41 protein-coding genes (2 of these 41 cut by a window edge) are annotated in these 57,671 nt (G+C 61.8%); 22 read left to right on the top strand and 19 right to left on the bottom strand.

From position 1 onward, the window contains the following. From VJ464_21225 to VJ464_21215, 3 genes are all read left to right on the top strand, one after another. Nucleotides 1-2,042, top strand: the 3' portion of a protein-coding gene (locus VJ464_21225; GenBank protein ID HKQ07662.1) for an ABC transporter permease. 397 nt of this gene lie to the left of the window's left edge; 2,042 of the gene's 2,439 nt are visible here — the last part of the coding sequence; its start codon lies beyond the left edge, outside the window; its stop codon occupies nt 2,040-2,042. A 147-nt stretch (nt 2,043-2,189) separates the two neighbouring features. Then, nucleotides 2,190-4,625 (top strand): ABC transporter permease, encoded by a 2,436-nt coding sequence (locus VJ464_21220; GenBank protein ID HKQ07661.1) that lies wholly within the window; start codon nt 2,190-2,192, stop codon nt 4,623-4,625. A 222-nt stretch (nt 4,626-4,847) separates the two neighbouring features. Next, nucleotides 4,848-7,265, top strand: coding sequence for an ABC transporter permease (locus VJ464_21215; protein ID HKQ07660.1), 2,418 nt, complete (start codon nt 4,848-4,850; stop codon nt 7,263-7,265). Nucleotides 7,266-7,359: 94 nt separating this feature from the next. Here VJ464_21215 and VJ464_21210 read toward each other — a convergent pair whose 3' ends face one another. The 6 genes from VJ464_21210 to VJ464_21185 all read right to left on the bottom strand — a co-directional run bounded on the left by VJ464_21210 (nt 7,360) and on the right by VJ464_21185 (nt 15,110). Further along, a complete protein-coding gene (locus tag VJ464_21210) occupies nt 7,360-8,061 on the bottom strand; it encodes an ABC transporter ATP-binding protein (GenBank protein HKQ07659.1) in 702 nt (233 codons plus the stop codon). Nucleotides 8,062-8,159: 98 nt separating this feature from the next. Then, nucleotides 8,160-9,410 (bottom strand): FtsX-like permease family protein, encoded by a 1,251-nt coding sequence (locus tag VJ464_21205; GenBank protein HKQ07658.1) that lies wholly within the window; start codon nt 9,408-9,410, stop codon nt 8,160-8,162. A 110-nt stretch (nt 9,411-9,520) separates the two neighbouring features. Then, nucleotides 9,521-10,051, bottom strand: a complete 531-nt coding sequence (locus VJ464_21200; protein ID HKQ07657.1) for a DUF2318 domain-containing protein — start codon at nt 10,049-10,051, stop codon at nt 9,521-9,523. Between the two features lie 27 nt (nt 10,052-10,078). Then, complete coding sequence (locus tag VJ464_21195; GenBank protein HKQ07656.1) at nt 10,079-12,418, bottom strand: protein kinase; 2,340 nt, start codon at nt 12,416-12,418, stop codon at nt 10,079-10,081. 77 nt (nt 12,419-12,495) lie between these two features. After that, entirely contained in the window at nt 12,496-14,079 is a 1,584-nt protein-coding gene (locus VJ464_21190; protein HKQ07655.1) for a 1,4-alpha-glucan branching protein domain-containing protein, read from the bottom strand. A 38-nt stretch (nt 14,080-14,117) separates the two neighbouring features. Then, on the bottom strand, nt 14,118-15,110 hold the full coding sequence (locus VJ464_21185) for a DUF4912 domain-containing protein (GenBank protein HKQ07654.1): 993 nt from the start codon (nt 15,108-15,110) through the stop codon (nt 14,118-14,120). Nucleotides 15,111-15,434: 324 nt separating this feature from the next. Here VJ464_21185 and hfq point away from each other — a divergent pair, with 324 nt between their 5' ends. The 6 genes from hfq (at nt 15,435) to VJ464_21155 (ending at nt 21,771) form a co-directional block, all read left to right on the top strand. Continuing rightward, a complete protein-coding gene (gene hfq, locus VJ464_21180; GenBank protein ID HKQ07653.1) occupies nt 15,435-15,803 on the top strand; it encodes an RNA chaperone Hfq in 369 nt (122 codons plus the stop codon). Between the two features lie 74 nt (nt 15,804-15,877). After that, nucleotides 15,878-16,522: a dTMP kinase gene (tmk, locus tag VJ464_21175; GenBank protein HKQ07652.1), complete on the top strand. Its 645-nt coding sequence runs from the start codon at nt 15,878-15,880 to the stop codon at nt 16,520-16,522. Nucleotides 16,523-16,595: 73 nt separating this feature from the next. Next, entirely contained in the window at nt 16,596-17,384 is a 789-nt protein-coding gene (locus VJ464_21170) for an RDD family protein (GenBank protein HKQ07651.1), read from the top strand. A 32-nt stretch (nt 17,385-17,416) separates the two neighbouring features. After that, on the top strand, nt 17,417-18,346 hold the full coding sequence (locus VJ464_21165) for a hypothetical protein (GenBank protein HKQ07650.1): 930 nt from the start codon (nt 17,417-17,419) through the stop codon (nt 18,344-18,346). A 67-nt stretch (nt 18,347-18,413) separates the two neighbouring features. Further along, on the top strand, nt 18,414-18,875 hold the full coding sequence (gene tsaA / locus VJ464_21160) for a tRNA (N6-threonylcarbamoyladenosine(37)-N6)-methyltransferase TrmO (protein HKQ07649.1): 462 nt from the start codon (nt 18,414-18,416) through the stop codon (nt 18,873-18,875). 160 nt (nt 18,876-19,035) lie between these two features. After that, entirely contained in the window at nt 19,036-21,771 is a 2,736-nt protein-coding gene (locus VJ464_21155; protein ID HKQ07648.1) for a carboxypeptidase regulatory-like domain-containing protein, read from the top strand. A gap of 284 nt (nt 21,772-22,055) precedes the next feature. Here VJ464_21155 and VJ464_21150 read toward each other — a convergent pair whose 3' ends face one another. Continuing rightward, nucleotides 22,056-23,720, bottom strand: coding sequence for an L-lactate permease (locus VJ464_21150; protein ID HKQ07647.1), 1,665 nt, complete (start codon nt 23,718-23,720; stop codon nt 22,056-22,058). Between the two features lie 165 nt (nt 23,721-23,885). On the opposite strand from VJ464_21150, the gene VJ464_21145 reads away from it, so the two are divergent. The 6 genes from VJ464_21145 (at nt 23,886) to VJ464_21120 (ending at nt 30,346) form a co-directional block, all read left to right on the top strand. Beyond that, a complete protein-coding gene (locus tag VJ464_21145; protein ID HKQ07646.1) occupies nt 23,886-25,001 on the top strand; it encodes an aldo/keto reductase in 1,116 nt (371 codons plus the stop codon). A 90-nt stretch (nt 25,002-25,091) separates the two neighbouring features. Beyond that, nucleotides 25,092-26,402 (top strand): hypothetical protein, encoded by a 1,311-nt coding sequence (locus tag VJ464_21140; protein ID HKQ07645.1) that lies wholly within the window; start codon nt 25,092-25,094, stop codon nt 26,400-26,402. Nucleotides 26,403-26,484: 82 nt separating this feature from the next. Further along, a complete protein-coding gene (locus VJ464_21135; protein ID HKQ07644.1) occupies nt 26,485-27,063 on the top strand; it encodes a YetF domain-containing protein in 579 nt (192 codons plus the stop codon). Between the two features lie 446 nt (nt 27,064-27,509). Further along, on the top strand, nt 27,510-28,238 hold the full coding sequence (locus VJ464_21130) for a 3D domain-containing protein (GenBank protein ID HKQ07643.1): 729 nt from the start codon (nt 27,510-27,512) through the stop codon (nt 28,236-28,238). A gap of 275 nt (nt 28,239-28,513) precedes the next feature. After that, entirely contained in the window at nt 28,514-29,011 is a 498-nt protein-coding gene (locus VJ464_21125) for a hypothetical protein (GenBank protein HKQ07642.1), read from the top strand. A 201-nt stretch (nt 29,012-29,212) separates the two neighbouring features. Further along, nucleotides 29,213-30,346, top strand: coding sequence for a transposase (locus VJ464_21120; GenBank protein HKQ07641.1), 1,134 nt, complete (start codon nt 29,213-29,215; stop codon nt 30,344-30,346). A gap of 11 nt (nt 30,347-30,357) precedes the next feature. Here the strand turns inward: VJ464_21120 and VJ464_21115 are convergent, their stop codons facing one another. From VJ464_21115 to VJ464_21075, 9 genes are all read right to left on the bottom strand, one after another. Beyond that, nucleotides 30,358-32,217, bottom strand: a complete 1,860-nt coding sequence (locus tag VJ464_21115) for a hypothetical protein (protein ID HKQ07640.1) — start codon at nt 32,215-32,217, stop codon at nt 30,358-30,360. Nucleotides 32,218-32,290: 73 nt separating this feature from the next. Beyond that, a complete protein-coding gene (locus VJ464_21110; GenBank protein HKQ07639.1) occupies nt 32,291-35,038 on the bottom strand; it encodes a glucosidase in 2,748 nt (915 codons plus the stop codon). A 129-nt stretch (nt 35,039-35,167) separates the two neighbouring features. After that, nucleotides 35,168-36,493, bottom strand: a complete 1,326-nt coding sequence (locus VJ464_21105) for a Stp1/IreP family PP2C-type Ser/Thr phosphatase (protein ID HKQ07638.1) — start codon at nt 36,491-36,493, stop codon at nt 35,168-35,170. A gap of 168 nt (nt 36,494-36,661) precedes the next feature. Further along, on the bottom strand, nt 36,662-37,738 hold the full coding sequence (locus VJ464_21100) for a zinc-ribbon domain-containing protein (GenBank protein HKQ07637.1): 1,077 nt from the start codon (nt 37,736-37,738) through the stop codon (nt 36,662-36,664). A gap of 171 nt (nt 37,739-37,909) precedes the next feature. Further along, a complete protein-coding gene (locus tag VJ464_21095) occupies nt 37,910-40,036 on the bottom strand; it encodes a bifunctional serine/threonine-protein kinase/formylglycine-generating enzyme family protein (GenBank protein HKQ07636.1) in 2,127 nt (708 codons plus the stop codon). Between the two features lie 208 nt (nt 40,037-40,244). Next, entirely contained in the window at nt 40,245-42,284 is a 2,040-nt protein-coding gene (locus VJ464_21090) for an amylo-alpha-1,6-glucosidase (protein HKQ07635.1), read from the bottom strand. Nucleotides 42,285-42,306: 22 nt separating this feature from the next. After that, nucleotides 42,307-44,289 (bottom strand): malto-oligosyltrehalose trehalohydrolase, encoded by a 1,983-nt coding sequence (treZ, locus tag VJ464_21085; GenBank protein ID HKQ07634.1) that lies wholly within the window; start codon nt 44,287-44,289, stop codon nt 42,307-42,309. A gap of 233 nt (nt 44,290-44,522) precedes the next feature. Next, the gene (locus VJ464_21080; GenBank protein ID HKQ07633.1) at nt 44,523-44,783 is read right to left on the bottom strand and encodes a hypothetical protein; all 261 of its coding nucleotides are present in this window, start codon (nt 44,781-44,783) and stop codon (nt 44,523-44,525) included. A 21-nt stretch (nt 44,784-44,804) separates the two neighbouring features. Then, complete coding sequence (locus tag VJ464_21075) at nt 44,805-45,071, bottom strand: hypothetical protein (GenBank protein ID HKQ07632.1); 267 nt, start codon at nt 45,069-45,071, stop codon at nt 44,805-44,807. A 134-nt stretch (nt 45,072-45,205) separates the two neighbouring features. Between VJ464_21075 and malQ the strand changes: the two genes are divergently transcribed. Then, nucleotides 45,206-46,735 carry a 4-alpha-glucanotransferase gene (gene malQ, locus VJ464_21070; GenBank protein HKQ07631.1) on the top strand — a complete coding sequence of 510 codons (1,530 nt, stop codon included), beginning with the start codon at nt 45,206-45,208 and terminating at the stop codon, nt 46,733-46,735. Nucleotides 46,736-46,867: 132 nt separating this feature from the next. Here the strand turns inward: malQ and rfbD are convergent, their stop codons facing one another. Next, entirely contained in the window at nt 46,868-47,767 is a 900-nt protein-coding gene (gene rfbD / locus VJ464_21065) for a dTDP-4-dehydrorhamnose reductase (protein ID HKQ07630.1), read from the bottom strand. Nucleotides 47,768-48,094: 327 nt separating this feature from the next. On the opposite strand from rfbD, the gene VJ464_21060 reads away from it, so the two are divergent. The 6 genes from VJ464_21060 to VJ464_21035 all read left to right on the top strand — a co-directional run bounded on the left by VJ464_21060 (nt 48,095) and on the right by VJ464_21035 (nt 54,900). After that, complete coding sequence (locus VJ464_21060) at nt 48,095-48,589, top strand: nuclear transport factor 2 family protein (protein ID HKQ07629.1); 495 nt, start codon at nt 48,095-48,097, stop codon at nt 48,587-48,589. A gap of 214 nt (nt 48,590-48,803) precedes the next feature. Beyond that, nucleotides 48,804-51,236 carry a protein kinase gene (locus tag VJ464_21055; protein ID HKQ07628.1) on the top strand — a complete coding sequence of 811 codons (2,433 nt, stop codon included), beginning with the start codon at nt 48,804-48,806 and terminating at the stop codon, nt 51,234-51,236. A gap of 57 nt (nt 51,237-51,293) precedes the next feature. Beyond that, nucleotides 51,294-52,454 carry an FAD-binding oxidoreductase gene (locus VJ464_21050; GenBank protein ID HKQ07627.1) on the top strand — a complete coding sequence of 387 codons (1,161 nt, stop codon included), beginning with the start codon at nt 51,294-51,296 and terminating at the stop codon, nt 52,452-52,454. A gap of 105 nt (nt 52,455-52,559) precedes the next feature. Further along, nucleotides 52,560-52,871 carry a GxxExxY protein gene (locus tag VJ464_21045; GenBank protein HKQ07626.1) on the top strand — a complete coding sequence of 104 codons (312 nt, stop codon included), beginning with the start codon at nt 52,560-52,562 and terminating at the stop codon, nt 52,869-52,871. Nucleotides 52,872-52,992: 121 nt separating this feature from the next. After that, nucleotides 52,993-54,387: a diaminopimelate decarboxylase gene (gene lysA / locus VJ464_21040; protein ID HKQ07625.1), complete on the top strand. Its 1,395-nt coding sequence runs from the start codon at nt 52,993-52,995 to the stop codon at nt 54,385-54,387. A gap of 195 nt (nt 54,388-54,582) precedes the next feature. Then, entirely contained in the window at nt 54,583-54,900 is a 318-nt protein-coding gene (locus tag VJ464_21035; protein ID HKQ07624.1) for a hypothetical protein, read from the top strand. 148 nt (nt 54,901-55,048) lie between these two features. Here VJ464_21035 and VJ464_21030 read toward each other — a convergent pair whose 3' ends face one another. Then, a complete protein-coding gene (locus VJ464_21030) occupies nt 55,049-56,362 on the bottom strand; it encodes a serpin family protein (protein ID HKQ07623.1) in 1,314 nt (437 codons plus the stop codon). A gap of 3 nt (nt 56,363-56,365) precedes the next feature. Continuing rightward, on the bottom strand, nt 56,366-57,671 hold the 3' portion of the coding sequence (locus VJ464_21025) for a DUF885 domain-containing protein (protein ID HKQ07622.1). The gene runs 464 nt beyond the window's last position; only the last 1,306 of its 1,770 coding nucleotides appear in the window; its start codon lies off the right edge, out of view; the stop codon is at nt 56,366-56,368.

Genomic DNA, 57,671 nt, shown 5'->3' with positions numbered 1-57,671 from the left:
GGCGCACCTTCACGCCCGACGAAGACAAGCCGAACAGCAGCCGCGTCGTCGTGCTCAGCCACGGGCTGTGGCAGCGACGCTTTGGCGGCGATCCGGGTATCGTCGGCCAGGCGATTACCATCAACGGCAACCCGGTTACGGTCGTCGGCGTCATGCCGGCGGACTTCAAGCACCCGCGCCCCGAAACCAACCGCAAGGCAGAGATGTGGATGCCCTTGCAGGTTGATTACGCCAAGGCCGGGCGGCGTGCCGATTACCTGGGCGTCATCGCGCGCCTGAAGCCCGGCGTTGCCATCGAGCAAGCGCGCGCCGAGATGACGACCATCGCCGCGCAGCTCGAACAACAGTACGCGGCGACCAACAGCGGCTGGGGGACGATTGTCGTGCCGCTGCACGAGCGCTTCGTTGGGGACGTGCGGCCCGTGCTGGTCGTCTTGTTGGGCGCTGTCGGCTTCCTGTTACTGATCGCCTGCGCCAACGTCGCCAACCTCTTGCTCGCGAGGGCGGCGGCGCGGCAGAAGGAGATGGCCATTCGCACGGCGCTCGGCGCGCGGCGCGGGCGCATCGTCCGGCAGTTGCTGACCGAAAGCGTCTTGCTTGCAGTCGTCGGCGGCGGGCTCGGCTTGCTGCTCGCCTTATGGGGAATTGAAGCGCTGGTGGCGCTCGCCCCTGGCGACATTCCGCGCCTGAACGAAGTGAGCCTCGACGCCCGTGTGCTGCTCTTCACCTTCGGCGTGTCGCTGGTCACCGGCGTGTTGTTCGGTCTGTTCCCGGCGCTGCAAGCGGCGAATCCGAATCTCAACGAAACGCTCAAGGAAGGCGGGCGCGGAACGACTGAAGGCGGTCGCGGTGGTCGCGCTCGTCGCATACTGGTCGTCGCCGAAATAGCGCTGGCGCTGGTGCCGCTGATCGGCGCCGGCTTGATGGTGAAAAGCTTCGTCCGCTTGCAGGAGGTTGATCCGGGCTTCAACCCGGAGCGCATCCTGGCGGTCGAGGTCTATCTGCCGGGCACGACCTATAAAGAAGGCCAGCAGGCAACGGCTTTCTATCAACAGTTGTTGACCCGCGTGCAGAACCTGCCGGGCGTCGAGGCCGCCGGCGCAATCGACACGCTGCCATTGAGCGGCGGCGGCAACGTGATCGCTTTTTATGTCGAAGGACACGTGCCGGGGCTGACCGACAAAACGCCCGATGCCGAGTATCGCATTGTCACGCCGGAGTATTTTCAAACGATGGGCATCCCGCTGCTGCGCGGCAGATACCTGTCAGAGCAGGACGGCCCCAAGACACCGCAATCTTTTGTGATTAACGACACACTCGCCCGCCGCTACTTTGCGGACGAAGACCCCATCGGCAAGCGCATGAATCTGGGCTCGCCGCAGCAGCCGGCGTGGTTCACGGTCGTCGGCATTGTGCAGGACACGCGGCACGAAGGACTGGGCGCCGAGCCTTACCCGCAGATGTACGCCGTAAACACGCAAGTGCCGCGGCGCTCGATGGTGCTGGTGGCGCGAACGTCGGGCGACCCGGCCAGGATGATCCCCTCCATCCGCAGCACGGTCGCAGAGATGGACAGCACGCTGGCGCTCAACAACGCGCGGACAATGACGCAAGTCGTCTCGGAATCCATCGCGCGACCGCGTTTCAACATGATGCTGATGAGTCTGTTTGCCGTGGTCGCGCTGCTGTTGGCAGGCGTCGGCATCTACGGCGTGATGGCTTATTCGGTTTCGCAGCGGACGCACGAGATCGGCGTCAGAATGGCTCTGGGAGCCAGTTCCGCGGACGTCTTGCGAATGGTCGTGCGCCAGGGCATGGGGCTGACGCTCTTAGGCGTCGGCATCGGGCTGGCGGGCGCGTTCATCATTACGCGGCTGATCGCCAGCCTGCTATCGGGCCTGCTGTTCCAGGTTGGCGCCCACGACCCGCTGACCTTCGCCGGAATCGCCCTGTTGCTGGCGCTGGTGGCGCTGGCGGCATGTCTGATCCCCGCGCGCCGCGCCACGAAAGTTGATCCGATGGTGGCGCTGCGCTACGAATAGCAGGAGGCAATAGGCAGGAGGCAGGAGGCAGGAGGCAGGAAGCAGTCCAGAGGACATACAAACCATGTTGGCGATCCGCCGAACACCGTAACCAACAACTGCTTCCTGCTTCCTGCTTCCTGCCTCCTGCCCCGCCGGAGGTGACCGATGAATGGGCTGTGGCGCGATATGTGGTATGGCTTACGGATGATGCGCAGGAGCCCCGGCTTCACGGCTGTAGCCGTGCTGACGCTGGCGCTGGGGATCGGCGCCAACACCGCGATTTTCTCGGTCGTCAACGCCGTGCTGCTCAGACCGCTGCCTTACAAAGACCCGGCGCGACTCTTGCTCGTGCAGGAATCGCTGCCGAAACTCGGCTGGAATTACGGCGGCATCGCGGCGGCGGAAACCCTCGACTATATGGCCGGCAACGAGAGCTTCTCGGAGATGGCCGCCTACACGACGCTTAATTTCAACCTCACGGGGCAGGGAGAGGCGCGGCGCGTCCAGGCGGCGCGCGTCTCGCCCAGCCTCTTCCCTCTGCTCGGCGTCTCGCCTATGCTGGGCCGCGCCTTCGCGCCCGACGAAGACAAGCCGGGCACAAATATCATCCTCCTCGGTGGCGCGTTGTGGCGTCGGGCCTTCGGCGGCGACGCGAAGGTCATCGGGCAAGTGGTCAAGCTCGACGAGAAGCCCTACACGATCATCGGCGTGATGCCTGAGCGCGTGCAGTTCCCTTACATTGACGCGACGTTTGCCGAGCCGGTCGAGCTGTGGCTGCCGCTGGCGCTCAGCGACGAAGAGCGCGCCTCGCGGGCTAACAACCTTCAGTACGGGCTGATCGGGCGATTACAGCCCGGCGTCACCCAGGCCCAGGCCCAGGCCAACATGGAAGCGGTCGCCGCGCGCTTCCAGCAGCAACACCCGGACATCTATGAGGGCGACGTTGAGATCGTCGCCGGCGTCGTCGGCCTGGAACAACAGACGGTCAAGGCCGTGCGCCCATTCCTGTTGATGCTGTTGGTCGCGACGGGGCTGGTGTTGCTGATCGCCTGCGCGAATGTCGCCAACCTGTTGCTGGCGCGCGCGGCGGCGCGGCGCAAAGAGATCGCTATCCGCTCGGCGCTCGGCGCGGGCACGATGCGCATCGTGCGCCAACTGCTCGCCGAGAGTCTGTCGCTGGCGGCGTGCGGCGGCGCGCTCGGCCTGCTGCTGGCGGTGTGGGCGGTTGACCTGATCTTGAAGTTCGGCCCCGACGACGTGCCGCGCCTCGCCGAAGCCGGGCCGGACTGGCGCGTGTTCGGATTCACGGTGCTGGTGACGCTCGCGACCGGCGTGCTCTTCGGCCTCGCGCCGGCGTTGCAGAGTGCGCGGCTCGACCTCACCGCGGCGATCAAGGACGCCGGGCGCGGGTCGAGCGCCGGCGAAGGCGCGCGGCTGCGTAGCCTGCTGGTGATGGCCGAGACCGCCGTCGCGCTTGTTCTGCTGGTCGGCGCGGCGCTGCTCATTAACAGCTTCGTGCGCCTGCTCGGCGTGCCGCCGGGGTTCAATCCCGATGGCGTCGTGGTGGCGCGCACCGAATTGCCGCCGTCGCGCTATCCCGAGCCTGAGCGCGGCAAGACGGTTTACAAAGAGGTGATGGAACGGCTCGCGGCGCTGCCCGGCGTGCAGGCGGTCGGCGTCGCTTCGACCTTGCCGCTCAGCGACGACTGGCAGATCGGCTTTCGCCCCGAAGGCAGCAGCGAAAACGCCGTCTACACGACGCACGGCTCGTGGGTCAGCAATGATTACTTTCGCGCGATGGGTATCGCCCTGCTGAAAGGCCGCACCTTCAGCGACGACGACCGCGCCGACGCCACGCCGGTCATTGTCGTCAACGAAGCGATGGCGCGCCGTTTCTGGCCCGATCAAGAAGTGATCGGCAAGCGCATACGCTGGGGCGGCTGGAACCGCAACGGCTGGCTCACCATCGTCGGCGTCGTCGGCGACGTTAAAGTCTCAGGGCTTGAGGCCGAAGACCAGCCGTCCGTCTACATGCCGACTTTTCAAATCCCGCGCCTGCGCCGCAACGCGGTCTTCATCGTCCGCACGGCGGGCGACCCGGCGAGTTTGCTAGCGGCGGTGCGCCAGAAGATCAACGAGGTAGACGCCGACCTGCCGGTTTATGACTTGCGCACGATGAATCAGATCATCGCTGGCTCAGTGGCGCAGCGCCGCTTTTCCATGTTGCTGCTGGTCGTGTTTGCGGTCGTCGCCTTACTGCTCGCGGCGGTCGGGCTGTATGGCGTGGCGGCGTACGCCGTGACGCAACGCACGCAGGAGATCGGCATCCGCATGGCACTGGGGGCGCAGCCGCGCGACATCGCGAAACTGGTCATCGGCCAGAGCCTGATTCTCACACTGGTCGGCGTAATCGGCGGCCTGGCGGCCTCTTTCGCGCTGACTCGTTTTATGTCGAGCCTGCTATTCGGAATAAGCGCAACAGACCCGCTAACCTTTACCTTAATCCCTCTATTGCTGGCGACGGTGTCGCTGGTGGCCTGCTACCTGCCGGCGCGGCGCGCCACGAAGGTTGATCCAATGGTCGCGCTACGCTACGAATAGCAGGAGGCAGGAGGCGGGAAGCAGGAGGCAGTCCAGAGGACATACAAACCATGTTGGCGATCCGCCGAACGTCATAATCAACATAATCAACAACTGCTTCCTGCTTCCTGCCTCCTGTTTCCTGCCTCCTGCCTCCCTGGCTTGTTAACGCTTTCTGCCCATCGCGCGTCTTCACCGTCAGACGGTGTGCCCACTGATTGGAAAAGAATAAGGAGGCGCGCGATGCAAACGCTCATACAGGATATTCGCTACGGTATTCGGCTGCTCTTGAAACGACCGGGTTTCACGCTGGTGGCGGCGTTCGCTTTGGCCTTGGGGATTGGCGCCAACACCGCCATCTTCTCTGTCGTCAACGCCGTGCTGCTCAAGGCGCTGCCTTATCCGCAATCCGACCAGCTGGTGTGGTTCTGGGAGGTGCAGCCACAGCTTAAGCAGGCGCCGTTCTCGCCCGCCGATTTCGTGGATTATCAATCGCAAAATCATTCATTCGAGGAGGTCGCCGCGTCGCGCCCGATGAGCTTCAATCTGACGGGAGGCGAACGGCCCGAGCGCATCAACGCGAACATCGTCAGCGCCAACTTCTTCGACGTGCTGCGCGTGCAGCCCGTACAGGGTCGCACGTTTATCGCTGACGAAGGCCGGGCCGACGCGCGGCGCGCCGCCGTCGTCAGCTATGGCTTCTGGCAGAGCCACTCGGCGGGCGACCCGGATTTCGTCGGCAGAACCTTGACGCTCAACAACGAGCCGGTCACGGTCATTGGCGTTATGCCGCCGGGGTTCAAATTCGGCGGCGACGCCGAGCTGTGGGTCAACCCGCGCCAGGTCGTGCCAGAGCCATTTTCGTCATTCACCGACGACGTGCTGGCCGTGCGCGGTATGCATTATCTGCGCGTCGTCGGCAGGCTGAAGCCGGGCGTAACGCTCGCCCAGGCGCAGGCCGACATAGACGCCATCGTCGCCCACCTGCAACAGCAATACAACAGCAATCACAGCGTTCATCTAGTGACCCTGCACGAAGCCGTCATCGGCGATTTGCGGCCCGCGCTCGTCGTGCTGATGATCGCTGTCGGGCTGGTGCTGCTGGTTGCCTGCGCTAACGTCGCCAACCTGCTGCTGGCGCGGGCGACGGCGCGCCATCGCGAGATGGCCATTCGCACGGCGCTCGGCGCGGGCCGCGCCCGCATCGTCCGGCAACTGCTGACCGAAAGTTTGCTGCTGGCCTTGCTCGGCGGCGCGCTCGGCCTGGTGCTGGGCTGGTGGGGCGTGGACTTGCTGGTCGCCGTCAGCCCCGCGGAGACGCCGCGACTGTCGGAGATCGGCATTGATCGAACTGTGTTTTTATTCACACTGACGATTTCAATCGTCACCGGCCTGCTCTTCGGCCTCGCGCCGGCGTTGCAGGCGTCGAAAGCAAATTTGAATGAAGCGCTGAAAGAAGGCGGGCGGACGGCAGACGCCAGTCGTCGCAACCGCGTTCGCGGCTTGCTGGTGATCGCCGAAGTCGCTCTGTCGCTCGTCGTTCTCGTAGGCGCCGGATTGCTGGTTAAGAGCTTTGCGCGCGTGCTTGATGTCAAGCCCGGCTTCGAGCCGGCGAACCTGCTGACCGCCAGCCTGTCGCTGCCGGGCAAGAAGTACGAGAAGCAGTCGCAGATTAACGCTTTCTGTAAACAGGTGATCGAGCGGCTCGAAGCGCTGCCGGGCGTCGAAGCCGTCGGCATTGCAAACGACATCCCGCTGCTGGGCGATGATACGTCGACCTACCCGACCGTCGAAGGGCGAGAGGCGACGCGCGACGAAGACCGCTTTTTGATCGGCCAGCACGCCGTCAGCAACGGCTACTTCAAGGCGCTCGGCATCGGCCTGCTCAGCGGGCGCGAGTTCGGCGCGACCGATGCGGCGGACGCGCCGCCGGTCGTCATCATCAACGAAACGGCGGCACGTCGGATGTGGCCCGGCGAAGACCCGCTTGGCAAGCACTTGCGTCTCGGCAATGAAAAAAGCCCGTGGCTTCAGGTGGTCGGCGTCGTTAGTGATGTAAAGCACAATGGCCTTGAATCGGAGCCGAGCCTCGAAGCCTATGCGCCGTTCGCGCAGATGGCTTACCCATATTTGTCGATTATGCTGCGCGCCCCGAATGCGCCGTCGTTTGCGGCGGCCATTCGCCAGGAAGTGCAAGCGGTCGACAACGACCAGCCGGTGCATGACGTGATAATGATGGAACAACTGGTCAGCCGGTCGGTCGCGCCGCGCCGTTTATCAATGGCGCTGTTCGCGCTGTTCGGCGGCGTCGCGATGTTGCTGGCAGGCATAGGCATCTACGGCGTAATGAGTTATGCGGTCACGCAACGAACACATGAGATCGGCGTGCGCATGGCGCTCGGAGCCGAGCGGCGTGATGTGCTCAGGCTGGTGGTCGGGCAGGGGATGCGGCTGGCGGTTGTCGGCGTCGGCGTCGGTTTGATAACGGCGTTAGCGGCGACGCGGCTAATGAAGAGCTTGCTGTTTGCCGTCAGCGCCACCGACTGGATGACCTTCGTCGCGGTGGCGACAGTCCTGATACTAGTGGCTCTGGGAGCCTGTTTCGTGCCAGCCTTGCGCGCAACACGGGTTGACCCGATGGTGGCGCTACGCTACGAATAGGAGTCAGGAGTCAGGAGTCAGAAGTCAGAATGGAGAAGGGAGTCAGCGGCAGCAAGTCCGCTCGTCGCGAGTCCGCTTTTCGCGGTTCTACTTTTTATCCTGACTCCTGACTCCCCTCCTCCGCCTCTACAATCCGTCCGTCAACGATGTGAATCGTGCGGTGCGCGAGCCGCGCGTTGTCGGGATTGTGCGTCACCATGAAGATGGTCTGGCCGGTGGCGTTGAGTTGCAGGAATAGCTCGATGACCTCGCGCCCGGTTTTAGAGTCGAGCGCCCCGGTCGGCTCATCGGCAAGCACCAGCGGCGGCTCGTTGACCAGCGCGCGGGCGACCGCCAGCCGCCCTTGCTCGCCGCCCGATAGCTCGCTCGGCAAACGCAACGCCTTGTCAGCAAGCCCGACGCGCTCGAGCACGCGCAGCGCCCGCTCGCGTTTCTCTCTGGCGCTGGCATTGACCGTCGCCAGCGGCAACACCACATTCTCTACGGCATTCAAATAAGGCATCAGGTGATGCTGCTGAAAGACGAAGCCGAGGTATTCGCGGCGAAAGTCGGCGCGCCGCTCATCGCTGAGCGCATACACGTCGATGTTATCAACCAGCACGCGCCCGGCGGTCGGATGATTCATTGCGCCGACAACGGTGAGCAGCGTTGACTTGCCGGAGCCCGACGGCCCCATCAGGCAGACGAACTCGCCTTCGCGGATTTCGGCGCTCACTTCAGTCAGCACGCAGGCGGCAGGCGACGCGCCATTGGCCGGATATTCCTTGCTGACGTTTTCGATTTGGACGAAAGACATAAGAAAGAGGAGTCAGGAGTCAGAAGTCAGGAGCCAGAATAAATGGGAGGCGGGGCGCGGCGACCTCCTCTTCCATTCTGACTCCTGACTTCTTCCGCTCAAATGTAGCGGACGGCTTCCGACGGGTCGAGGCGCGAGGCGCGCACGATGGGATAAATGCTGCTGGCCATACCAATCAGCAGGCCCGCGCCGATGGCGGCGATGGCCATCAAGGGGTGAAGCGCAAACGCCGGCTCGCTTTCGGCGAAGTAAGGCAGCGCAATAAAGCTTGCAAGCATCCCCGCGGCCCAGCCCAGCAATCCGCCCAGGACGCTGATCAAGCCGATCTCGATCATCAAGCCTTGCACGATGTGGGCGCGGCGAAAACCGATGGCGCGCAGCACGCCAATCTCTTTGGTGCGCTCGACGACCGAGCCCATCATCGTCGTAAAGATCATCAGCGCGCCGATCCCCAGGACGACTGACGCGACGGCGGCTGAAAAGCGCGTCAGCCGCTCGACGGTCTCGCCGCGGGCACGCACCGATTGTTGAATGGCTGAAACTTTGGCGTGCGGCAACCGCTCGCTGATCTCGGCAACGATGTCGCCGATGGGACAGTCTTTGCAGAGGGCGCTGACTTCGATGAGGCTCAGTTGATCCGGCTTGTTGAGCAATTGTTGAACGTGGCGCAGCTCGCCAAAAACGATGCGGTCTTCCGGCCCGCCCGCAGGCGAGATGATGCCGGCAACCGTATGCTCGCGCCCGGCGATCATCAGGCGCTCGCGAGCGATCTTGAAGGCGTCATGGCTCGGCGCGGCGTGCGCGTCGGTGTGTGCGCCCGTGTGCGCGTTGTTTTCATTTGCGGCCTGCGCCGTTGGCTCGACCAGGCCGAGCGCCTGCGCGGCTTCGTAACCCACGAGCACCTCTGTATCGGCTTCGGGCTTGCGCCCGACGATATGCCACCAGCGTTTCAAGGTCAGCTCGCTCTTGAAATCAACGCCGGCCAGCAGCACGTCGCGGCCTTCGATGCGTACCGCGCCCAGCAGCTTTGGCGATACCAGACTGATGCGATTGTGCAGCGGGATGTCGAAGATGCCGGCGACGTCTTCGGACTTGAGTTGTTGCACGTCGAACGAGACGCTGGAAACCGCGACGCCGCCATAATCGAGCGCCAGGTTATGCGATTGCGGCACGACGACGATGTTGGCGCCGAAACGGTCGAGCTGCGAGCCGATCTCATCTTTGATCGAGCCGCTCAGGCTGAGCAGCGCGACGGCGGTGCCGATGCCGATGCCGATGCCGACGACGAGGAAAGCGGCCTTGCCCTTGCGCCGCTTCAGATTGGCCAGTGCGATGGTGCTGATACGCATAACGAGTGACAAGTGACAAGTGACAAGTGACAAGTAGGATTCCGCCCGCCAATGTTCGCCGGGAATCAGAGTGACAACGTCTTGTCACTCGTCACTTGTCACTTGTCACTTCAGAAGTATTGTTGCCGCGCTTGCAGGTCGCTGGCCTTGATGACCAGCACATCGCCTTCGATCTGGCGCGGCAGGCCGACCGGGTTGCAGCCGCCATGAACTTCGTTGACCTGCGCCGAATGAAAATGCAGGCCGCAGTTGTTGCACACCATGTCATCGCCTTCCTGATGATAGCCCTTCTTGGCGTGATAACAGGTGTCGCAGGCATCGAGCGCCGCGCGATAAACGCCGTCCGAGCTCTTGAGCGCGAAGAAGCGCAGCTTGCGATTGTCGGCCAGCGTGTAGTCGTAAAACTTTGCCGTGCTGCTCAACTCGGCGAGCGGGATGCGAACGTCGCCTGAGGCGCTGTTGTTAATGACGGTCGCCGACGGCTGGTCGCCGCGACCGCGCAAGAGAAAGAAAGCGATGCCCGCGGCCAGCACAATCGCGATCAAAATGAGCCAGGCGGTCGGTTTGCGTTTCGGTTGCGCGCCGTCGGCAAACTGCGCGCGCTTGCGCTCGCGGCCATTGCTCTGCGGTTGGTTATCCATCAAAAACTTCCTCTTCATCAAGGCCAATCAGGCCAGCCCCATGCGGCGCAGCAAATCTTCAAAGCGCGGATCGTCGCGCACGTCGTCAAAGACCGGCTCGACGTTGATGTAGACCAGTATGCCGTGGCGCTCGCGGTAGGTCTTCTCCAGTTGCTCGAAGCCCCGGTCGCGGTCGCCGACGCCGAAGTAAGCGCGCGCCATGCTGTAGGGCGAAACGTACAACCGTGAAGTCAATTCGTTGAGCGTCACCAGCGACATCTCGGCGTCGGTCGTCCGCCCCCAGGCGGCGTAGGCGTGACCCAGCGCCGACATGGTTTCAGTGTCGTGCGGCACCAGTTGCAAGGCGCGCTCGAATTCAGCGACCGCTTCACTGTACATCTGCTTCTGCTCGTAGATCATCCCCAGCCGCCGGTGCGCCAGCGAGTAATCTGTCGCCAGCTCCATCGTCTTGCGGACCTGGTCAATCGCTTCGTCGTAGCGGCGCGAGAAGTAATAGATGCGCGCGACGTTGAGGTTGACGACCGGCGACAGCGGCTCTAGCTCCATCGCCCGGCGGACTTCGGCGACCGCTTCGTCGCCGCGCCGCATCGCCGCCAGAAAGAGCGCGTACCACAGGTGCGCCGTCCCGTAAGCCGGGTTCAGTGTGATGGCCTGCTTGAACTCCTGTTCCGCCGCCGCCCACTCCCACTCGTACCAGAAGCGAATGTGCGCCAAGCTGACGCGCGCCTCGGCGAGCTTGGGGTCGAGCTTCAAGGCTTTCATGGCCGTCGCCTTGGCGCGCAGGAAGGCGGTGCGCGGCGGCATCTTGCTATAGCTCGCCATCAGCGTGTGGCTGTCTGAGAGGCCCGAGTAGGCGAGCGCGTAGTTCGGGTCGAGAGCAATCGCCTGCTCGAAGAATTCGATGCCCCGGCGCAGGTCTTCTTCGGTGCGCCGGTTCCAGTGATAGCGGCCTTTGAGGTAGAGCTGGTAAGCGGCGGTGTCTTCGGTGTAGCGCCGCGCCAGGCGCTTCTTCTGCGCGCCGGTGAGCTTCAAACGCAAGTGCTCGGCGATCTCCGCGGCCATCTCCTCTTCAATGTCACAAATATCACAAAGCGAGTGGCTGATCTGACCGCCCCAGAGGTGCGAGCCGTCGAGCGTATCGATCAGCTCGGACTTGACGATGACCTGCTCGCCGCGTTGGAGGATGCGCCCGACCAGCACGGCGCGCACATTCAGCTCGCGCCCGACGCGCATCGGGTCAGGCTCCTGCGCGTGCAGGCTGCCGGTGGTGCGCACCTTGTAGCGAAAGACGGTCGAGCGCGCCATCACGCGCAGGCGCGGCAGCGCCGAAAGCGTGTGGATCAACGACTCGGTGATGCCTTCCGACAGGTAATCGGTCTCCGAATCGCCGCTCAGGTTGATGAGCGGCAGAATGGCCAGCGAATCAATGGCGCGGCGGCGTGACGGCGGGCGCGGCAAAGACTGCGTCGGACGGTGCAGGTCAATGGTCGTGCCCTGCGGCGGGTGCGCGCCGCTGTCCATGTCGCGCAGCAGATTCTGCAAATCGACCAGCAACTCCTGCGACGATTGGTAGCGCCGCTCCGGTTGCTTTTCGAGGCACTTGCGGACAACGCGCTCAAGGGCCGGCGGCACGTTGTAGTTCAGCCGCGCGATAGGCACGGGCTCGGCGTGGATGATGCGGTCAACGACTTCGATGCTGTTGAGGCCGCCGAAGGGCAGGTGCCCGGTGATCATCTCGTACATCACGACGCCGAGCGAAAAGATGTCCGAGCGGTGATCTATGGGGTGGCCCATCGCCTGTTCGGGCGACATATAGGCGACCGTGCCGGCGACGACGTTAAGCGAGGTTTGCCGCACCAGCTCTTTGGTCGTCTCGTCCGTGCGCAGCGAGCCGGAGCGCGTCACTTTGGCAATGCCAAAGTCTAAAATCTTGACCGCGCCGCGCTCGTTCAGCATCAGGTTGGCGCTCTTGATGTCGCAGTGAATGATGCCAAAGCCATGCGCTTCGTTGAGCGCGTCGGCGATCTGCGCGCTGATCAACATTACGTCGCGCAAGGGGAGCGGGCCGCGCTCCAGGCGCAAGCTGAGCAGTTCGCCTTCGACGTACTCCATGACGATGAAGATGGCGCCTTCATATTCGCCGATGTCGTAGATCGCCACGATGTGCGGCGAGCGCAGGGCCGAGGTGGCGCGCGCTTCCTGCATGAAGCGCGTGCGGCGGTCAGGATCGTACTGATAAGAGGCCGGCAGGAATTTGAGCGCGACGCTGCGACCGAGCCTGAGGTCTTCGGCGAGATACACCTCGCCCATACCGCCCGCGCCGAGTTCTCTGATAATGCGATAATGAGAAACCGTCTGCTCGATCACGCCGTTTACACCTCAAGGCCCTTGCTGGATTAATTATTCTCCCAGAAGCGGGGTGTAATCGTCCACAGCCGAGCAGGTTATTGATAGACTTTGTAATCAATCTCCTGAAAAATCGAGTCTTTCCATTCGACGTCGGCGAGCCATTCCTCGTCAATCTCGGCGCGCTTAATCATCTCGTAAAGCCGCGTGAAGCGGTGGATATGATCGCGGAAACGCTTCTTGGCGTATTGCACGCTGGTCGCCGTCGTGATGATGAAGGCCCAGTCCGAAGATTCCGCCAGCAACAACTCGCGCGCCGCCTGATTCAGGGCGCGCTGCATCAAGCCTTCAGCTTCCGTGTGCTCGCGCGCCAGCTCGATCATGCGGTCTTCGGCGACGTGCTGGTGCATATACATCCATTCGTTCTCGCCGTTGATCCAGACGCGGTAATAGCCTTCCGCGCCCCACGACGAGGTGCTGATCTGCTGCTGCTGGTTGTCCGTGTACTCGGCCAGATAATCGAGCGGCGTCGCCAGGCGAATCTCGTCCTGGTCGAAGTGAATTTTGCGGAAGAGGTGGTTTAAGAACTGCGGCCCCTCGAACCACCAGTGGCCGAACAACTCGGCGTCGTAGGGCGAGACGATCAGCGGCTTGCGGCCCAGAACCGGGGCCAGGTGCTGCGCCTGCGCCTGGCGGTTGTGCATGAAGTGGGCGGCGTGCGTCGCCGCTTTGCCCGCCGCCCACTGCGGCACGTAAGGCTGCTTGGCGCCGAGGTCAACCTTGCCGGTGACGCGGAAATACTTGATGCCGAGATTGCGGCGAATGCCGTCGCTGTGCAAGTAAGGCTTGATGTAGTCGTAATCGCCGTCGAAGCCGAGGTCGCGGTAAAACTCGCGGTAATCGACATCGCCCGGATAGCCGATCTCGGCGCTCCAGACCTGCTCGCTGGTCTCGACGTCGCGCGCAAAAGCGGCGACACCGGCAGGCGTGATGGCCGGGGCGTAGATGCCGCGCCGCGGCTGCGGGTGGCCGAACATGATGGCGTGCGCGTCAACGACGAAGAAGCGAATCCCCGCCGCCGCCAGCAGATCGTCTACGCCGGCGGTGTAGGCGCATTCCGGCAGCCAGATGCCGCGCGGCTCGCGCCCGAAATGCTTCATGTAATTCCGCTTACCGACCTCGATCTGTGCGCGCCGCGCCTCCGTGCGCGTCATCAGCGGCAAAAAGCCGTGCGTCGCGCCACAGGTGATGATGTCAATGGCGCCGGCTTCTTGAAGGGCGCGAAAGCCGTTCAAGATATTCCGCTGATAGCGGTTCTCGAACATATCGCGGGCGACGGTGAAATGGTTGAAGTACATCTGCGCCGTCGCGTTCATGGCTTCCGAGCCGCGCGTGCGCACGACCTCTTTTTCGCAAAGCTCGATCAGCTTGCCGAGGTGGCGCACGTAGCGATCCTGCAACAGCGGATCGGCCAGCATCTCGCACAGCGGCGGCGTCAGCCCCAGCGTGACGCGCGCCCGCACGCCGTCCAGCATGCAGCCTTCAAAGACCTGCAAGAGCGGCAGGTAGGTTTCGCTGATGGCTTCAAAGAGCCAGTCTTCTTCGAGGAATTCCGGGTATTCGGGGTGGCGCACGAAAGGCAGGTGCGCGTGCAGGATGATGGCTAACAGTCCTTGTTCCATGGTGGGTCTCGGGCTCAAGGTTCGTGGTTACTGGTTGGTCACGGCTTGCGCGACGACGTACTGGGAACCAGGAACCAGGAACCGGGCACTCTGAATTGCGGCAGGCGCGGCAGATGAAACTCTTCGCCCGGCGGCATACACTCGCTGGCCCCCGCAAAGAAGCGCGGCGTGACGTGCAGCGGGTGGGCGCGGTCGCCAATCAATTCACGCTCGTCTTCAATCGCCTCGCGCAGCACTTCCGGCAAGTAGTGCGCCAGTCCGACCGACGCCAACCGGCCTTCGCTGGAGTAGTAGAGTTTCAACAACTCGCTGCGGAAGGGTTCAGGCAGCGCGTCAATCACATCAACGGTGAGGTCGCCGCCGATGGCGGTAATCAGCAGCGCGTTGCGCACAGATTCGGGCAGCTTGAGCAGCAGGTTGGCGATCTGCTGGCCGTCGGCGGTCGAGCCCGGCATCGGCGCTACGGTGATCTCCATCGCCTGCTCGGGCGCAAATCCCGAAGCCTGCAAGACGCCGAGAAATTCCGGCGTCGTCATCTGGTAGGCCGGCTCAGGCGCGGGCACCGGCGAGACCGTGCCGCGCGGCGTGCGTACCTGATTCGAGCGCACCAGCGCGATGTAGCCGTGCGCCGGCGAGCGCACGCCGATTTCGAATTCGTAGGTGCGGTCGGGGAAGACCATCATCCAGTAGCGCCCGCGCGGCCCGACTTCAAAGAAGGCTTCCTGGCTGCCGTCCATGTCGCGCAGCTTGAGCGTGGTGCGGAACGCGGCGGCCTCGGCTTCGGAAAAAATCCGCGTCAACCCCTTGAGACTTTCCGGGCGCACCTCCCAGTAGATGAAGATGCGAAACGGGTCTTGCAGCAGGGCGCGAATGATGTCAACGCCGTAGCCTTCCGGCACCGGCAGCCCTTCATCGATGTAGGGTTCGTCGCTCGCCGCGGCGGCGGCGGCGTCTTCGGCGGCGGGCTGATCCGGCTCAATGGGTTTAACCGGCGCGGTGCCGAACCCGGACGCGGGCCTTAGAACAAACATCGCAATCTCCTTCAGATGAAGTAAACTAACTTTGTATTTGATGGGCGGGGTGGTGTCAAGCAGATGGGTGTCGGGGGCAGGGTCTATTCATTCCCGGCTCAGAGACAGGGAATAAACCGCCAAGACGCCAAGAACACCAAGAGAAAGCCGCTCGTTTTTGGCTTGGCGCTCTTGGCGTCTTGGCGGTTGATCTCCCGTGAATGAATAGACCTGCCCCCGACACCTATCACTCAACGAGGGGCGCAAAGTCTTGCCCAGATTGAATTATCTATGATAGGTTTGCAATACCCTTGAAAACTTTTTTGACCGGGGGGAGTCTGGTAAATGGAAAAACCATCGCAACAAAACACAATCCAAGACAGCTTTCTCAACAGTGCCCGCAAAGAACGCAGCAACGTCACCATCTACTTGATGAGCGGAGTCAAGCTGACGGGGCGGATCAAGAGCTTCGACAAGTATTCGGTGATTCTGGAGGCAGGGGCGCAGGAGCAACTCATCTTCAAGCACGCCATCTCGACGGTCTCGTTGCCGCGCGGCGGCGGGCGTGACTTTCATTACAGCCGTGACAGCCGCGAAGGCCGCGGCCCGGAGCGCGGTCCTGAGCGTGGCCCTGAGCGCGAGCATCACCCCGAGCGCGAGCATCCATCGGAAGCGAACCCCAGCGGATCGGCAGCCGGCGGCGACCGTTCTTGAAGCGTGCGCTTTCGCTTTGATCATCTTGCCATCACTAAGGGGCTGCCCATTGCGGCAGCCCAACTCATTTTCCCATGACCCGCGTCGGACTGTTCATCACAATGGAAGGGCTGGATGGCTGCGGCAAGAGCACGCAGCTTGAGCGGCTGGCGGCGGCGCTCGGCGAGCGCGGCCACGACGTGATGGTGACGCGCGAGCCGGGCGGCACGCCCTTAGGCGAAGGCGTGCGTGGCCTTTTGACATCCGCAGTCAGCGACGGCATTGTGCCGACGGCAGAGCTGATGTTGATCGTCGGCGCGCGCGCTCAACACGTCGCCCAGGTGATCCGACCGGCGCTGGCCGCTGGCCGTGTGGTCATCAGCGACCGCTACACCGATTCGAGCGTTGCCTTTCAAGGCTACGGTCGCGGGCTCGACCTCGGCTTGATTGAAAGGGTGAATCTGGCAGCGACCGAAGGGCTGCGACCCGCCCTGACGATTCTTCTCGACCTGGAGCCGGAAGCGGCGCAGGCGCGCATGAGCGCGCGCCCTGTGGGCGGCTTGCTGGGCGCGCTCGATGTCGAAAAGCTCGACTTTCACGCGCGCGTCCGTCGCGGCTATCTCGAACTGGCGGCTGCGGAAGCCGACCGCGTCCGCGTCGTCCAGGCCGCCGGCAGCAGTGACGAGACCCACGCCGCTGTGATGCAAGTCGTATTACAGAGGGTGACAAGTGACGAGTGACAAGTGACAAGAGCCAGGCGCTCACAACGATTTTCTCTTGTCACTCATCACTCGTCACTTGTCTCTATCGCCTATGCTGGATGATGAACTGGTAATCGAGACCCCCGAGCGCGTCGAGCTGCATTATGTGCTCGCCAATGTCGGCAACCGCTTTCTGGCGGCGGCCATCGATCATCTGATTCAAGCGTTGTTGATTCTGCTGGTGCTGCTGATTGCCGGGGCGTTCAGCGACGGGCCGCTGTTTCGCGGCTCGGCGGTCTGGGCGGCGGCGATTGCCGTGCTGTTGGTCTTTGGGATTATCTGGGGCTACTTCGTCGCCTTCGAGACGCTGTGGAGCGGCCAGACGCCGGGCAAGCGCTGGATGCGGCTGCGCGTCATCCGTGAAGACGGACGGCCCGTGCGCTTCTTCGAGGTCTTCGTCCGCAACCTGCTCCGCCTGGTCGTTGATCTGCTGCCGCCGACGACCTACGCGATTGGCGTCATCTCGATTATCTTCAGCGCCCGCTCCAAGCGCGTCGGCGATTTCGTCGCCGGCACGGTGGTCGTCAAAGAGCGCGCCACCGAAGCGCCGTCGCTCGACGACATCATCAAGATTTCTAACATCGAGCAGGAGCGCCTGGAGCGCGCCGCGCCCGCCGCCTTTACCCTCGACACACGCCTGCTCAACGAGGCAGAGCTACGCGCGATTGAAGTCTTTCTCAAGCGCCGCTACGAGCTGACGCCGGTCAATCGCACGGCGCTGGCAACGCGCATCGCTCAACCTTTGCTGGCGCGGCTCAACCTTGCAGCCGACGGGCTCGCCCCCGAAGCGGTGCTGGAAGAGATCGAGCGCCAGCGCCGCGCTCAGTCGCGCTACGTCTGAGTGAGCGGGGATTGGCCGCGGAGGAAATAGAGATGAAGCTGACAAAAAGAATGGCCGGTCTGATGACTCGGATGTTGGGCCGGAGGCCACGCCGTGCGGCTTTGAGCCTGCTCGGCGCGTTGATGGTGGCAAGCCTTAACTGGAATGGCGCGGCGCAACAGACCGCGCCACGCGCCGCCGCGGCAATCTGGTCGGGCACCAGCGCCGGTTACACGATTCAATGGACGGGCGCGGACTTGACGGGCCGCCCGGCAAGCGGTGTGGCGGCACCGCTCTTTTCGGCGCGGCAACTGGCCCGCCAGGATTTTGCCGCCATCGAAAAAGACAGCGACGGGCATTGCGAGTACGAGCGCCACTTCACGTTGCTCTCGGTGGTCGGCCCCATCATCAGCTATCAAGACGGCTACGTAACCTTCTGCGAAACGGCAGCGCATCCCGGCGGCGAGACCCGCTTCGTCGCCGTTGACCTGTCGAAGCCGGCGCGCGCGCAACGCGGCTCGGACGACACCATGTTGCCGGGTAATGCGGCGAAGCTGACAGACTATTTTCCGGCGACTGAAATCCACAAAGCCCTGATGGCCGACCCGCTCATCCAGAAGGCGCTCGCCGGCAAGCGCCCGCGGACGCTCCCGGAACTGCTTAAGCTCATCGGCGAAGCGTTTCCGACCGTCGCCGAGGATGAGAAGACATGCTTCACGCTTGAATCCGACTTGCTGACGCGCTTCGTCTTTCATCACGTCGAGGGCAATAAAGTCGCCGTGCGCCTGGGCCTGTCGGGCGCCGGCGTGTGCCGTAACAACCTGACGCAGGTCGGCCTCTTGCTGCCCATCCCGGCTTCGCTCCAGCAAGCGCTGGCGAACGCCGACGCCGGCAGTGAAGGCTTCTTGATGAACCGCAAAGTCGGTGCGGGCCGCCAGACGAACTTCGTGGCCGAAACCAAAAAGCGACCGTCGCGCCAGTAGCCGCAATCTCTGTTCGGTCCCATTTTTATTCGCCCGCTGCCCCAGGTCGGGCTGAAGTGGAGGATCAATGTTTACTCCGCGACCCATCGGCACGGTTCGCTCGGCCTACACGGAGACCGCGCAAATCCCTAAAGGCTGCGGTGCGCGGCATGACGCGGAGGGCGTGCTGGAACTGCTGCCCGAGTTTGAAGAGGGCCTGAAAGATATCGAAGGCTTCTCGCACCTGTTCGTCATCTGGGTTTTTGATCGCGCCACGGGCTATGAGCTGGTGGGCGCGCCGCCGACTGACCCGCGCCCGCACGGCGTCTTTGCGACCCGCTCACCGCGCCGGCCAAACCCGCTCGGCCTCACCGTCGTCGAGTTGCTGCGCCGCGAAGGGCGGCGGCTCTACGTTCACGGCTTGGACATGCTGGATGGGACGCCGATTCTCGACATCAAGCCGTACCTCTCTAGCATACCGGCAGAGCGCTTGCGGCGCGGCTGGCTGGCCGAAGCCGAAGCGCGCCAGGCGTCCGAGAAGAATCCCTGAGCCGATAGCCTGTACCTTTGTCCGCGTTGTCGTCACACCGCTTCAGTGTGATGACGCCCGCCGCTTACCGCTTGAGCCGCTCGGGTGGCTATGCTATTTTCCATGCGGCTCGCTCAACTGCCTGTTCATATCACGCTTGGCTTCATTCTCTGGAGGTTGTATGTCACGACGCTATCTCTTGCAACAGGCCGTCGCCTGCGCGGTTGTCATCTTATTTACAAGTCTGGCCTGGGGACAGGCGACCGGCTCGCTCGCCGGCACGGTCAAAGACCCTGCGGGCGCAGTCGTTGGCGGCGCGCAGGTGACCTTGCGCGATGCCGCTTCCGGCCAGTCGCGCAGCGTCGTGAGCGACGACACGGGGAGGTTCCGCATCGAGAACCTCGCGCCCGGACGGTACACAATCGGCGTCTCTCACAGCGGCTTCAAATTCGCCGAGGGCGAAGTCGAAATCAGCGCCGGTCGCACCGCGACGCTAGAGATCAAGCTTGAGATCGAAGCGCCGCACGCCGAGATCGGCGTCTCGGCCAAAGGCGCGGTCGCCGCCAACGCCGATCCGACCTATCGCCGTCTGCGCGACGGCAACGGCTTCGAGACTTACTCGGTAACTAACCTTACAATCACGCGCGACGTCGGCACGCTGACCTTGAAGAGCGGGCGCATCAGTTTCCTTGAGCCGGTCGCGGGCCGCGTCGTCAAAGCCATCTTCGTCGGCGACGGCGAATTCCTGCTCAAGCCGGCCATCGGCATCGAGCGCAATTACCTGCGCCTGCTCACCGACCGGGAAGAGGTGGCCGAAACTTTTGAAAAGCTCGTGCTCTGCTTCACGGACGACACCTACCAGGAGGTGAAGCGGCAAGCGCAGGCCGGCGAAGCCGATAAACGGACGGCGGATGTGCTTCACGACTTCAACCGCCGCATGCGCCACCGCCCTGAGCAGCCGCGCAGCCTGCTCGAATACCTGCTGGCTTACGAAGGCGAAAACCTCGACGCCGAAATCCTCGCCGATGTCTACAACCCGAAGCGCGCCGGCTTCTTTATGGCTTTCATCAACGGCAAGCGCTTCGACGACCTGCGCTACGTCGTCCGCCCGCGCGGCGCGCTGCCGCAGATTCTCTCGCCCGAAGAGGTGGCGCTCATCAACTACGAGCCGGGAGGCGACCGCGAAGGCATCCTCTACCTCGCGCACTTCGAGCCGGAGTACCGCGGCGGCAAGGCGAGTTCCGAAGAAGACAAGCGCATCATTGACGCCGAGCACTACCGCATCGAGACCGTCATCAATGGCGAAAAGCTGACGGCGACGGCAGATCTCACGTTCACGGCGCTCGGCGACGGCGACCGCCTGCTGAGCTTCGGGTTGCTGCCGAACCTGCGGGTGACGCGCGTCCACTTCGGCGACAGTGACATTGATTACGTTCAAGAGCCGCGCAAGGAAGACGGCTCGTTTTACGCGGTGCTGCCCGAAGCCCTGGTCAAAGGCAAGCAGTACAAGATCACCGTCGAGTACCAGGGCAACAAGGTCGTCGAAGACGAAGGCGGCGGCAACTTCGCCGTTGGCGCGCGCACCAGTTGGTATCCATCTGTAAACGCCTTCAACGACCGCGCCACCTTCGACCTGACTTTCAAGGTGCCGAAGCAGTACACGCTGGTCGGCGTCGGGCGCGAAGTGAAGACATGGCGCGAAGGCGATTACGCGGCCTCGCAGTGGGTGTCGGACGTGCCGCTGGCGGTCGCCGGCTTCAACTATGGCGACTTCAAAAAGAAAGCCATCATTGATGAGCCGACGAAATATGGCATCGAAGGCTACGCGACCTCTGAGCTGCCCTATTACTTGAAGCAGGCGGGCGAAGAGATCGGCGCGATGACGCCGGCGCGGCTGACGGACAAGGCCATCGTCGAGGCGCAGAACTCGATGCGCCTCTTTACACACTGGTTCGGCGAAGCGCCTTATGGCCGCATCGCCATCACGCAGCAGCCGCAGCCCAATTTTGGCCAGTCGTGGCCGACGCTCGTCTACTTGCCGATCATCTCTTTCTTCGACGCGACGCAGCGCTATATGCTGCTGCGGCGCATATCAGGGCGGCTGAACGAATTCCTCGACGAGGTGACGGCGCACGAGGTGTCGCACCAGTGGTGGGGCCACATCGTCGGCTGGGCGTCGTATCACGACCAGTGGCTGTCGGAAGGCTTCGCAGAGTTTTCGGCGGGCATCTACTTGCAGGCGACCGAGCAGAGTCCCGACAAGTACCTGAGGTACTGGCAGCACGCCCGCGAGCGCATACTTGAGAAGAACGCCTTCGGGCGGCGCGCCAACGATGCCGGGCCGGTCTGGCTGGGGTTGCGCCTGAACACCTTCAAGACGGAGGGCGCGTACTCCAACGTCGTCTACCCCAAAGGCGGCTACATCCTGCATATGCTGCGCACGATGATGTGGGACGTGAAGACGCACGACGACCGCTTCATCGCCATGATGCATGACTTCGTCAAGACCTACACGCACCGCAACGCTTCGAGCGAAGGCTTCAAGGCGGTCGTCGAAAGGCACATGACGCCGGGCATGGACGTAGATGGCAATCACCGCATGGACTGGTTCTTCAACGAGTGGGTTTATGGCACAGAGATTCCGCGCTACCGCTTTCAATACAGCCTGGTGCCCGAAGCCGATGGCAAGGTGCTGCTGAAAGGCACGCTGACGCAGTCAGAGGTGTCGGAGCGCTTCACGATGCTGGTGCCGGTCTTCCTCGACTTCGACGGCAAGCTGGTGCGCCTCGGGCTGGTGACGATCAACGGCAACTCGACGAAAGACTTTCAGGTGCGCTTGCCGCAGAAGCCGAAGCGCGTCCTCATCAACGCCTACCACGACGTGCTGGCGTCTGAATCCGTCAGCGAGCAGAAATGAGGCTTGAGCCTGAATCTGAGTTGCATGAAAAAGGGCGAGTTTATCGCCTTTGGTAACCCGCCTGAATGAGCCTGCAATAAAAAAGGGCGGCGACTATGCGAGTCGCCGCCCGTAGTTGCGTAAGGAAAAAACCTCAATATGTTTATTATTTAAATTACTTTCGCTGATAATGCAAGAGCTGTTTCGAAGAATTTTAAAATGAGCATAAATGGCAGGCGGTTACAACACGGTTTACAGGCTACAAAACGAAAAGCGCCGCAATGAGGAGCGCCTGGGTTGATGCTTCACCGCGGCACCGCGCCCGTGAAGAGGTAGGCGTAAGCCATCACGATCAACCCAACGATGGCCGCAAGCGCGACGGAGTGCCATAGCACGAAGCGAAAGATCAGCCCCTCGTTGCCGACCTGATTCGTCGCGGCGGTGGCGACGACGATGGATTGCGCGTCAACCATCTTGCCCATAACGCCGCCGGCGCTGTTGGCGGCGCACATCAACACAGGGTTTAATCCGAGCTGCTCGGCGGTGATGCGCTGCAAGCCGCCGAACAGCGCATTCGACGATGTATCGCTGCCCGTCAGCGCCACGCCGAGCCAGCCGAGAAACGTCCCGAAGAAGGGAAACAACCTGCCTGTGCGCGTGAATGCCAGGCCCATCACCGCGTCCATCCCCGAATAGCGCGTCACAAAGCCCAGCCCGAGCATGAAGGCAATCGCCAGCACCGCAAAGCGCATGCGGACGAGCGTGCCCCAGAAGACCTTTGCCAACTGAATCGGCGCGACGCCGAGCAAAAAGCCGGCGACCAGGGCGGCGAGAAAACAGCCTGTGCCGGTTGCCGCCAACCAGTTGAAATCGAACTTCGCGGCTTCGGGCTGCGGGCTGGCGACGACCGGCGCGGCGCGCGTGACCGCGCCGTGCAGCGCCGGCACTTCCCAGCCGCCGCGCTCTGCTGCCGGCGTCGTCCAGCGATTCATTGTGGACTTGATCACAGGCAATCCCCAGAGCAGCACGAAGAGTGTGAGGACGACGAAGGGCATCCATGCGCGCGCGATCTGCCGCGCCGAATAGACGCGCTCGGCGGGCCGCGCCTGGCTCGCGTCAGCCTGATTTTCTTCACCCTCGGCGCCGCGCCAGATGCGCTTCGGTTTCCAGAAGCGTAAGAAAACCGTCGTCGTCACCAGAGAGACAACGCCGCCGACGATGTCAACCAGATTGCTATCCACAAAATTCGACCAGACGAATTGCGTTGCGGCAAAGCTAATGCCGACGACTAGAATGGCGGGCAGCACTTCAAAGGTTTCGCGCCAGCCGACGATGGTGCGCACCAGCCAGAAGGGCACGATGAGGGCCGTGATCGGCAGGATGCGACCAAGCATGGCATTCAAGTCGGCTTCCGGCAAACCCGACACGGCGGCGAGCGTGTGGACAGGCGTGCCAATCGCGCCCCAGGCGACCGGCGCGGTGTTAGCGATCAGGTTCAATGCCGCCGCGTGAAATGGCTTGAAGCCGAGGCCGATCAGAAAAGCGCCGGCAATGGCCACAGGCGCGCCGAACCCTGCGGCGCCTTCGATGAGCGCGCCGAAGCAGAAGGCGACGAGCAGGGCTTGCAGGCGGCGGTCTTCGGTGATGCGAGCGACGGACGATTTCATAATCTCGAACTGCCCTGTGTAGACCGTCACGTCATAGAGAAAGACCGCCGCGACGACGATCCAGGCGATCTTCAAGATGCCGAAGGCCGCGCCAAATCCGAGGCTCGCCGCCGACAGCCGCCACGGCATCTGGAAGACCAGGCTGGCGCAGGCAATCGCCGTCAGCGCCCCGAAGAGCGCCGCCCAGTGCGGCTTGACGCGGAAGACCGCCAGCAATCCCAACAGCACGACGACGGGCAGCGTCGCCACCAGCGTCGATAGCCACCACGCGCCCATCGGGTCATACACCTGTGTCCAGTTCATCGGGTTTATCTCTTCGGCTAAAGAATTGATGAGGCCGCCAGATTACTACTCAACCGTGACGCCTGACAAGCCGGTCGTCGGTAAAGCGCTCGCGGGGCTCTTGTGATACAATGGCGCGCGTCAGGCGGCCTGAGCGGAAAGCCCACCTTCGGATAGGAGGCACGCATGAGCATACAGGGAAGCGCGACGATAGAGGGGACGCGGCGTTATGCATCGCGGCTCGCGGCGGTGACGGCGGCAGGCCATTTCCGCCAGCAGCAAGAGCTGTGTATGTCGTCTATCGGGCTGGGCACTTACCTGGGCCACTGGGATGAGCGCACCGACCGCATGTATCAGGAAGCCATCCGGCGTGCCGTTGAACTGGGCTGCAACGTCATTGACTCGTCGATCAACTACCGCTTCCAGCGCAGCGAGCGCGCCATTGGCGCGGCGCTCAAACAGCTATTCGAGAACAAGCGGGCGGCGCGTGACGAAGTGATCGTCGCGACCAAAGGCGGCTTCATCCCCTTTGACAACGAGCCGCCGCGCGATGCCCGCGCCTGGATCGTCGAAAACATCATTGCGACCGGCGCCGCGACGGCAGACGAGATCGTCGGCGGCAGCCATTGCATGGCCCCCGGTTATCTCGATCATCAACTGTCGCGCAGTCTTGAGAATCTCGATCTCGATTGCGTTGATATTTATTACATTCACAACCCGGAAACGCAGTTGCAGGGGCTGACGCGCGAGCAGTTCAATCAGCGCATTCGCGCCGCCTTCGCCTTTCTCGAAGAGGCCGCCGCCGGCGGGCGCATCCGCGTCTACGGCACGGCGACCTGGAACGGTTATCGCCAGCCGCCGACGGCGCGCGATTATCTATCGCTTGAAGAACTGGTCGGCATTGCCCACGAGCTTGCGGGTGACGAGCATCACTTCCGCGTCATTCAATTGCCATACAACCTGGCGATGCCGGAAGCCCTGACCGAGGGCAATCAAACGGTCGCCGGGGAACCGCTATCGCTGCTGATGGCGGCAGACCGTCTGGGAATGACGGTGATGTGCAGCGCGTCGATCTTGCAAGCGCGGCTGAGCGCCGGCTTGCCGGACTTCGTCGCCGCGACCCTGAAAGGGCTCAAAACCGACGCGCAACGCGCCATCCAATTCGTGCGCTCGACGCCGGGGGTAACGACAGCGCTCGTCGGCATGAGCCATCGCTCGCACGTCGAAGAAAACCTCGAAGTCGCGCGCGTCGAGCCGCCGCCGGTCGAACAGTTCTTCGAGATGTTTTCGAGCGGAGAATAAAGCAGTTATCATTTGCACTTTTTGAATTCGCGGCTGCGTATTGTAGAATGGGAGTAGCAGTTTTCAGGCGTACAGATTGGCGGCAAAGCCATGCAAGCGATCTATACCACGGCAATTGAAGATGAGCGGGCGCTCTTTTCGCCGCTGCCGCAATCGCCGTTCGCCGTGCGCCTGTGGCGGGCGCTCAAGGAGACCGGGCGCGAGTTTGCCGGCAGCCCCTTCAGCTTTCTCCGCCGCGCCTTTCTGCCTGAGCACATGAGGGACTGGCTGCCGAGGCGTTTGGGCAATGCCCTGGCTGCGGCGGTCGCACACCCGCTGGCCACGCTCGGCGGCCTCTGGCGGCGCGAGCGCATCCCTGTCGGCTTCATCTATCCGCACGTCGCGCGCAGTGCCAGCTTTGTCGTCAATGCGTCATCGCCGGTGGTGGCAAAGCTGCGCGCCTGGGATCGCTTCGTGCCGGTGCTTGTCGCTTCGGGCGCAGCCCACGGCGTCTTGATCGTCGTGCTGGTCTATCTGACCATCCTCAACATGCTGGCGCCGTTTACGAACGTGCAGATCGTCAACCGGCCATACCGCCCGTTCACGCCGGATCAGATCGCGCAGCTCTACGCCCGCAAGCCCATCGCGCAGCCGAAGCCTACCGATCAGGTCTTGTCGCTCGAAGAACTGCGCGAGCGCGAGCGCAAGCGGCTTGAAGAACGTGAGCGCCGGGCCGAAGAAGAAGCGCGGCTCAAGGCCGAGCGCGAAAAGGCGGAGCGCGAGAAGGCCGAGCGCGAGGCGAAGGAAGCTGAAGCGAAAGCTGCTGAAGCGAAAGCTAAGGCCGAGGCCGACGCCAAAGCCGCCAACGCCACCGGGCCAATGAAATTTGGCGAGATCAACGAAGCGGCCATCAAAGACCTGATCGCCAAAATGTTCGAGAGCTATAAGAATGGGGAGCTAGACGTCGGCAACTATGCGGTCAGGCTGAGCTTCAGGATTGACTGCGACGGCTCGATGCCGCGCTCAAGCATCCATTCCGCGCCCTGGGACAAAGCTTCTCCGAAGGATCCAAAAAAAGAAGAACTGGCTATGCGTATCCTCTGGCTGCTCGGCGAGTCGCACGCGCTCGGGCCGCTCTGCCAGTTCAGCTCTAATACCATCGACTTTGAAATGAACGAGCAGATCACGAGATTGAGCATCAGCGGCTTTGGCCCGACGCCCGAGTGGACCAGTGAGAAGGCCATGCAACTGAAGACGCTGTTTCTTGGCATCTCGTTGTTGAAAGGCAACAGCGATACCGGCCAGCTCGCAAAGCTCGTCAAGATTCACACCACCAGCAAACGGCTCGACCTCGACCTGACGGTTTCGCGCGAGCGCGCCAACGAGATGATGCGCGCCAGCCAACGCAGCACCCCGCAGTAATTCATCTTTTCCCTTTTCGTCTTTTCGTCCGTTCCTGTATAACAACACCCATCCCCTGAATCCTCATCCGTGGAGCGTGAAGATGGACGCCAAGCTCTGGACAGACTTGCTGCACCCGGACATCTCGATAGTCGAAAAGATTATTCGCCCGATCCTCGTCTACCTCTTCCTGATCGCCGGACTCAGGCTGGCGGGCAAGCGCGAGCTCGCCCAGCTCAACCCGTTCGACCTTGTGGTTTTGCTTACATTGTCGAACACCGTGCAGAACGCCATCATCGGCAATGACAATTCGGTGCTCGGCGGTTTGATCGGCGCGACGACGCTGCTGTTGGTCAACTATGTGGTCGTGCGCTTCTTCTACACGCACACGCGGCTCGACCGCATGATTGAAGGCGACGCCGACGTGCTGATTGAAAATGGCCAGATCAATGAAGCGCGCTGTAAGAAAGAACTGATCACCCGCGCCGAGCTTGAAGCCGCGGCGCGCCGGCAGGGCTTCACGTCGCTCGCTGATATTGAGCGCGCCGTGCTAGAGCCCGGCGGCACACTCACTTTCATCGGCAAACGACCGACGGCCGAAGCGACGCGCCACGACGAGTTGCTGGCCAAACTTGATGCTGTGCTGCGCGAGCTTGCCGAGCTGAAGAAAGCGACGCGGTGACACGGTGAGGGGAGAAAGCGACGCGGCGACGCGGCGAGGGAAAAACAGAGAGACTGACTGCTTGTCTTCCTTTCTCCGCGTCCCCGTGTCTCCGTGTCACCGCGTCTCCGCGTCACTCTGCCCGCGTCTCCGCGTCGCTTTTCCCCTGCCTGTTTCTGATGGTAACGCTTAATTTTCAACACTTACGGGGAGCGGGCGGTCGCAAGAAAATTGCAAGATTCGGTATAAGCCCTTAGGGTTTTAACGTTTACTCCTACCCGTTGGCTGGCGGCTGCGACCGGGCGCTTGCCTTACTCTTCCCCTCACATTTTGGCGTGGTATACTGGCCGCTCGTTTACGAAGCGCGCTGTTTAGAGCATTGAAGTAAAACTTGGCGAGCAAGATGGGTTCTTGGGTCGTTGGCTCCATACAGCGTAAATTGCTAACCAAATAAACAGGAGGCAAGAATGAATCACACCCCCAACAGGAGATTCACCAGCAGCCTCTCCTCAGGTTTATCGATTCTGGCGATTTTTGCATTCGGGTACTCCATAAACGGCCACGCCCAATCGGTGCGTACCGGAGATCATCCCACCATTACGAAATCAACCGAAGAAAAATCCCTCGACATCCCCGGCACCTTCAAAGACCTGCCCGCCGCCAAAGATGCGGTCACCTCGAAGCGCACGGTCATCATCGCTCGCCCCACCGCGCGCCGATCTGTCAATGTAGCGCCGCTCGCGATTGACGAGAGCAAAGGCGTCACCTCGCGTTCGCCGATTCGCGGCGATGTGAGGCACACAATGAGAAGCGCCGCGCCCGTCGGCATCCACAGCGATGCCGCTGATGTGGCAGAAGCTACAGACGCAGAGTTCGAGGATTTTCACGCCACCGCCTATTGCCTGCAAGGGCGCACGGCTTCCGGCGAGTTTGTCCAGCAAGGCTTCATCGCGGCTGACCCGCGTGTGCTGCCGCTGGGCACGGTCGTTCACATTCGTGCGGGGAGATACACAGGAACCTACACGGTCAAAGACACCGGCGAGCGCATTAAAGGGCGCCGGGTTGACGTGTACGTGCCGAGCTATAGAGAAGCCAAGGCGTTCGGTCGGCGCCCGGTGAAGATTAAAGTCATCGGTCGCGCGGGACGCAAGGCTGGTGCGGCAGGCAAGGCTGGCCTGCTCGCCGATACGCAATAGACTGCCGCTCGTCTTTGAGTGGTGAAGGCCAAACAAGCGAAAGCCCGCAACCGCACCGACCGCGGTCGCGGGCTTTCGCTTTTACCCTCCTTGCAAAAGAAGGCCCCATGCATTCATGCCGGGGATGAATTTCGCAGCCCTGAGCGGGTCAATCCCCGCGATAGGGCTGATTGATTTGTTAGGCATCTTTCAAAACTTCTCAGTTGATAATTACTCGCCCTTCTTGTATCTTACGTTATCGTAAGAAAACGTAAGATAAAAAGGAGGTGTGGGAAATGAGAACCAAAACCATAGACCAAGTCTTGAAGGTAATCCATGTCGCAAAGGAGCGATACAAGCTTGGACACGGAATTGACGACGCTTATGGATATGCCGTCAATCACGTTGCTAGGGAATACAATCGGACATACCAGACAATTGGCGACGGTTGTAGTAGACGCTTAGGCTTAGATGATGTAAGTGAATTCAGGAGGATGCTTAAGAGCGCATTTGATGGAAATGATGGCAACCTGCGAAGGCTGCTTAAGAGTAAGACTACTCCTGAGCATAGTAGCAAGATAGACGAGTCATTTTCTCTGTTACAGAGCGGAGCGAATGGAAGATCAAGACTCCCCGATGTGCATATCACTTACACTATACAATTACCAAAAGCAGACTCGGATGTCTTGAAGGCTTTAGCTCAACTTCAAAACAGGCAGCCAGACGAACTACTCGCCGAAGTGGCTGCACAGGCTGTGAAGGAAAAAATGAAACGGGCTGTAAACGAGTTATAAGCGTATAGGCGATAAACAATCTTAGTCGTCCTGGATAGATCAACCTTCACCGCGCGACGCCTAACAATGCGTTCCAGCGGAGGCCACGAAGCGCAGTTCTCATCGAATTAATTAAACTCGCCGGCGGCATCCCGAAAGACGTGGAAGAATCCTTTTGAGCCGCCCCGATTTGATTGAGGCGGTCAGGAAATTAGCGAAACAGTGAAGGCGTACAAGTTCAAAATCAAAAAGCCCTCGAAACGGATTGTTCAAGCATTTGAGCAAACGCTTGATTTGTGTCGTGAACTCTATAATGCCGCGCTTCAAGAAAGACGTGACGCCTACAAGGTGCAACACAAGAGTATTGGTCTTATTGAGCAATGCAAGGAACTCACGGAGATTCGCGGTTTTCGACCTGATGTTGCCGGGCTGCACTCACAAGTAGCGCAAGACGTTTTGAAGCGTATAGACAAAGCCTTCAAAGCCTTCTTTTTGCGAGTCAAGAAAAACGAGAAGGCGGGCTATCCAAGATTCAAAGGGAAGCATCGCTATAATTCGTTCACCTATCCGCAGTCTGGCTTTCGATTGGACGGCGACAAGCTCACGCTCTCGCGCATAGGCTCAATGAGACTGAGGCTGTCGCGGGAGGTTGAAGGCAAAATCAAGACCTGTACTATCAAGCGGCAAGTGGACGGTTGGTTTGTCATCTTTGCAGTCGAAGAAAGCTACTTGCCTTATATTCCGAAAAGGGGCGACAGCGTAGGCATTGATGTTGGCATTGAAAACTTCGCCACACTCTCTACGGGCGAAGTCATTGAGAATCCAAAATATCTGCGTCAGGCTGAAGGTGAATTGAAAATCGCACAGCGCAAGGTGAGCAAGAAGAAACTGCGCGGCTCGAATCGTCACCAAGCCGCTCGCATCCTTGCGCGAAAGCATCAGAGAGTTGCGAATCAGCGCAGAGACTTCTTTCACAAACTAAGCAATCAACTCATTCGAGAGTTTGATGAGATTGCCGTTGAAGATTTGAACATCAAAGGGATGGTGAAGAACCACCACCTTGCTAAAAGCATCAGTGATGCGGCATGGAACACTTTTCTTCAAATACTCATTGCCAAAGCTGAGAATGCTGGACGGCGAGTATGGAAAGTGGCCGCCGCGTTCACTTCGCAGGATTGCTCTCGATGTGGCGAGCGGGTCAAGAAATCGCTCGCCATCCGTGAGCATCGCTGTATTGGTTGTGGCCTTGTGCTCCATCGTGACCATAACGCTGCGATCAATATTCTGGCTCGGACTGCGCCATTTGCGAGGGTGAAGGCTGCTTCACCCGACGACCAAAAAATCCGCTTCCTTTAAGGAGCGGAGGGTCAATTTTGAATCAAGGCGGTGTCGAGAGACGCCAGGCGGTCTGTGGCCACAGAGAAGTAGCGGGCCAGCGCCTCGCGGTAGGCGTTCATTTTTTGCAGCGTCGCCTTTGAAGCCGTCGCGCCCGGCTCGACGAGCAGGATGAAGGCGATGCGGAAAGTTTTCGGGGCGCTCGCCGCATCGGGCAGGCGCGGCCCTTCGCGAGAGATGATCTGCTCGACGCGCGCCGTGTGCTTGATGGCGTTGACCGTGTAGCCGCTGATCGGTGACTTCTGGCGCAATAGCTCGTGCAGTTGCGCGTCGGTTTCCAGATAGGTGAATGGCGGCACCTCCGCTGCCGGACGCAATCCCATCAAGTACTGCTCAAGGCGCGAGAAGTAATTAACCGCCGTCTCACTGGTCGTAAACAGACTGCCGCCGCCTTCGCGCCAGCTGTTGCCCTCCATCAGCGCCGAGAAGCTGCCATCGCTAGTCGTGCGGGTGTCGAGGAAGAAGCTCCAGTGCGAGTCGTCGCGACCGAGCAGCAGGTTTTCATCATCGCCGCTCGACCGGACATAAGCCAGCCATCGGTGGCCCAGCTCATGACAGACGATGCTGATGGCCGAGTTCAGCCCGGCGGTATTGGCTTGCGGATCACCCGGCCAATCGTTCTGGTTGCCCATCGTGATGACGGTCGCCAGCCGCGCCGCGCTGCCATAGAGCGCCCCGCGATCAAAAATCTTCAAGCCGATGCCGCTGATGTCATTGCGCACGTTGAACGAGTGTGCGACGCCGAGCCCATTGTCATAGGCGAAGTCGGCCCAGATAAACGCCATGTCTACATCGTCAGTGTGTGTGCGATAAAACGCCCGCGTCAGCGCCGGCAAGTCCAATTGGCGCTGCTTGGAAAAGAGCTGAAACATCGGCCCGCTGATCACCGCGTCGGGCGGATCAGAGTAAACCAGCGGCTGCGCCTCTTGCTCGGTATTGCCCGGCGACAGGCCAACCAGCGACGTGCGCGCTTTCACTTTTTTGTAGATGAAGGCGATGCGCCCATCATCATAGAGCGCCGCTTGAAACGTGCTCAGGCCGCCATAGGACAATTCGGGCACGGCGTTCCAGGTAATGACGTGGCGGCCTTCGAGGCGATTGTAATAAATCTCACCGCCGCCGCTGGTGTCGAGGTTCGCCCAGAGCGGCGCAATGCGCGGCGCGTTCGCCGCGAGCGTAGCGACAGAGGGGCGAGCGCTGTTGTCGCCATGAGCGAAGGTGATGTAGCCGTTCGTGCCGACGTACAGCGTGTCATAGGTGACGCCATAGAAGGTGAACGGCGCACCAGTAATCGGGATGTCGCGATAGCCGCTAATGCCTGTGCTGAGCTGACCGTCGATGCCGAAGAAGCTGCTCACCTGCGTGCCGACATCGTTAGTGAAACGCACATTGGCCGGCGTCGGGCGATAGCCATTGGCGTCGGGCGTGAACATGACGGCGCGCTTGGCCAGGTCGAAGGCAGAGGGCGGCATGATGATCGAGCCGTCGTCTTCGATAAGCGCAAGGTCGCCTTGATCTTGATTGAGCGCGGTGAGGGGGCGTGCGCGGCGCGCGGCGAGTCGGTCGGGCGAGCGCAGCGCGTGCATCTGGTGGCGGGCGATGGCTTCTTCCGCGCCGCGCGCCTCGTAGCCGCAGTCGAAATGCGGCAGCGTGTTTACCGTCAGCCGGACACGCGCTTCATCCTGACTGGCCGCCGGCTTGATGCCGGCACGGGTGCTGGCGAAAGATAACGCCACGATGAATGCCGCGAGCAGAACGGCGATCCAGACGAATTGTGAGCGGCTTCGAGCGCCTTGCTTGAATGCGCGAGCCGCTTTCGATGAAGCGTCCATACCTTTGACCGTAAAGCAACTGTGGGCTTGCTCCCGGCATTATAAGAGACCTGTCCGAAAGATGCCAACCGGCTCAGTGCCGCCACTCGTCAATCAACGAAGCGACCAGCGCCGTCCAGCCGGTCTGGTGGCTCGCACCGATGCCCGCGCCGTTGTCGCCGTGAAAGTACTCGTAGAACAACACGTAGTCGCGCCAGTGCGGATCTTCCTGAAATTTCTTCGAGCCGCCGTAGACCGGGCGGCGGCCCGTTTCGTCGCGCGTGAAAATCTTGATCATGCGATTGGCCGCCATCTCGGCCATCTGCCACAGCGTCACTTCGCTATCATCGGCCAGCCGCATCTTGAAGCTCGATCCATACGCCTTGCCGAGCTTCCTCAGTGACTCGATCAGCAGGAAGGTCGTCGGGAACCAGAGCGGGCCGCGCCAGTTCGAGTTGCCGCCTTTGATCTTGTTGTCGGATTCTGCCGGCTCATAGCGCACCTCGCTGCTGCCGAAAACGTAGGGGTGCTGCTCGTGATACTTCGATAAGCTGCGAATGCCGTAGTCTGACAGAAACTCGTCAGCGTTAAAGACGCGCCATAGAATGCTCGCCATCTGCTCCTGGTCAACGATGGCCAGCACGTAGACTTTCATGCCGTCATGCTCAATCTCATGGACGCAGTTGCTCACGATGTCCTGGCGGTTGCGCACGAACCATTCGAGGTTGCCTTTGAAATCTTCGAAAGTCGTGATCCAGTCGGTCTCCAGCCGCTCGACGGCGTAGAGCGGGATGATGCCGACCAGCGAGCGCACGCGGAACTTGTGGAACTCGCCGTTCGGGTAGCGCAGCACGTCATAGAAAAACTGTTCGCGCTCGTCCCACAGGCTGTAATCGCGCCCGCCGCGCCGCTTCATCGCCGCGCCGACATAGACGTAATGCTCGAAGAATTTCGTCGCCAGCCCTTCGTAAACCGGGTTGGTTTTCGCCAGCTCGACGGCGATGCGCATCAGGTTCAGACAGAACATGCCCATCCAGCCGGTCGCGTCCGACTGCTCCAGCACGACGCCCTGCTGGAGCTTCTCGCTGCGGTCAATCACCGTGATGTTGTCTAAGCCGAGAAAGCCGCCTTCGAAGATGTTATTGCCCTCGCGGTCTACTTTGTTCACCCACCAGGCGAAGTTGATCAGCATCTTGTGAAAACATTTTTCGAGCCAGGCGCGGTCGGCCACCCCGCTGCGAATGCGATCCATGTTGTAGACGCGCCAGCAAGCCCACGCATGCACCGGCGGGTTCAGGTCGGCGAACTCCCACTCGTAGGCCGGTATCTGGCCGCTGGGGTGCTGGAACTGCTCGAACAGCATCAGCCAGAGATTCTCTTTGGCGAATTCGGGATCAACCAGCGCCAGCGGCACGCACTGAAAAGCTAAATCCCAGGCGGCGAACCACGGGTACTCCCACTTGTCAGGCATCGTCAGCACGCGCAGCGAATTCAGGTGCAGCCAGTGCTGGTTGCGTATGTTCCAGCGCGATTCCGGCGGCGGGTCGGCGGGGTTATCGCCGTCCAGCCATTTGTGAACGTCGAAGATGTAACTCTGCTTCGTCCACAAGAGGCCGGCGAACGCCTGCCGCTGCACGCGGCGCTCGTCTTCGCTGGCTTTGGGCGGATGAATGTGATCGTAAAACTCGTCGGCCTCGCGGCGGCGCTCTACAAAGACCGCGTCGAAGTCGGCAAATGGCGAGAGGTTTGTCAGGCTCAGGCTGCCGGTGACCTTGTGGCCTTCGGGCACATGGCCCGCACCATACTGGTCAGGCGTCAGGCGCAGACGCATCACCAAGGAGCCGCCCGCCGGCACCTCGGCTTTGTAATGAAAGCAACTCTTGGTGCCGCGCCGCTCGGGATTGACGACCGGCTCGCCGCCGATGATGTGGCGGTGGAAGGCGTCTTTGAAATAGTCGAAGCGCGACGTGTTGCGCGGCTGCCGGTCAATCGCCGGGTTGGTCTCGTTGTTCGTAAACAGCGGCTCGGCATCGGTGTCGCAGTAGAGATAGCGCGCGCCGATGTGGTACTTGAAGGGGATCGTCTTGAGCATCTCGGCGGGCGTGTGATCGGCGACGATACTGGTGAACCCTTCGCCCCGCGGGCCGGGAGTAATCTCAGGCGGCGGGCCGGGCGGCTCGGTCCAGCTCCAGGTGTTGCGGAACCACAGGTGCGGCAGCAGGTGCAGCGGCGCCGCTTCCGGGCCGCGGTTGAACGCCGTGATGCGAATCAGTATGTCTTCAGCCGACGCCTTGGCATATTCGACGAAGACATCGAAGTAGCGGTCATCGTCGAATATCCCCGTGTCCATCAACTCGTACTCGAAGCCGCGCCCCTCTCGCCGCTGGTTCTCGGAAATCAACTGATTGTAAGGGAACTCACGTTGCGGATATTTGTAGAGGTACTTCATGTACGAGTGCGTCGGAGTCGAGTCGAGGTAGAAATAGTATTCCTTGACGTCCTCGCCGTGATTGCCTTCCGAGGGGACAAGCCCAAAGGCGCGCTCTTTCAATATCGGGTCGCGCTCGTTCCACAGCGCCAGCCCGAAGACCAGCAACTGATAGCGGTCCGAGATGCCTGCCAGCCCGTCTTCGCCCCAGCGGTAAGCTTTGGCGCGCGCCATGTCGTGCGGCAGGTGACGCCAGGCGTTGCCGTCGTCGCTGTAGTCTTCGCGCACAGTGCCCCAGGCGCGCTCGCTGACATAAGGCCCCCAGCGCCGCCACGGCGGCACGCCTTCGCCGGTTTCTTTGAGCCTTGCATGTTCTTGAGTCGGAGGAGGTATCGCGTCCGGTTGCTTTTTCATAGCCTTTGTTGTGAGCCGAAGAGATTAACCAACGACGATTATTCGCGCCGTACTATATGCGAGCAAAGGCGTGCGCCGCAAGGCTAAAGGCGACGCGGTGATGAAGAAAGCGGCATGGATCAGCCATCTTCAAGGCTGTTGCGGGCTCGGCTGCGGGTTTGCCGGCTGCGGGTTTGCCGGCTGGCTTTCGGCAGGTGGTTGCGCCGCCGGCTGGCTTTCGGCAGGCGTCTGGCTTGCCGGTTCGCTTGCTGCCGGCTCGCTGGCGGGGGGCGGCGTGCTGGGCGGCGCCACCGTTCGCACGTAATAGCGGTAGACGAAGTAGACGGTTGCGGCGATCAGCAGCAGCGCGCCGATGGCCATGAGGATAATCGCCGTGTAGCTCTTCTTCTGGTAATGAACCTGACCGGCCTGAACAAACTCCGGCGAAAGGTAGGGCGACGGCTCGTCTGTGGCCAGGGCCGTCGCGGCTGCCGGTTGCGCCGCCGGCTGCATATACCCGTCATCGGCGGGCGGCGGTTCTTCGCTGCCAACAGGGATGCGCAGCACGGCGGTCTTGCCGGGATCAGGCGGCACGTTGTAATTGTTGGTGGCGCCGGCGAAAAAGTCTTCGTGCGCGCCCGTCAGGCTGCCGGTGATCGTCTGCGATTCGCTTGCCGACTGCAAGCCTTCGCCGTCGAAGCGCGCCAGCACCACCGTGATATTGTCCTCGCCGCCGCGCTCGTTGGCGACATTGATCAAGGCGCGGCAGGCACCCTTCAGATCGCCGGCCTGCTCGACCGCCTGCTTCATCTCATCCGGCCCCAGCTTGTTCGACAATCCGTCGCTGCACAGCAGCAGGCAGTCGTTGCGAAACAGGCGGATGGTGGTCATCGCGACCTTGACGTTCGGCTGCGTGCCGAGCGCCTGCATGATGACGTTTTGCGGAACCGACGCCGCCTGTTCGGGCTGGATGGCGCCGGCGTCAATCAACATCTGCACGAACGACTGGTCCTTGGTCAGCTGTTTGATCTGCTGGCCGCGAATCAGATAAGCGCGCGAATCGCCCACCTGGGCAATGTAGGCCAGGCCGCTCTGCACGATGGTGGCGGTAACGGTCGCGCCCATGCCGCTCAGCTCCGGGTTGGACTGCGCCTCGTTCCAGATGCGCTCGTTGGCGCTCTCGGTGGCGATGCGCAACCGCACCACGGTGTCCATGTCGGGCGGGCATTCCATCAGCGCTTCGCGGATGGTAGTGACCGCCAGCTCGCTTGCGACCTCGCCCGCCGCCGCGCCGCCCATGCCGTCAGAGACGATCATCAGGCTGCCGCGCTCGCCCATCGGGTGGGTGCTCATTTCCGGCCCCAACCCAATTGCGCCAGTCGTCAAATCGGCCACCAGGAAGGCATCCTCGTTGCCGCTGCGATGCATGCCAATGTCTGTGCCGGCGTAGACGGAGACTTGAATCTTGCTCATCATTTTTTCGCGAGTCAGGAGTCAGAGATTAGATGTCAGAGATCAGAGATCAGAGGTCAGAATTGAAGTGGAGGCGCGATAAGCGTACTCGCTGCCGCCGACTTCCTTTTCCATTCTGACTTCTTACTTCTGACTTCTGACCTCTGACTCCTGACTCCTGACTTCTTCTGCCTAGAGTTCAAATCGGAAAAGCTGTTTACCGATCAAGACCATGTCGCCGGGCTTCAACTCGACTTCGCCCTTGATCTTGATGAAGGTGCCGTTGCGGCTGCCGGCGTCCGTCAGCACGTAGGTCGCGCCGCGCCGCTCGATGCGCGCATGGCGGCCCGACATAAAGCCGTCGTGCGGAAACGTGATGTCGCCCTGGCTGCGCCCGACGATGGTGTCGTCGGAGAGGTCAAACACTTCGCCCTGCTGGCCGCCCTCCATGACCAGGTGCAAGCGGCCTCTGGGGGCCGCCAGCGGCGACGCCATGACGATGGTGCGAGCGACCGTAAGCACGTTGCCGCAATTGGCGCAGAACGAATTGCCGGGGCTGTTTGAATAATTACATTTTGGACAAGTGATAGCGCCCGGCTGCGGCGAAGCCATCGGCTGCACGGTTGGGTTAGACGGCACGACAGTCGGCGCGATGGATGACGCCCCGCTCGATGGCGGCTGCGGCGGCGTTGGCGCAGCGGGCGGCGGTTGCGGCGGTGCCTGCTGCTGTGCCGCGGGCTGCTCGGTCGCGCTGATCGGCTCGACTACGGTTGACATGTCCTTGTGAAAGTCCGCCGGCATCACGGGCCGCGGCTCGGCGACCGTCCGCAGGTTAGGCGGCGGTTGCGGCGGTTGTTGCTGCTGCTGTGGTTGCGGCGGGCTGATCGGCTCAGTGATCGGGCGGTTGGCAACAACGGTTTGCAAGTTATTCCGCTCCGGCGGCGGCATCTCGGTCGGCACCGTCTTAAAGGTTTGCGGCGCTTCGGCTGACGGCGGTGGCGGCGCCGGCAACCGCTGGCCGCATTGCTGGCAAAACGACCAGCCGGCTTCATTCAGCGTGTGACAATTCGGGCATTCGATCTCCGGCGGCGGGGCGGCGCTGGCGTTGAGGCGCTCTTGATCGCCGGCAATGACGGTCGCCGGAAATCCGCCACCCTGGCCCTGTTGCGGGTTGGCGTATTGCGGCACTTCGGGCATGGACGCAGCGCACATTCGGCAGACGCTCGAACCGGGCTTGTTGCTGGCCCCGCAATTCGGACAGATGATCATATTCGATAAGCTCCCTTTCCGATGTCGCCCTGATTATACGCAAAGGCAATGGTTGGATAAAGCCGCAAAATACCTTGTGTCGCCTGGACTTCTGCCCCGCGCTGCTTCGCAGAGCAAAAAAAATTCCCCGAAGCCGGCTTTTTAAGTATTAGCCCTGCCGGTGGTTATGGATCAGCGTGGCCGTTCCTGCGGCAAGTCCTGGGCGCAGCGGAAGCCGATGTATGACGGCTTGGCCAGGTCGTAGACCAGTTGCCGGTTGACGGTCAATAGCTCATCCTTCGAGTTGTTGCAAGCCCCACCGCGCGCGATGTGCGCGTTCGGGTCGGGCAACCCGACCCCTTTCTTATAGGGCACAAAAGCTTCTTCGACCCACTCGGCGACGTTGCCCAGCAAATCTTCAGCGCCGCACCAGCTCGCACCGGCCTGGCCATAGGAGCCCGCAGGCACCGGCTTGCCTTTGCCCGATTCCCGCAGGTTGGCGCGGTTGGCTGACCAGCCGCCTTCCCACACAGCGACGCGGTTCTCCTGACCGCGCGCCGCGTATTCCCATTCGGATTCGTGCGGCAGCCGTTTGCCGACCGACTGCGCGTACTCGTGCGCGTCCTGCCAGCTAATGTTGTAGACCGGCAGGCTGGCTTCGCCCGGCGGATACATGCCGTTGTGCCAGTGTGGCGGCGGCTTGTGGCCGGCCTTGACGAATTCGTAGTACTGCTTGTTGGTCACTTCGGTCTGGTCGAGAAAGAAAGCATCCACATGGAGGGGACCGATCTCGGGCCGGGAATTGGGATAACTGTTCGGGTCGTTGCTGCCCATCTTGAATTCGCCGCCTTCGACATAGACCATGCCCGGCGGCGGCACGGGCCTGGCCGGCTTAGCCTTTTCAGGCGGCTTGTGACCGGAAGCGATTTTGATGATGATGATGCCGGCGATTACCGCGACGATACAGGCCGCTCCCAGGATCACCGCCTGCCGGTTCTTTTCAGCGAGCGTCGCCAGATGCGTCCATGTCATGCGCCCGATGGCGAAGTTGCCGGTATCGGGTGGCGGCGTCGGGGCGATACCCTGCATGCCGCCGACGACCGTCTGCCCGAACAGTCGCGCATGAGGCTCTGCCGTCGGCACCGGCGCTTTGATCGTGGTGGCTGGCGGCATCGAATGGTCCGCGGGCGGCGGCCAGGCTTGCGCCGCCGGCGCGACGCCCGGCGGTTGCGACGGCAGCGAGTGGTCAATATCCGGGCGGCTGCTGAATTCGACCGGCGTTGACGGCGTGTTCAGACGGTAGGGCGAGGAAATGTCATTCGGGAACGGCGTCTGCGGCGTGTTGACGCCCATCGCCCGCGGCTTGAGGCCGGCATTGTACAACGCCAATTCCAATTCCTGAGCTAACTGCGCGGCGGACTGCTGGCGGGCATCCGGCGATTTGCTCAGGGCGCGCAAGACCACGCCCTGGACTTCGATGGGAATCTCGGCGCGCAGTTCCCTGAGCGGCTGCGGCGGCTCGGAATTATGCTTATTGATGACATTCCACGGCGACGGGCCGCGAAACGGCACCAGCCCCGTGAGCATCTCGTAAAGGATCACGCCCAGACTGTAGATGTCCGAGCGCGCATCCAGCTCTTCTTCGCTGCGGCACTGTTCGGGCGACATATAATAAGGCGTGCCGACGAGCATGCCCTGTAAGGTCAATTTGTTGGTGTCGGTCGAGGTCTTCAGCTTGGCGATGCCGAAGTCAAAGACCTTCACCTGTTCGCCGCCCTCGCGGGTCTTCAATATCCAGATGTTATCCGGCTTCAGGTCGCGATGTACCAGGCCGTTGGCGTGCGCCACGTGCAGCGCCGCGCAGGTCTGGTAAGCGATCACAAACGCCTCTTCGCAACTCAGGTACTTCTGTTTTTGCAGGCGGTCGCGCAGGTCTACGCCCTCAAGCAGTTCCATCACCAGGTAGGCGGTGCCGCTGTCGCGGGTGACGCCGAAATCGGTGATGGCGACGGCGTTCGGGTGGCGAATGCGGGCGGCGGCGCGCGCCTCTTTGCGAAAGCGGGCGAGCGCCATCTGGTCCGACGACAGGTGCGGGTGGAGGATTTTGACGGCGAAAATCTGGTCAATGTGGATGTGGGTGGCGCGGTAGACTTTGCCCATGCCGCCTTCGCCGATGCGCTCGTCGAGGCGGTATTTGCCGTCAAGCACGGTGCCGAGCAAGGGGTCTTGCTCGACCTTCGGCACCAGCGCCTGACCATCGTATGGGCAGAAGAAGAGATGGTCTTTAGTTTCCCGCTTACAAGTAGGGCACTGCTTCATCGCTTTTCTCCTTGAAAGCGCCTTGCAACTTGAGACCAACGGTGACCGGCGGTGGGCCGCCCCAATCGATGATGAGCCGAACGCAGATTTGTTGCGCCGACGCTTGAGCGATCCCGTCAGGTCGGCGGCGTCTGGGATGGCCGCGTGCAGGAAAATATACCAAAACGGCGGCGAGCGCAACCGTATAGAAGAAGGGGCGGCGATGCAATTATCGCGTCTTCAGCCAGCAGCGCAGCATCTCGGCAACGCTCCATGCCTGGGCGACACAGCCGCGCGGCGTGAACGGCGCTTCGGCGTCGAAGATTTCGCTGATCGAGCCGATGCAGGCTTCGCTCAAATGCGGCACCAGCCCTTCGAGAAACCGCCGCGCCCCCTGCCGGTCATCCGGGTGGAGCTTTAACCAGGCGTCAACGAACGGCCCGATCAGCCATGCCCAGACCGTTCCCTGATGATAAGCGGCGTCGCGCGAGCGCAGGTCGCCATCGTAACGCGGTTTGTAATCTTTCTCACCCGGAGCCAGCGAGCGCAAGCCGACCGGCGTGAGCAGCCGCTCGCGCACCGTCTCGACGACCGGCTGCCAGCGCCTGCGGTCCAGCACCGGTTGTTCCAGCGAGATAGCGAAAATCTGGTTCGGGCGACAGGCCGTGTCATTGCCCTGCTCGCCGTCTATGACGTCGAAGAGATAACCGCCCGACTCGTACCAGAAGCGGCGGTTGAACGCATCGTATGCGCGCTCCGCAAGACCGGCAATGCGCTGCGCCTCGTCTTCCTTCTGCTCGTCGCGCAGCCAGCCTTCAAGCAGGCGCAGGGCGTTATACCACAGCGCGTTGATCTCGACCGCTTTGCCGCGCCGCGGCGTCACCACCCAGCCGTCCACCTTGGCGTCCATCCATGTCAACTGATAGCCTTCGGCCCCTTGCACGAGCAGCCCGTCGGCGTCGTCTACGTGGATGTTGAAGTGCGTGCCGCGCAGGTGATGCTCGACGATGTCGAGCAGTTGCGGCAGCACGGTTCTGAGCGTCACGCGATCCGCAGTCGCCTCGACGTAGCGGTGCACCGCCTGAAAAAACCACAGCGTCGCATCCGCCGTGTGATAGAGGCCGGCGGTCTGCCCTTCAGGGAACATATTCGGGATCAGGCCGTCGCGAATATAATGCGCGAAGGTCCGCAGGATGTAACGCGCCTGGATCGTCCGCCGAGTCGCCAGCGTCAAGCCTTCGAGGCTGATCATGGTGTCGCGGCCCCAGTCTGTGAACCAGTGATAGCCGGCAATCACCGTGCGCATCTCGTCACCGGCGGCATGGGCGCGCGCTTGATCTTCGACGCGACCGGCGGGCGTGATGATGAACTGGTCAGCGGCCAGCACCAGCTCGGCAGCGGTCTCGTCAATCTCGCCGTCGCCGCCGAGCATCACCAGCCGCCGCCGCCGCTCGTGTTCGAGCACGGCGGCTTCCGCGGGCTTGAGCGAGCGAATGATCTCCCAGCTTTCGGTCGAAGCGATCAAAGTCGCCGAATGGCCGCGCGTCAACTGGACGCGAAAATATCCGGGGCTCCACAGATCGCCTTTGTAATCATAACCACGGGCGCGCTCGATTTCGTAGGTCAGGTCGCGCATCCACTCGCGGTCGAAGGTGAAGGCGGCGCGGCGGTCGTGGATCATCAAGCGCAAAGGCGGCAGGTGTTTTTCGTGAGCGCATAACTCATACAGGTCTTCGATGACGCTCAACTCGTAAGGATAACCCTGAGCTTCGCCGAGCTTACCTTCGTGCGGGCGAATCTGCACCGCCGGGCGCAACTCCAGGCAGACCTGGCTTTCGCCTGCGAGCATCGCATAAGTCACCATCGCGGTGTTCTGGCCGTAGACCAGCAGGACGCGCTTTTCGATGACCGTGCCATCGATCTCGTAGCGCCATACCGGCAGTCCCCACTCCATGCGGAACTCCGCCAGATAGAGCGCGCCGTTCATCTGCATGCCGGTGTCGGCGCGCTCCTGCGCCCCGAGCAGCACCTCACGGCCATCGGCTAAGACGAGGCGCTCGATACAATCGTTGAGCATCATCATGCGCCCGTAAGGCGACGGCAGCGCCGCAATCAGCAGCCCGTGAAAGCGGCGCGTCAGCGCCCCCGACACCGTGCCCGAGGCGTAGCCGCCCAGCCCATTCGTGACCAGCCATTCGCGCGTCGGGTTAAAGTCTTCGGAATCGCTATGCCGCGCCGGCCATTTGATAATCCGCTTAGGCTCGTTCATGTTCTCTCCCCTGTTTACGCCCTCAATCTTCTTTCTGCCGCCACTCCTTCATGATTCTGAGCGAAGCGGTATCGCCGATGACGTAACGCGACTCGGACGACCGGGCGTCGGGAACCGGCGTGAGCGCCACCGCCGCGTGGCCCGGCAACCGCCAGCTCTCTTTCTCAGTGTCGACAGGCGGCATCCCTGAGCCGCCATAGCGCGGGTCTTCGCTCGACCATAGCGTCACCCAGCGCTGGCCCGCGGGCGGCGCCAGCAACGGCTCCGGCGCGGGATTTAAATGCAGATCGATGCCGAAGTTGATTACCAGCAATCGGTCGTCGCCGCCGTCGCCGAAGTAGCGCAGCACGAAGGCTTCGTCGGCAAGCACCGCGCCATCAACGCCGCGCGGCGTTTGCGCGCTGAAACGTTTGTCGGCGCGCCGCAGCCTGAGCAGGTCCTGGTGCATCTGGTAAACCGGCTGGTGGCGCTGGCGCTCGGTGAAATCGAGCTTGCACCTCTCGAAGGTCTCGACCGCCGCCGGATCGGTCAGCCTCGCCTGCGTTTCAGGCGTTGCGTAGCTGCGGAATTGCTCAAGGAATTCACCACGCCCCCGGCGCACCTTCTCGGCCAGCTCCGGCTGGTGGTCAGCAAAGTAAAGAAACGGCGCGGAGGCCGCGAACTCCTGTCCCATAAACAGCATCGGCGTGCCCGGCGCCAGCAGCATGAGCGCCGTCATGGCGCGATAGCGACCGGGGCTGGTCAATTGATGGGCGCGCGCTCCGGTCGCCGTGTTCGCCACCTGGTCGTGATTCTGAATGAAGGTGACGAACGACGCGGGCTTCAGGTCGAGGCCGGGCGCGCCGCGCGGCTGCTTCTGCCACTTGTACCACTGCCCTTGATAAAGGTAGCCGTACTTGATGGCCGAAACGAACTCCTGCGCCTTGCCGAGATAATCGGTATAGTAAGCTTCATTACGCCCGGTCAACGCGACCATGGCGCTGTGATGAAAGTCGTCGTTCCATAAGCCATCCATGCCATAGCCGCCGCGCTCTGCCGGGCGCACGAGCCGGGTTTGCTGCGGCTCGTTTTCGGCGACGACGATGATGTCGCGCCCATCGGCGGCCTCGCGCGCCCGGCGCGTCAACGCCGCCAGCACATGATCATCCGAATCGTCGTAGACGTTCTGCGTCGCGTCGAGCCGCAGGCCGTCGAGATGGTACTCGGTGATCCAGTAGCCTGCGTTACAAATGGCGAAGTCGCGCACAGGGCCAGCGCCCTCGCCGTCATAGTTGATGGCTTCGCCCCACTCGGTCGCGTGGCGGTCGTTGAAGTAGTCTTCGGAAAACTGCTTGAGGTAATTGCCGTCCGGCCCGAAGTGGTTATAAACGACATCAAGAAGAACGCCGACGCCGACCGAGTGCGCGCGGTCAACGAAACGGCGGAAATCATCCGGCTCGCCGTAGAGATGCGTCGGCGCGTACCAGTCAACGCCGTCGTAGCCCCAGCCGAAGCGGCCCGGAAACTCGTTGACCGGCATGACTTCGATCACCGTGATGCCGAGGCGGGCCAGCTCTTCAAGCTCGGCGGCGGCGGCTTCCCATGTGCCGGCGCGGGTGAAGCTGCCGACGTGCATCTCGTAGATAACCTGCCCTTCGATCTTCATGCCGGGCCAGTCGGCGTCCGTCCACTGGAACTTCGCCGGGTCTACGACCATTGATGGGCCGTGCGGCCCTTCGGGCTGAAAGCGCGACGCCGGGTCGGGGTAAAGGTAATCATCCGCATCGAGCTGGAAGCGGTAGAGGGTGCCGCTGCCTGCGGCCCTCGCGGTGCCGGAGAAGTAGCCGTCGGCTTCGGCTTCGAGCGCCACGGTCTGTGGCTCGCCGGTCGCGCCGCGCTGCCCGTCACCTTCGATACGGACGTGGACGCTATGGCGGCGCGGCGCCCAGACGCGAAAGTGGACGCCGCCGTCCGGCAAGACTTCAGCGCCGACCGGCAGCCGCCGCTGTGCAGTACGGTTCTGCATTCGTATGCCTTTCGTGAATGGGATGAATGGCTGGTTCGATGACCTCACAAGAATCAGGTCGCAAGCGTCACGCGGCTGGTCAAAGCCTACAAGCAATAGCCTGCCTGAAACGCCGCCGCTGTGTAAAGCGCCATGCGCCGCTCAAGAGAAAGAGTTGGGGAAGATTTTAGAGGGGAAGGTGAAACGATGTCGTTTGCGACGTGAGCCTTTGAAGGCCAGCTGAAGGCCGCGCCTTACGAGACTTTCTTTTCAAGGTCGCTGATGCGGCGCTCGTGCATTTCCTGACCGATCATCAAGTCGCCGTAAGACCTGGAGAAAACAGTGCGCAGCGCCCACAGTTCTGTTTTTATTTTTTCCTGGCCATCGCGCAACTCGGTCAGCTTAGCATCCATTTTCTCGCCCAGAGCATTGATGCGCTCCAGGATCGTTTCGAGTGTCGGCTGCGTCGGCGGCATTGCCAGCGGGTCAACATGGTTTGTCGGGTCGTCACTCATATTGTGTTACCTCCCTGGTGGTCACGATGCTTTGCGCTCCAGCTCCTCAACCCTGGCCTGCGTGTCGCGCACCTGAGCTTTGGTCTCAAACAATTCCTTCGTGAGGATGTCGAACTTGTGATCCATCATCCGCACTTGGGTCTGGAGTGCCTGGAGTTGCATGATGATCTGAGAATCGTTCTGTTGCATCTCGTTGCGGACTTGATTGATCCGTTCGAGTATCGCCGTCACGCCGGGCGTGGTGTCGAACTTCTCGTCGGCTTGCGGCTTTGTCGGGTCTTCACTCATTTGTGCTACCTCCTTGGTGGGATTATCGAGCCTGATGTAATGGGTGTCAATTAAATTCATACAGTACGCCGCGGCTTCATGCGACGCTGTCGTGTGGTAGGATTTCCCTGTGACGCAGACCAGCGGAGGAAGACATGCGATTTGCTAGATCGAGCGGCATCCTGCTGCACCCGACGAGCCTGCCCGGCAGATTCGGCATCGGTGACCTGGGGCCGGCGGCCTACCAGTTTATCGATTATCTCGAAGCCGGCAACCAGCGCCTCTGGCAGATTATGCCGCTTGGCCCGACAGGCTATGGCGACTCGCCCTATTCGAGCTTTTCGGCGTTCGCCGGCAACCTCAACCTCATCAGCCCTGAGCGTTTGGTAGAGGATGGCTTGCTCGCCGCGGATGATCTGCGCGACGTGCCGGAATTCGCCGGCCGGCGGGTTGATTATGGCAAAGTCATCGCCTATAAGCAGACGCTGCTTCAGAAAGCCTACGATAATTTCAAGCGCATGCAGAATCATAACGTCATCGAACAGCTCAACGGCTTTCGCCACTACGCCGCTGCATGGCTCGACGATTACGCGCTCTTTAGCGCCCTGAAAGACCGGGACGAGGGCGCGGCCTGGAACACCTGGGAGCCCAATCTGGCGGGCCGCGACCGGCCGGCGCTAACCGCCGCCCGCGAAGCGTTGCGCGATCAGATCGAAGCGCACGAGTTTTATCAATACCTTTTCTTCAAGCAATGGCTGGAGCTGAAAGCCTATGCCAACCAGAAGGGCGTCAAGGTGATTGGCGACGTGCCGATCTTCGTGGCGCACAACTCGGCGGACGTCTGGGCGAATCGTGAGCTGTTCAAGCTCAACCCGGACGGCTCGCCGCAAGTCGTAGCGGGCGTGCCGCCGGATTACTTCAGCAAGACAGGCCAGCTCTGGGGCAACCCGATCTATAACTGGGAGCGCATGCGGGCCGACGGCTTTCGCTGGTGGGTCGAGCGGTTGCGCGCCCTGCTGCGCACCGTAGACATTGTGCGCATCGATCACTTTCGCGGCTTCGCTGCCTGCTGGGAAGTCCCCGCCGACAACGAGACCGCCGAGCATGGGGAATGGGTCGAAGCGCCGGGCCGCGAATTATTTCAGGCGTTGCGCGCAGAGCTTGGCGACATTGCGGTGATCGCCGAAGACCTGGGAACGATTACGCCCGACGTGCATGTGCTGCGCGACGATCTGGGGTTGCCGGGGATGCGCGTGCTGCAATTCGCCTTCGGCGGCACGAGCGACAACACCCACCTGCCACATAACTACGTGCCGAACACAGTGGTCTATACCGGCACGCACGATAACGACACAACCGTCGGCTGGTTCACCCGCGAAGCCGGCGAAGGCTCGACACAAAACGCCGAGCAGACCGAGCGCGAGCGCGACTATTGCCGCAAGTACTTGCATACGGATGGTCGAGAGATCAACTGGGACTTTATCCGCGCGGCGATGGCCGCCGTCGCAGACATCGCCATCATCCCCTTGCAAGACGTGTTGGGACTGGGCGCGGAAGCTCGCATGAACATCCCGGCCAGCGAGGAAGGCAACTGGGGCTGGCGCTACACAGAAGGCGCGCTCACCGGTGAAGCGAGCAGCCGGCTTAAAGAGCTGGCGGCGATCTATGGCCGCAACCTGGAGTGACGCGGAGAGTATTCAGGAGTCAGGAGTCAGAAGTCAGAATGAAAGCGGCGGCGACAGCCGACTTCCTTCTTCATTCTGACTTCTGACTCCTGACTCCTGACTTCCTTCTTCTAGTCCCTTGTCACTCTCTCGTCAAATGCCGCCCGTCGTCTTCAATTCGCCCACAAAGTCGGCCAGCGCCTCGCGCCAGTCGCGCAGCGGCGCCAGCCCAAGCTGTTCCGACAGCAAGCAGCGCATGGCCGTGTTCTGCGGGCGCGGCGCCGCTTGCTTCAACTCGGCGCGCCGCACCGGCTCGATCTCGACCTTTAGGCCCGCCATCTCAAACGCCAGTTGCGCGAAGTCGTACCACGACGCCGGCTCGCTGTTGACGCCGTGATAGAGCCCGTAGGTCTTCAGGGCGACGATCTCTTCGATGCGCCGGGCCAGGTCGGGCGCGTAGGTCGGAATCGAGGTCTGATCGGTGACGCCTTTCAGTCGCGGCAACTGGCGCGCGTAATCGAAGATACGGCTACCGAAGTTCTTGCCGCCGACGCCAAACAGCCACGATGTCCGCACAATGTAACATTGCTCACAAGCAGCCCGGGCGGCATGCTCGCCGGCGAGCTTCGACTGTGCGTAGACGCTCAACGGGTGCGGCTCGTCATCCTGCGTGTAGAAGCCCGTCTTTGTGCCATCAAAGACATAGTCGGTGCTGACATGAACGATCTCGGCGCCGACCGCGCGCGCCGCCTCGGCCAGGTGGCGCGCGCCGCCCTCGTTAACCGCATAAGCCCATGCCGGCTCGCGCTCGCAGCGGTCAACGTCAGCGGTGGCGACGCCGTTGATGATCACGTCGGGATGCAGGCGCTCGACCGTGCGTCGCACCGCGTCAGCGTCGGTAATGTCAAGCTCGGCGTGGGTGAAGGCGTGCGCCTGCCAGCCGGACGCCGCGAGCCGTTTGGTTATATTGCTGCCAAGCAGGCCGCCGCCGCCGGCAATCAACGCGCGGCGCTGCCCGGCGTCAGGGGGAGTGGGTGAGTCGTTCTCTCGCATAATCGAATGAGTGTTGATTGAATCGCTTTTCTGCCGCGCCGTGAAATGCTGAGACCGAACGATGCGGGCGCAGCCCACCTGCATTGTAGTTGCCAATCCGATGAACGGCAATGCGCCGCGGCGGGCGGCTGAGCGACGCGAGGGCGCTGATTGAAGCCGTTTCGGGGCTGTGCTATAGTGCGTAGCCTCAGGTTCAGCCGACTCAGGCTCAAGCGATTCTCAGGCGGTTCGAGTTCAAGCTTTCGGCTGAAGCGGCGAAGGCAGCGTTGAATTCTCGAACGCTGACTCTACTGACCTACAACCCTTGTCACCCGAAGGAGGATCATCATGAAAAGACGACTTGTCGCCGCTGCCGCGCTGCTCCTCGCGCTTGCGACGCTCGGCTTCGCGCAAGGCGCGGAGAACAAGAACACCGCCAACACCAACAGCGCCAAGCCGAGGATGAGCAAGAAGGCCACTGAGCGTGCGCTGATCGCCAAAGAAAAGGCCCTGTGGGAAGCAGTCAAGAAGAACGACGCCAAGACCTTCAAGCGGAGCTTCAGTGCCGATTACGTCGGCGTTGCCGAAGACGGCATCCACACGCTCGACATGGAGGTCGAGCAGATCGGTGAAGTCAAACTGCGGGCGTACACCCTGAGCGACATCAAGGTAGCGATGCCGAGCGGCGACACAGCCATCCTCAGCTACAAAGTGAACTCGCAGGGCGATTACAAGGGGCAGGATTTTTCGGGCGACTCCTACTGTTCGTCCGTCTGGATCAATCGCGGCGGCCGCTGGGTGGCCGTCGGGCACAGCGAAGTCAAAGCCGCCAAGACACCCTAGCGAATAAGGCAAAAGGCAAAAGGCAAAAGGCAAAAGGTGGTAGGGGAGTTAATAGATAGGATCGTTCGCTCTAATCCCGCACCTTTGCCTATTTATTAATCCGGCTCTGCCACTTTTGCCTTTTGCCTTGCGGCGCAGCCGCCCCGTCTTGCGTACGGCGAGCCAAACGTCATAATGTTCATGACCGGGTTGTCAAGGACATTAGGGCGAGGCTATGGCCGGCAAGAGCGTACTACATTACCGAATCACGGATCGGCTCGGCGCGGGCGGCATGGGCGAAGTCTACCGCGCCGAAGACACTCGCCTGGGCCGTGCGGTTGCCCTCAAGTTCTTGCCGGCTTCTTATCAGTATGACCCTGACCGGCGCGAGCGTTTCTTCAGAGAGGCGCGCGCCGCATCAATGCTGCGCTCGCCTTACGTTGCCGCCATCCACGACATCGGCGAGGAGGACGGCGCCACCTTCATCGTCATGGAGTTCGTCGAAGGCGATCTGCTCTCGGCAAAGCTTGAGCGCGGGCCGCTGCCGATTGTCGACGCGGTTGAGGTGGCCATGCAGGTAGCCGACGCGCTCGACGAGGCGCACGGCTTAGGAATCGTTCACCGCGATATCAAAAGCGCCAACATCATGCTCACCGGGCGGGGGGTGACGAAAGTCCTCGACTTCGGGCTGGCGAAAATCAGTCATCCGACGCCGACGGGCGCGGACAGCAACGAAACGACGACACCGCTCGGCCACGAAACGGTCATCGGCGTCGTCGCCGGCACGGTCTCTTACATGTCGCCGGAGCAGGCGCTTGGGCGCGACGTTGACCACCGCTCGGATATCTTTTCGCTCGGCATCGTGAGTTACGAAATGCTCACGGGCCGTTTGCCGTTCGCCGGCGTAAGCACCACCGAAATCATTGACGCCATCGTCCACAACGAGCCGCCGGCCATCGCCCGCTTCAATTACTCGGTGCCGCACGAGCTGGAGCGCATCGTCCGCAAGGCGCTCGCCAAAGATGTCTCGTACCGCTATCAGGCGGTGCGCGAGATGTACATAGACCTGCGCAACCTGCAACGCGACCTGCAAGTCAACAAGCAGACGGGCAACATCACCGGCGCGCCGACCGAGCATCAGGCGACGGCGATGCTCAGCAACGGCGCTGCCGCCGGTGTAATGGCGGCTACACGGTTAGAGAATGCCCTCGCGGTGATGACCTTCGCCAACATCACCAAAGAGCCGGCGGACGACTGGATCGGCTCGGGCATCGCCGAAACCGTGACCGCTGATTCGAAGAAGATTCGCGGCCTGGCGGTCATTGGCCGCGAGCGCATCTTCGAGGCGCTGAAGAATCTCAGCTCCGGCCAGCTGGCGCAGTCCGACGAAGTGATCGCCACCGACCTGGGGCGTCACCTCGGGGCGCGCTGGATACTGTCGGGCGGCTATCAGAAGATCGGCGAGATGATCCGCATCACCGCCCGCGTCATCGATGTGCGCACCGGCGAGATCGTCAAGACCGTCAAGATCGATGGGCGGATCGCGGATATCTTCGACCTGCAAGACAAGATCGTTTACGAGTTGAGCCAGGGATTGAACCTCAGTCTCAACACCTCGGAGATCAACGCCATCGAGCGCGACGAAACCCAGTCGGTCGAAGCCTACGAGCAGTTCTCGCGCGGCATGATGAACCTGCGAACCGCGAGCCGTGACGCGCTCGACCGCGGCATCTACTTCTTCGAGAAGGCCATCGAGATAGACCCGAACTATGCGAATGCCTGGGCCGGCCTCGGCGCGATCTATGACCTGAAAGGCAGCTTCCTCGGCCTGCCTGAGCTATCGCTGAAAGCCATCGAGTGCGAAGAGCGCGCCATCGCCATCAATCCGCGCCACACGCAAGCCCACCAGTTTCTCGGCGGTGCCTACCTTGGTGTCGGTCGTTACGACGAGGCGATTGCGGCCATCAAGCGGGCGCTGGAGATCGAGCCGAACAACGCGGGCGCGCACTCGGGCCTGGGCCGCGCTTACTGGGTCGGCAAGGGGATGCTGGCCGAAGGCATCGAAGAGCTGGAGAAATCTATCGCCATCAACCCACAGGCCGGCTACGCCTATTTGCAACTGGCTTACCTGCAAACGCTGCGCGGCAACTACGAGCGCGCCGAAGCCGTGGCGCGCGATGCCGTCGAGTTGCAGGAGCGCTACATATCGGGACGCGAAGGCTTGCAGATCGTCGGCGCGCACAGCCGCCTCGGCTATGTCTATTACTGCCAGGCGCGCTATGACGAAGCGCTGCGCGAGTACAACTACGAGCTGAAGTTTTTGCAGTCGAGCGACCATGCGCTGCGCCACCGCGCGCTAATCGAGCTGGATCAGAAGATGGGCGCTGCTTACTTGCGGCAAGGGCAAAAGGCCGCCGCCGAGCGCCACTTCGCCAGCGGCATCAAGCGCTATGAAGAGTTGCGGGCGCGCGGCGCCGCCGAGCCGTTCACGAACTATTACATGGCGAACCTCCACGCGCTGCGCGGCGATGCCGACCAGGCGCTCACCTACCTCGCCGACGCCATCTCGAAGCTGCCCGCGGTCAACCGCGTGCGCGCCCGAATAGACCCCGATTTCGACAAACTCCGCGACGACCCGCGCTTCCAGAAGCTCGTCGAAGGCGAGTAATCAAACGCCTCAACGCGCCGCGTAGCCCACGAGCCGTCGCGCAGCCGGAAAAACCTTATGACAGAAACCGCGGACGTGGTTATCATCGGCGGCGGCATTGTCGGCTCGTCGGTCGCCTATCACCTCACTGATCTGGGCTGCACGAATGTGCTGATTGTCGAGCGCGCCGCGCAGCAAGGCTTAGGCTCGACGGCCAAGAGCGCCGGCGGCGTGCGCGCGCAGTTCGCCACCGCCGTCAACATCGCGATGTCGCGCTACGCGATTGATTTCTTCTCGCGCTTTGAAGAGCTGACCGGCCACACGGCGCAGTACCGCCCGCACGGCTACCTGTTCATTGCCACGCGGCAGGCGCACCTCGATTACCTGGAAACCAATCGGCGGATTCAAGCGGCGCACGGGCTGACCAACGTGCAGGCTGTGAGCCGCGACGATATCATCAGCATCATTCCGCAGATCATCAGCGATGACATTCTCGGCGGCAGCTTCTGCCCAACCGATGGCTTTGTTGATCCCTACAGCGTCATGGTCGGTTTCGCGCAGCGCGCCAAAGAACGCGGCGCGCGTGTCTGGCTCGACACCGAAGTCACCGGCATTGACGTTAACCAGGGCCGCGTCACAGGCGTCCGCACCTCGCGCGGCGACATCGCCACGCCTGTCGTCGTCAACGCCGCCGGGCCGTGGGCTAAATTGATTGCCGCAATGGTCGGCGTTCAGTTGCCGGTCGAGCCGCTGCGGCGCAAGCTGGTTCACACGCAAGCCTTCGACGCGATTCCGGCGCGTCTGCCGATGGTCATCGATATGACGGATGGCTTTCACTTTCGGCGCGAGGGCGCAGGCGTCTTGCTGGCGTGGCACGATGGCCGTGACGAATTCACTTACGACATGACGTTCGATGACGAGTTCATTGAAAAGATTCTCACGCGGGCGACGGCGCGCGTTCCGGCATTCGCCGACGCCGAAGTCAACCCGCGGCGCTGCTGGGCCGGTCTCTACGAAGTGACGCCGGATCATCATGCCATCATCGGGCCGGCGAGTGAAGTCGCCGGCTTTTACCTGGTGAATGGCTTCAGCGGCCACGGCGTGATGCACTCGCCGGCGTCGGGCCGCGTCGCGGCGGAGTGGATTCTCGACGGCGAGCCGCGCACGATTGACGCCCGCGCCCTCGGCATCGAACGCTTCCGCACGGGCCAACTGCTTCATGAGACTGCGGTGTTGTAAGGAGGGGATAAACACAGAGACACAGAGACACGGAGGCACAGAGATGTTTCTCGAGAAGGAGCTGACCGAGAAAATCATTGCAGCAGCTATTGAGGTGCATCGTCAATTGGGCCGGGGCTGCTGGAGTCAGCTTATGAGAAGTGTCTCTGTCGGGAATTTGAATTACGCGGCTTGCCATTCGAACGACAGAAAGCAATTTCGGTTGAATACAAGGGTGTTAAGCTCGAACAAGGCTATCGCCTGGACATCGTCGTTGCCGGTAAGGTCATCATCGAATTGAAGTGCGTGAACGCCATCGCGCCAGTTCACGAAGCCCAGATGTTGACCTACCTGCGCCTGTCGGGATTGCCAATCGGCTTGATCCTAAACTTCTATGTCCCGGTGATGAAGGCTGGCATTCGGCGATTGGTGCTATAGCCTCTGTGCCTCCTTGTCTCCGTGCCTCTGTGGTTAATTCCCTTCAATCGCGCATAAATTTGCTCTGCCGCGCGCCGCTCACTTACAATCACTCTTTAAATGATTATCATAAGGAGCGTTCATGGCAGAGCAATCCGCGGGCTGGCAGATCGATGGTTATCTCGAAGCGCGCGCCGGCCACCTCACCGTTGATGGCCTGGACACCGTCACGCTGATTGAGCAGTTCGGCACGCCGCTCTACGTCTTCTCCGAAAAGCGCATCGCCAATCATGTGCGCGACCTGCGCCGCGCCGTCGAAGCCGTGCATCCGCGGGTCAAGCTCTGCTATGCCTCGAAGGCGAACTCCAACATGGCCGTGCTGGCGGCGGTGCGCCGCGCCGGTGGCGACATCGAAGTCAATTCCGGCGGCGAGCTGCACAAAGCGCGCACAGTCGGCTTTCGCCCCGATCAGATCGTCTTCAACGGCGTCTCGAAGACCGACGAAGAGATCACTGCTGCGGTCGCGTATGGCATCCTCGCCATCAACATCGATTCGCTGTTCGAGCTTGAGCAGGTCGCGCGCGTCGCCCGCTCGATGGGCAAGCGCGCCAACGTTGCCCTGCGCATCGTGCCGGAAATCATCACGCGCTCGCACATCGGCTTGCAGACCGGATTGCTCGCCTCGAAGTTCGGCCTCTCGCCGGCGCAGGTCGAAGACGCGTTCCGCATCGCCTTAGAAAACCGCGACGCCATCAACCTCGCCGGCGCGCACATTCACGTCGGCTCGCAGACGCCCGACCCGCAGCCCTTCGCCCGCGCCTTTGCGGAGATGTGGCTATTCTTGCTCGACCTTTATCGCAAGACGGGCCACCGACTGACCCACATCAACATCGGCGGCGGCTTGCCGGTGAATTATTTGCAGGACTCGCCGATGGCTGCCGACATCGGCGAGCGCGAGCGCCAGATGCTGTCGGCGACGCTCGACGCCGGCGACGTGCTGCGCGCCGCGATCAATGAGGCGGTGACGGGCGACGACCGCGCCTTGTTTGAAGAGCTGACCATCGTGATGGAGCCGGGCCGCCGCATCGTCGCCGACACAGGCTTGCTGCTTACGCGGGTCTGCAATGTCAAGGAGCGGCCCGAAACCGGCGACACCTGGCTGCTCACGGACGCCGGCTATTCGCTGGCGCTATCTATGGCGATGTATAAATGGTATTACCACCTGATCTCGGCGTCGCATGCCGCCGCGGCGCACGACCGGCCTTTCAAAGTCGCCGGGCCGCTGTGCGATTCGGGCGACGTTTACTTCGATCTGGAGAAGGGCACGCGCTTGCCGAATTACCGACTGCTGCCTGCCGAAACCGCAGCCGGCGACGTGCTGGCGTTATTGAACGCCGGCGCCTATGCGCTCGATCAGGCGTCGCAGTACAATGGCCGCCCGATTCCTGGTGTGGTGTTGATTACCGAAGCCGGCGAAATACGGCTAGCGCGCCGCCGCCAGACCTACGAAGATTTGTACGCTCATGACGTTTGGTAAAGGACCGGCGCGCGCGGCGAGGTGCCGCCGCTTGCTGAATCAAAATAAATCACGGGATTGAGCGCGCGCGGCTCTGGCCGCGAAAAATCAGCAAACCACGGCGCTTGTCTGCCGGAACGCGACTTGCAATTTTCAAGCTTCTCGACCGCGTGTGGACGAAAGTCGAGCAGGCATAACTGACTTCTTCGAGGAGTGATGATGATGCGTAAACTCAGTCAACTAATCGCGAGCGGTGCCCTGGGCTTGACGCTGGCCATCGCGACGCCTTTCGCGCTGGCGCAGGACGACACCCAGAAGGCCAAGCCGACCGTCAAGGGCCAGATGAAGGAAGGCACCAAAGAGATGGGCAAGGCCGGCAAAAGCCTCGGCCATAACGTCAAGCACGGTCGCATCGTGCGCGGCGGCAAACACTTCGGCAAACACGTCTATCACGGCAGCAAGAACTACGGCAAAGGCACCGTGAAAGCCACAAAGAATACCGGCAACGCCGTCAAGAAAGCCGTTAAACCGTAACCCCGACCTGCGGTCGGAAGGCAAAAGTAAAAAGGTAAAAGGCAAAAGGTCGGCAGGGGATTAAATAAATAGCCTCAGGCTATCTATTATTCCGGCTCCGCCACTTTTGCCTTTTGCCTTTTTACTTTTGCCTTGCGGCGTAGCCGCATTATTGCGGGTCGTAGATCGAGCCCATAAACAGCACCGCGCCGCTGGTATTATCACGAATCGCGCAGAAGAATGGGCGGTCTACGACCATGCGGAAGCGTTGCAGCGCGCGGCGCATCGAGGTGGCGCGCATCTCTGTCGAAGTCACCGCCGCGGCTTCCGTGCCCTCTTCATTCACTTCGGCAAACGTCTTGTGGCGGACGGCGCTGATGAAGACGCGCGGGCCGCCCGCCTCCATCATCTCGGAAAAGTTCGCGCGGCCTTCGTCAAACGCCACGCCCATCCCTAAAGCCTTGAGCGCATCGTTGAGCGTCGCTTCATAGGTGACGCGGAAGCGCGGCAAGCTGATGTCGCCCTCCGAGGTGTCGAATCCCTGCATCCACTGTTGCCAGTTGGCCTCGCTTAAATTTTTTTCAAAGGCCGCGAGGCTCGATTGTTGCGCCGGCAGAAAGACATAAAAACTGACGCGCCCGCCGCCGTAAGGCAAGCTCACGGCTTGAAAGTCTTTGGTCTCCAGATACTCATAACTGCCCGACTGCGACATCATCGGCACGCGCTTACTGCCACGCGCCAGCGTGAAGTTGTCTTCTCTGGTCTTCGCCTTGTCAAAGGTTTTGGCCCACGCGCCTTTGAAGTAGATGGCGTTGATCAGGAAGAGGACTGAGCTTGGATCGATCTGGTCAACGATCTTATCGATCTTGCCGCCGGTCTTTTCGCTGACCCAGCGATTGATGATTGCAGGGGTCGCCGGGTCGTCAAAGTTCAACGGCGTCACCTGCGCGCCAAAGTAGGTTTTGTCGCGCTCGATGAAACTATCCTTGAACTCCAGGCCGCGCCGCGCCCACAGCGAGTTGGCGATTTGCAGCTTGACCTTAGCGTCCGGGCTTTCGAGCGCGGCCCGCAGGCCGGCATAGGCGCGATTGAGGTCGTCTAGGCTCAACGCCTGCGTCTCCAGAGCGCGCGCCATCGCCTCGCGGGTTTCGCCGGCGGCGCCGTTGTAAGTCATGGTCAAACAGAGGGCGATGCTCGACGGCGAGATGAAGATATTCTTTTCGGCGCTCTGCCGCGTCAGCTGTGCGTAGAGCTTGAAACCAAAGCGGGCGTTGGCCGCCGCCAGTCGCGGGTCGAGATTGCCGCCCGCCGGTTGCTGTGAATTGTCCATAGCTGGCTCGCTTGCGCTCGCCGTGTTGCTGTTGGCGGGCGGGTCGTTAGTGACATCCGAATGGCTGACGCCGGCGCAGCCAATCAGCGCCAGCAGCAGCCCCGCGGTTACGGCTCGCGGCAACCGGCGTTTTGACGATAGAGGCGCGATCATTGCTTACTCCTTTCGCTTCTCGGCGGCAATCCAGTCGCTCAAGCGCCGGTCGAGCAGGTCGAGCGGCAGCGGCCCGTCGTCGAGAATGGCGTTATGGAACTTTCTAACGTCGAAGCGCGCCCCGAGTTCCCGCGCGGCGCGCGCCCGCAGTTCCTTGATCTTCAGCTCGCCGAGCTTGTAGGCGAGCGCCTGGCCGGGCCAGACGATGTAGCGGTCAACCTCAACGACGATGTCGTTCTCGGTCTTCGCGGTGTTCGCTTTCATGAAGTTGATGGCCTGCTCGCGCGTCCAGCCCATAGCGTGCATCCCCGTGTCGACGACCAGCCGGCAGGCGCGCCACATCTCGTACGTCAGCTGCCCGAACTTCGAGTAGGGGTCGGCGTAGAAGCCCATCTCGCCGCCCAGAGATTCGGCGTACAGCGCCCAGCCCTCGACGTAAGCCGTATAGCCCGCATTGCGCCGGAACTCGGGCAGGCCCTTCAGCTCCTGGGCGCGCGAGATTTGCAGGTGGTGGCCGGGCACAGACTCGTGCAGCGTCAGCGCCTCCATCTCGTAACGCGGCCGCGTGTCGAGCTTGTAGGTGTTGATCATGTAGATGCCGGCGCGCGCCCCCGATGCGCCCGGCTGGTAGTAAGCGGTCGTCTGCGCCGGTGCCTCATAATCAGGAATAACACGGATGCCGTAAGAGTTGCGCGGCAGCTCGGCAAAGAGCTTCGGCAGCTCGCCATCGGCGCGCTTGGCGATCAGCGCATAGCCGGCAATCAGGTCGTCGGCGCTGCCGTAATAAAACCGCGGGTCTGTGCGCAGGAAGGTTAGGAATTCCTGGAATGTCCTCTTGAAGCCGACGCCGCGGATGATGGCTTCCATCTCGCCGCGGATGCGCGCGACCTCTCTGACGCCGATCTCGTGAATCTCTTTCGCGGTCAGGTCGGTCGTCGTGTGGCGGCGGATGGAATGTTGGTAATAAGCCGCGCCATCCGGCAGGCTCGACGCGCCGATGTCCTTGCGGGCCGCCGGCAGGTAATCATTCTTCACGAACGCCAGGAGCTTCTGCATGGCCGGCGTGAACGAATCGTTGACCGCTTGACGGCCCGCCGCCACGAGCCGCATGCGCTCGGCGGCGGGCAGGTCGGCAGGGAAATTCTTGAACGGCGCGAAAGCGGGGCTTGCGGCCGGGTCGGCGGCGATCTGTCCCTCGATCTGCGCCGGCAGCGAGCGCAGTGGGACGGCTGGCTGTACCCAGCCGCTCGCGATGCCGCGCCGCATCAGCGCGATGAGCTGGTCAATCTGGCGCGGCAGGGCGGCGAGG

The organism is Blastocatellia bacterium (assembly GCA_035275065.1).
Lineage (GTDB): Bacteria > Acidobacteriota > Blastocatellia > UBA7656 > UBA7656 > DATENM01.
This window is presented reverse-complemented; position numbering and strand designations above follow the sequence as displayed.

Bases quoted from the DNA above. Each gene is read 5' to 3' on its own strand.
- VJ464_21150 (HKQ07647.1), bottom strand. From the start codon at position 23,720: ATGAACTGGACACAGGTGTATGACCCGATGGGCGCGTGGTGGCTATCG.
- VJ464_21035 (HKQ07624.1), top strand. From the start codon at position 54,583: ATGATGATGCGTAAACTCAGTCAACTAATCGCGAGCGGTGCCCTGGGC.
- VJ464_21185 (HKQ07654.1), bottom strand. From the start codon at position 15,110: ATGTTTGTTCTAAGGCCCGCGTCCGGGTTCGGCACCGCGCCGGTTAAA.
- VJ464_21205 (HKQ07658.1), bottom strand. From the start codon at position 9,410: ATGCGTATCAGCACCATCGCACTGGCCAATCTGAAGCGGCGCAAGGGC.
- VJ464_21215 (HKQ07660.1), top strand. From the start codon at position 4,848: ATGCAAACGCTCATACAGGATATTCGCTACGGTATTCGGCTGCTCTTG.
- VJ464_21190 (HKQ07655.1), bottom strand. From the start codon at position 14,079: ATGGAACAAGGACTGTTAGCCATCATCCTGCACGCGCACCTGCCTTTC.
- tmk (HKQ07652.1), top strand. From the start codon at position 15,878: ATGACCCGCGTCGGACTGTTCATCACAATGGAAGGGCTGGATGGCTGC.
- hfq (HKQ07653.1), top strand. From the start codon at position 15,435: ATGGAAAAACCATCGCAACAAAACACAATCCAAGACAGCTTTCTCAAC.
- VJ464_21145 (HKQ07646.1), top strand. From the start codon at position 23,886: ATGAGCATACAGGGAAGCGCGACGATAGAGGGGACGCGGCGTTATGCA.
- VJ464_21140 (HKQ07645.1), top strand. From the start codon at position 25,092: ATGCAAGCGATCTATACCACGGCAATTGAAGATGAGCGGGCGCTCTTT.
- VJ464_21030 (HKQ07623.1), bottom strand. From the start codon at position 56,362: ATGATCGCGCCTCTATCGTCAAAACGCCGGTTGCCGCGAGCCGTAACC.
- VJ464_21170 (HKQ07651.1), top strand. From the start codon at position 16,596: ATGCTGGATGATGAACTGGTAATCGAGACCCCCGAGCGCGTCGAGCTG.
- VJ464_21090 (HKQ07635.1), bottom strand. From the start codon at position 42,284: ATGAACGAGCCTAAGCGGATTATCAAATGGCCGGCGCGGCATAGCGAT.
- VJ464_21075 (HKQ07632.1), bottom strand. From the start codon at position 45,071: ATGAGTGAAGACCCGACAAAGCCGCAAGCCGACGAGAAGTTCGACACC.
- VJ464_21220 (HKQ07661.1), top strand. From the start codon at position 2,190: ATGAATGGGCTGTGGCGCGATATGTGGTATGGCTTACGGATGATGCGC.
- VJ464_21055 (HKQ07628.1), top strand. From the start codon at position 48,804: ATGGCCGGCAAGAGCGTACTACATTACCGAATCACGGATCGGCTCGGC.
- VJ464_21130 (HKQ07643.1), top strand. From the start codon at position 27,510: ATGAATCACACCCCCAACAGGAGATTCACCAGCAGCCTCTCCTCAGGT.
- VJ464_21210 (HKQ07659.1), bottom strand. From the start codon at position 8,061: ATGTCTTTCGTCCAAATCGAAAACGTCAGCAAGGAATATCCGGCCAAT.
- VJ464_21135 (HKQ07644.1), top strand. From the start codon at position 26,485: ATGGACGCCAAGCTCTGGACAGACTTGCTGCACCCGGACATCTCGATA.
- VJ464_21100 (HKQ07637.1), bottom strand. From the start codon at position 37,738: ATGATCATCTGTCCGAATTGCGGGGCCAGCAACAAGCCCGGTTCGAGC.
- VJ464_21125 (HKQ07642.1), top strand. From the start codon at position 28,514: ATGAGAACCAAAACCATAGACCAAGTCTTGAAGGTAATCCATGTCGCA.
- tsaA (HKQ07649.1), top strand. From the start codon at position 18,414: ATGTTTACTCCGCGACCCATCGGCACGGTTCGCTCGGCCTACACGGAG.
- lysA (HKQ07625.1), top strand. From the start codon at position 52,993: ATGGCAGAGCAATCCGCGGGCTGGCAGATCGATGGTTATCTCGAAGCG.
- VJ464_21115 (HKQ07640.1), bottom strand. From the start codon at position 32,217: ATGGACGCTTCATCGAAAGCGGCTCGCGCATTCAAGCAAGGCGCTCGA.
- rfbD (HKQ07630.1), bottom strand. From the start codon at position 47,767: ATGCGAGAGAACGACTCACCCACTCCCCCTGACGCCGGGCAGCGCCGC.
- VJ464_21200 (HKQ07657.1), bottom strand. From the start codon at position 10,051: ATGGATAACCAACCGCAGAGCAATGGCCGCGAGCGCAAGCGCGCGCAG.
- VJ464_21050 (HKQ07627.1), top strand. From the start codon at position 51,294: ATGACAGAAACCGCGGACGTGGTTATCATCGGCGGCGGCATTGTCGGC.
- treZ (HKQ07634.1), bottom strand. From the start codon at position 44,289: ATGCAGAACCGTACTGCACAGCGGCGGCTGCCGGTCGGCGCTGAAGTC.
- VJ464_21110 (HKQ07639.1), bottom strand. From the start codon at position 35,038: ATGAAAAAGCAACCGGACGCGATACCTCCTCCGACTCAAGAACATGCA.
- VJ464_21060 (HKQ07629.1), top strand. From the start codon at position 48,095: ATGAAAAGACGACTTGTCGCCGCTGCCGCGCTGCTCCTCGCGCTTGCG.
- malQ (HKQ07631.1), top strand. From the start codon at position 45,206: ATGCGATTTGCTAGATCGAGCGGCATCCTGCTGCACCCGACGAGCCTG.
- VJ464_21080 (HKQ07633.1), bottom strand. From the start codon at position 44,783: ATGAGTGACGACCCGACAAACCATGTTGACCCGCTGGCAATGCCGCCG.
- VJ464_21165 (HKQ07650.1), top strand. From the start codon at position 17,417: ATGAAGCTGACAAAAAGAATGGCCGGTCTGATGACTCGGATGTTGGGC.
- VJ464_21095 (HKQ07636.1), bottom strand. From the start codon at position 40,036: ATGAAGCAGTGCCCTACTTGTAAGCGGGAAACTAAAGACCATCTCTTC.
- VJ464_21105 (HKQ07638.1), bottom strand. From the start codon at position 36,493: ATGATGAGCAAGATTCAAGTCTCCGTCTACGCCGGCACAGACATTGGC.
- VJ464_21155 (HKQ07648.1), top strand. From the start codon at position 19,036: ATGTCACGACGCTATCTCTTGCAACAGGCCGTCGCCTGCGCGGTTGTC.